This window comes from Foliimonas ilicis (assembly GCF_039939195.1).
Lineage (GTDB): Bacteria > Pseudomonadota > Alphaproteobacteria > Rhizobiales > Rhizobiaceae > Foliimonas > Foliimonas ilicis.
Genome location: NZ_JBDUUH010000012.1, coordinates 163,613 through 207,571 on the forward strand (window position 1 = coordinate 163,613; position 43,959 = coordinate 207,571).

Sequence of the window (43,959 nt, forward strand, 5' to 3'; positions counted from 1 at the left end):
TAACCTTCGAAAGGCGAAGTGTTCTCAACACTTCATAACCCGACATGTCGGGGAGATTAAGATCAAGCAAGATTATGTCATAGTCGTAAAGCTTGCCGAGATCGACGCCTTCTTCACCGAGATCGGTGGTGTAGACGTTAAAGCTTTCCGACTTGAGCATAAGTTCGATGCTCTGTGCGGTTGCACTGTCATCTTCTATCAGCAGAACGCGCATTTTATTCCCCTTTTCTGCCGCCGAACCGCTGTGGCGAACAATTCGGAACCGAAGCAGTGATTACCTGAATCGGAGCCTGCCATCGAATGGTTAACAAAACCTAATTCCCCTTGGCAAGTGATATCCGATTTTTAAGACTTTTGACACACCCTCTTGAATCAAAAGATGAATCGCAATGTCACACTCTTAACTCAACACTTTAATAGTCACGGCTAAACCAGACCCGGATTTCGCATGCCGCAAGCGGCTTTTGTCTCGAAATTTTTACGGTGCCTTAAGCCATTGGTCTTATCATTAACGATGCCCGTAAACGAATGGTTACCAGACCATAAAATATTAAAGATTTGTTTTCCATGCTGTCACGGCATTACGGGCAAAGCGGCGGACCCTCTTCGGGTTTGTGCCGCGAACGGTTAGAGTGTGTGTGCGTTTCGGGAGTATCGGTATCATGAAGTCACGTGAGAACCTCGTCCGACTTAAACAGTTCCAGGTCAACGAAAAGCGCCGGCAGCTTTTGCAGCTCGACGTCATGATCGCGGAATTCGAACGGATGGCCGGCGAACTCGACGCACAGATCAATGCCGAGGAAAAGAAGGCCGGTATCACCGATATCGAGCATTTCGCCTATCCCACCTTCGCAAAAGCCGCGCGATTGCGCCGTGATAATCTGAAAAACTCCCAGAACGACCTCGTCGAACAGCGAAGCGCTGCAGAAGCCTTACTCCACGAAGCTGAAGCGGAGCTTTCCAAAGCGGAGCTTCTTGAGTCCCGCGACGGAAAAACCCGCGAAGTCGTGCCGGACACGCGCAGCATGATGATCGGCTAAAGCCGACAGCAGCAGGCACACGCCTGCCAATCCAAGCAAATTAAAGACTATTTGCCGTCCCCGCGCTGAAACGCTTCGGGGACAATTCGTTTTGGGCGTTTTTTACATCCAAAAACGAAAAGCCGGCGCGAGGCCGGCTTTTTTGTTTGAAACTGGTCGTTTCTAATGGCGATATTGCTGGATGCGGGTGGTCCTGAGACCGGCCAGACCATATTCGTCGATCGATGCCTGCCAGGAAAGAAACTCCTCGGTCGTCAGCTTGTAACGCTGACATGCCTCTTCAAGGCTGAGCAAGCCACCGCGAACAGCGGCAACGACTTCAGCCTTGCGACGTATCACCCACCGACGCGTATTGGTCGGGGGAAGATCAGCAACAGTTAGCGGGCTGCCGTCCGGCCCAATGACATATTTGACGCGCGGTCTAATCAGATCGGTCATTCTACTCTCTACACAAAACACAAACTTAAAGACCCAATCACGGACACCTTAGCGCCACAGCTTTAAAAATTGCCTAAACGCAAGGTAATGGGTAAGTAACGAACATGAATCCCGCGTTAGGGAATTGCCCGGCATTTTAAATGCCCCGGAACGGGTGCGAAGATCGCGCCGACAAGCTGGTGCGGGCGCAAGGGTTGACCTATATTGTCAGCATTGGCATTTAGCGCGAACGCTACGAACAGCGGCCACAACAAGCGGAATGAACGAAGCAATGAACAGCTTGGACCTGCCGGGACGCCCCGAAGACACACGCGTAGTCGTCGCGATGTCTGGCGGCGTGGATTCCTCCGTCGTTGCGGGCCTGCTGAAACGTGAAGGCTACGACGTCGTCGGCATCACCCTTCAGCTTTACGATCATGGCGCTTCAACGCACCGTGCTGGCTCCTGCTGCGCCGGTCAGGACATTGCAGACGCGCGCCGCGTGTCGGAAGTATTGGGCATCAATCATTATGTGCTCGACTATGAAGAGCGCTTCCGCAAGGCCGTGATCGACCCGTTCGCGGAAAGCTATGTTTCCGGCGAAACGCCGATCCCCTGCGTTTCCTGCAACCAGACCGTCAAGTTTGCCGATCTGCTCGAAACCGCCAAGGATCTGGGTGCCGACGCGCTTGCGACCGGTCATTATATACGCAGCCGCACCAATGGCGCGCACCGGGCGCTTTACCGTCCGGTGGATGCCGACCGCGACCAGAGCTACTTCCTCTTTGCGACGACGCAGGAGCAGATCAACTATCTGCGCTTCCCGCTGGGCGGCATGTCGAAGCCTGCCGTGCGCGCCATGGCCGAGGAAATGGGCCTTTCGGTTGCCGCAAAGCAGGACAGCCAGGACATATGCTTCGTGCCGCAGGGCAAATATTCCGACATCATTTCAAAGCTGAAGCCAACAGCGGCCAATCCGGGCGACATCGTGCACATCGATGGTCGCGTGCTTGGCCGCCATGAAGGCATATTGCGCTATACGATCGGCCAGCGCCGCGGCATCGGCATCGCATCGGGCGAGCCGCTTTATGTCGTGCATCTGGATGCCGAAAAGGCGCGCGTCGTCGTCGGCCCGCGCGAGGCGCTTGAAACGCACAAGATTTTCCTGCGCTCGATGAACTGGCTGGGCGATATCGAACTCGCGTCGATCCCGGAAGAAGGCATCGAGGTTTTCGCCAAGGTGCGCTCCACCAGACCGCCCCGCCCGGCAACCATGCATCACCGCAACGGCCAGAGCTGGGTCGAGCTCGGCCACGGCGAATCCGGCATCGCGCCCGGGCAGGCCTGCGTGCTCTACAGCGACGATGGTGATGAATCGCGCGTATTCGGCGGCGGGTTCATCGAACGCTCGGAGCGCGGCGCGGAAGCCGAGGCCATGCTGTCGCGTTTGGCCGCAAAGCCATCGACCATCGCCGCAGAATAGTCGGCAGCGGAATAACGGGGCGACCTGCCCCGCTTTTTTTAAACTTTGAAAATCAGTCGTGCCTGATCGTACCGGCGGTCAGGATGCGCAGAACCGTGATCGCTTCCTCACCATCCGTACGCGGCTCTTCACGCGTCTCTATGCAATGCAGGAAGTGCTCCAGCTCGCGTGTGAGCGGCATGCCCTGTTCTACAGGCACATAGGAAGCCTCGTTCATCGTGAACGCCCACTGGCCGCTGTCCTGCCATACGGCATGACGATAGACCGCCAGCTTCCTTTCCCAAGGCTCCACATCGTCGAAAACGGCCATGGCCTTGGTTCCGACGACGGTCAGCCGGCGTTCCCGGTAAGGATTGAGCCGCGATGCGAAGAGATGGCTCTTCAAACCGCCGGGAAAACGCATGTGCAGATGCGCAAAGTCGCTCAAATGATCGAGTAGTGCGGCGCCCTCACCGCGAATTTCGGTCGGGGCCGATTTGGTGATCGCGAGGATCATCGAAAGATCATGCGGCGCCAGATCCCACAGCGCGTCGTTTTCGGTGTGGAACTTTCCGAGTCCGAGCCGGTGCGAGTGGATGTATTTCACTTCGCCGAGTTCGCCCTCGTCGATCAACTCCTTGAGCTTTTCGAATGCAGGATGAAAGCGCAGCACATGCCCGACCATGAAGATGCGCTTATTGTCTTTGGCAGCCTGCACGGCGCGCTCAGCATCGGCCACAGTCAGCGCGATCGGCTTTTCGACCAGAACGTCCTTGCCCGATTGCACGGCGCGAATGGCCGCTTCCGCGTGGTACTGCGGCGGCAGCGCCATGACGATGGCATCGATATCGTCGCGCGCGAACAAATCGTCCGGTGCGATGGCCAAGCATTCCTGCTCGCTGGCGAACCCTTCGGCGCGCGCGAAATTGGCATCGGATACGGCATGGAGGACGCCGAGAGCCTTTAGCGTGCGGATGTGGTTACTGCCCCAATATCCGCATCCGAGGACTGCAATACGCGGTTTCATTAAATCCTGGCTCAAGAAATTCTAGCGGAGACATAACGATGCTCACGCCCGAACTCAACCCGCAGGACGCGCAAAATAGCCGGCTGGGCATATTGCGTTGGAATATATTGGAAATCGGCACCGGACGCGCTTGACAGGGCAAACATACGAACCTTATATCCGCCCGTCTTCGGCAGGTAAGCCCCTTCTTCGGAACAGCGCTTCAACCTTGCCGACGTGGCGGAGTAGCTCAGTAGGTTAGAGCAGAGGAATCATAATCCTTGTGTCGGGGGTTCGAATCCCTCCTCCGCTACCACTTATTTCAAGCGCTTGGACCTGCGCCCTTCATTCCCGCCTAGATGAACAATGCCGGCATTGATTGGCGCACATTCACATCGCCGTGCCGGGCAAAACACTTAGCTTAGTGAGGACTGAAGTTAGTCCACCTTATGAACACTGAATATTAAACAATGGAATATATTTATGATGGGTCGGATAGATGCGATCAAGTGAGAAAGGGTTGTAATCTCGCCTTCTGATCCATTAGTTGGCGCAGCCTTTTGAGTATCAGGAACCGCGCACTAATGAAACTTCCAGTCTTTGCTATAAATTTGGACCGATCGAAAACGAGATGGGCTAATTTAAGCAAGGCCGGATCCGATCTCGGCATAGATATTCGTCGTATTGCCGCTGTCGATGGTTCAGCGATCGATCCAAAAGAGTGGATGGATGTTGATTTTGAGTCTTTTGAGCACCGCAATGGACGCTCGATTCTGCCAGGTGAGTATGGCTGCTACAGGAGCCATCTACTCGCTCTTCAGGAATTTCTTAAAGACGGCGCCCCCTTCGCAATAATCATCGAAGATGATGTTCGGCCTGACGCGCAAACGCTCGAGCGCGTAGAAGCCATTTTGCTGGGAAGTCCCAACTTTGATGTGATCAAGCTCGTAAATCACAGAACCAGTTTGTTCATTCAGGAGTCTGGGACAGCTTTTGGAGACAAGGTAGGCCGTGCCATTCACGGTCCTCAGGGCTCGGCCGCAGCATATCTCGTTTCGCGTCAGGGCGCGCAGCGTCTTCTTGATACACTTTCCGTCATGAGCCTCCCTTGGGATGTCGCTCTTGAGCGGTTCTGGGCGGCGGGCGTCGAGGTATTCTCGGTGAAAGACAATATTCTCGAATTCTCGGAAGATAGACGGAATTCACTTATTGCATCAAAAGCCGACTACAGGAAAGTCAAATACACGGGAGAAAAACGTATCTCCGCAGTATGGTTCAGATTGAAAGATTACGCGCGACGTGTCCACCATGTTCTGTTGAAACCAGAGAGACACAGCTTTCAAGTCGAGCCAAGCCAAACAACTCGTCTGACAACATATATTTCCGAGGCTTTAGCCGCGATTACTGTTTTGATTTTCGTTTCCGCGTTGTGGGTTGAATCGGATGCATATCGGTATGCTGGAATAGCTCTGGTTATTGTTTCCCTTGCATACTACTTGCGGGTTTCGTTCTGGAGGTATGACAAACCTCTGATTGGACCCATTGGCATTTTGTGCATCGCATGGGCTGGCTATGTCGCCATTCGCTTTGGGTATTATTATTCAACCCATCCTGACGCTGGAACCGGCGCAGCCGAAGGCGTGTATTTGTTGCCGCTTTTTTACGCCACACTCGGATACGCGCTGTTTTTATACATTAGGAATCCCTTCTGGGTTGCAGCAGCGTTTATAGCCATCTGCGGATTTGTTCTCATTTTCGGAAGTGATTATGCCGAGATTGCAAGGAATGCACGACCGGCTGACATCCATCACAACAACACAATCCACGCCAGTATAGCAGTAGGTTTCATTGCGCTTTGCTCAATCCCTTTCGCCGCATACACCTTACGTAGAGAAGGGCTCGCTGGTTGGGTGCGCACAGCACTTTTGGGCATGGCGGCAATTACCTTCATTCTGGCCTTGATGAACATTTACGCGTTGCGATCAAAAGGCGTCTGGCTTTCATTTGGAATAGCATTGCCTATTTTGGTCGTTCTGATCTCCCTCACCGACAAAAACCGAACGGCGAGGAATGTCGCCATTGCTGGATTGCTCGTCTTCATACTGGGAACTGGCGCGCTTTACGAAAATATTTGGAAAGCCGGCGGCGGTGTGGCTGTCGCCACCTCTTCGCTCGGTACCGAGCTCGCTTCCGGTAGGGACATCATGTCAACTATGAAGCATGCGATATCGGATGACGACGTTCCAGAATCCACAAATGAGCGCCTTAGGCTTTGGGTAAACGCCTTGGAAATTTGGAAAAAGCACCCCATTTGGGGAGCCGGCGTCTCTTGGTTCGACGAGTGGGAAAATCGCAAATATAAGGACCCGAATTACACCCTTATGCACAACGGCTATCTTGAGATCGGCATGCGCTACGGTCTTGTCGGCCTTTTGTTCTACTTCACGATTTTCTCATGGGCCACCTACCGGGTCATTCAGGCTTACCGTCACAGATTGATCGACGCATCGGCGATGCAATGTTTTGTCGCCACAATGATCTTTTTCGCGATCACAATTTTGAGCAACTCCAACAATCGGCTTGCGATCGGCGAGTCATATATGTGGTTTGCCATCGGCTTCGGCTTTTATTGCTACTATCGTCTTCAACAGCAGGGGCTTGTCAGACCGCGGACATATTTTTAGTCGCGCTGCGAGACGCCACCGCCCGCGAAAAGTTTCCCACCGGCTATTGCACCTCTAGTGGCTAGAGGAATTATCGATGCATCCAAGGATCATAACTGATCTGCCTTGGAGAGTATCATGTCAGAAAATAAGACCCGTTTCCGTGTCGAGGGAATGGATTGCGGCGCCTGCGCGACCAAAATTCAAACGGTGGTTCAACGGATGCCCGGGGTCAGCGAGGTCAATGTCTCGGCCACAGCCGGCAAGATGACGGTCGAGCATGCGGCAACGATTGATCTGAAGGAATTGGTCAAGCGCGTCGACAGCCTTGGCTACCGCACGTTCCCGGTAGCGCAGCGATCAGGGAAAGAAAACAGCCCTGCGCCACATGCGCACGCGAACTGCAACGGGGATCATCATCATTCGCATGATCATCCCCACGATCATGGCGAATTGGCTCAAACAGCCGCTGCTCCGACTGTCTCGTTGCATGGGCATGATGCGGGTGACGGGCCATGGTGGAAAAGCGCCAAGGCGCGACTGACATTTGCATGCGCTCTTGCGCTGGCTGCGGCGTTCATTCTGGCCAAAACCATTCCGGCGAGCGAACCCTGGGCTTACACAGCGGCAATGGCGGTCGGACTGATCCCGATCGCACGCCGGGCCTGGGCCGGTGCGGTGAACGGCATGCCCTTCACGATCGAAACATTGATGACCGTCGCCGCCATTGGTGCGGTCGTCATCGAGGCGAGCGAAGAGGCCGCTGCGGTCGTCCTGCTCTTTCTGATCGGCGAGCTTCTGGAAGGCGTCGCTGCCGGTCGCGCCCGCGCCAGCATCCGTGCGCTCAGCGATCTCGTTCCGAAAACCGCACTTCTCGAAGCGGATGGGCAAACGAGCGAAGTGCCCGCCGAGGCGCTGGCTGTTGGCCAGATTATTCTGGTGCGTCCGGGCGACAGAATCCCGGCTGACGGTAAAATTTTGTCCGGGCAGTCGGGCATCGACGAGGCGCCTGTAACCGGCGAGTCCGTTCCAAAGCGGAAGGGACCGGACGATGCCGTATTCGCCGGAACGATCAACCAGGATTCCGCGCTCCGCATCAGCGTAACGGCGGCGGCGCAGGACAATACGATCGCGCGTATCGTTCAGTTGGTCGAAGAAGCACAGGAGTCCAAAGCCCCGACCGAGCGCTTCATCGATCGGTTTTCCAAATATTATACGCCGGGCGTGATGGTGGTCGCAGCACTCGTTGCCATCCTGCCGCCGCTTGCTTTCGCAGGCGACTGGAACGAGTGGATCTACAAGGGCCTCGCAATCCTGCTGATCGGCTGCCCCTGCGCGCTGGTCATCTCCACTCCCGCCGCCATAGCCGCCAGCCTGTCGGCAGGTGCACGGCGCGGCCTTCTCATGAAGGGCGGCGCGGTGCTCGAAACGATCGGCAAGGTCACGACAGTTGCCTTCGACAAGACGGGAACGCTGACCGCGGGCAAGCCGAAAGTCACCGACATCATGGCTCTCGATGGCGATGAGACGGAAACGCTTCGTCTTGCAGCCGACCTCGAACTGGGCTCCAGCCATCCCTTGGCAGTGGCCATCCTCGACGAGGCGAAACTGCGTGGAATTCAGCCTGTCTCGGCCACGGATGCGCGTGCCATTGGCGGCGAAGGTGTCATCGGGTTGGTGGAAGGCGTGGAAACATTCCTTGGTTCCCCGCAAGCCGCGACCGCGCGAACACCCATCAGCGAGGAGCTGAGCCTGCGCATTGCAAAGATGAATGATGAAGGCAAAACGGTTTCCGTGCTGGTTTCGGGCGGCAGACTGAAGGGCCTTATCGCAATGCGCGACGAGCCGCGGGAAGATGCGCGCAGTGGCATCGAAGCGCTGAAGGAACTCGGCATTTCGTCAATCATGCTGACCGGCGATAACAAGCGCACAGCCGCCGCGATAGCAGCCAGCCTTGGGCTTGAGCCCCGTGCGGAACTTCTGCCGCAGGACAAGCAGCGCATAGTAGGCGAACTGCGCAAGGCTGGCGAAATCGTTGCAAAGATCGGCGACGGCATCAACGATGCCCCGGCTCTTGCAGCCGCTGATGTCGGCGTCGCAATGGGTGGTGGAACGGATGTCGCCCTGGAAACGGCCGACGCCGCCGTGCTTCATGGCCGGGTGATGGACGTCGCCGGAATGGTGGCGCTCTCACGCGCCACAATGTCGAATATCTGGCAAAACATCACCATCGCGCTTGGATTGAAGGCCGTCTTCCTGGTCACGACAATCCTCGGCATCACCGGGCTTTGGCCCGCGATCCTTGCCGATACCGGCGCGACGGTTCTCGTCACGGCAAATGCGATGCGCTTGCTGGGCTGGCGGGGCCTGAACTAAGCCATTGCCCAATCCGGCTGAAGGTCATACCTCTAGTCATTAGAGATTTTGGAGTTCTATCCATGCTGTCCATCGGTGATCTGTCGCGCAAGACAGGGGTGAAAATCCCCACGATCAGATATTACGAGCAGATGGGCCTGCTGGAAGCTGCGGAACGTTCCGAGGGCAACCAGCGCCGCTACAGCAAGCAGGAGCGTGAGCGTCTGTCCTTCATCAAGCATGCGCGCGATCTGGGGCTGACGATCGATTCCATCCGCTCCCTTATTGAACTGAGCGCGCATCCCGAAAAGCCTTGCGCCCAGGCGGATCGGATCGCAGCCAAACAATTGGAATCCGTTCGCGAGAAAATCCGCAAACTTCAGGGGCTGGAGCAGGAACTCGCGCGGATCGCTACGTGCTGCGATGGCGATCATGTGAAGGATTGCTACGTGATCCGCGCGCTGGCCAACCATGACCTTTGTGAAAGCGATCATTGATCGGGCACGGATTGCACAATCCGCGCCCGTCAATTCTAGCTCCCAAAGCGCTCGATAACTTCCGCAAGCCCGATATGACCGGATAGTGCTCCGTTTCCGGTGCTTGTCTCGCCATTTTCCAATGCGATTCCATGGATCACAGCCGGATCGGCCTCGAGCCGGCGACATAGCGCCGCCAGTTTCGGCCACCTGCTTTTGTCCTCAACCTCATGGAATTCGAGCCAGCGTGCCACTCCGATGAACAACCCGTCCGCCAGGCTCGGGCGGTTACCGACCATGAAAGCGGTATCCCCGATCATGGCTTCCAGCTTATCGTGGCGTTCAATAACCCCTTCCCGGCCCCATTCCCGCAAGGCCCTCTGCAGTGCCGGATTTGGGCTCTCCATTTCCATGGCCGCCCAAAGCGGGCTGAATGACCCGGTAAAACCGGTGTTCACAAACGACATCAATTGATGCATCCGCTCGGCTTCCCGCGATAGAGGCTCAAAACTGATGCGCCGCTCAAAATCCCTCGCCTCCAGCCAAGCGGCGATTGCCATTGTTTCGGTGAGGACATCGCCCCGATCGGTGATGAAGGCCGGAGTTTCATGCCGTGGATTGATCCGCGCATAGGATGGATCGCGCATCTCGCCAAGCATATCGACGCGGCAAAGCCTGTAGGGTTTGCCAAGCCATTCGAGAGCCGCAACGAGCCCCATGGAACTTCCCGCCGGGAAGCCGTAAAGTAAAATCGGTTCCAAGATTATGTTCTCCGTGATTTCTGTCGATCACGCTGCGCAGCGAAACCGGACCTTTACCCATCCGTTCCGGCCAGTAAATTACGCACCTTTTTGTAACCACGAGAAGCCGATGAAAGACCTCGTCACCCGCTGCCCCATCGAAGAAGTAATGCAAGCGCTGAGCGGGCGCTGGCCCACGCTTTTGATCTACTATCTGCAGGAAGGCACCAAGCGCTTCAGCGATTTGCGGCGGGACAATCCAGCGATTTCACACAAAATGCTGACGCTGGAGCTGCGCAAGCTGGAGGAAATCGGCGTCATCCAGCGCACGCAGTTCGACGGATATCCGCTGCGTGTCGAATATGATTTAACGCCTGCGGGCCACAGCCTCGTGCCGCTGATAGACGCGCTTGGCGACTGGTGGGAAAGGACAGACGACGTCCGTGCCGATGCGCCGAAAAGCATCGAAGCCGTAGACGGCTAAAATTTACCGCCGATGTACCATCTTAGGCAGCCAGATTCCGCCCGGCGGCTCGCATAACCACGCTCGGCATTCGGTTTTCGAAAAACACCCCCTCGCGAGAACAAATGCTCCCCTCGCGAATTCTTCATTTTTAACAACCTCATGTCCGTGTCTCGGCGGAATAATTCCGCTATGCAGACACCGGGCGCGATGCGTTGCCTGAGGAGCCGGAATGACAATCGACCAGATTTTGGCGCTCACGGTCATCGCTTTGATGATGGCTGCCTTTATGTGGGGCCGGTTCCGCTATGACCTTGTCGCGGCAGGTTCGCTGCTAATTGCGCTCGCGGTTGGTGTCGTGCCTTACGAGAAGGCCTTTCAAGGGTTCAGCGACGACATCGTCATCATTGTCGGCAGCGCCTTGCTGGTCAGCGCCGGTGTTGCACGGTCCGGCGTCATGGAATGGGCGCTCCAGCGTTATGCGCCCAATGTCAATTCCGTTCGCGCGCAGCTCGCGCTTCTTGTCATCGTCGTCACGATACTTTCGGCGTTCATCAAGAACATCGGCGCTTTGGCGATCATGATCCCGATCGCATTTCAGTTCGCGCGCCGCTCCGGCACCTCTCCTTCGTTGTTCCTGATGCCGATGGCTTTCGGCTCGCTGCTTGGCGGATTGATGACGCAGATCGGAACCTCGCCGAACATTGTCGTCTCCCGCATACGCGAAGAGATCACCGGCCAGGCATTCACCATGTTCGATTATACGCCCGTCGGCGCGGCTCTGGCGGTAGTTGGCGTGATTTTCCTTGTTCTGTTCTATCGCCTTCTGCCCGAAAGAGCCCGTGAAGGCGGCTCGATCCACGAAGCGATCGACATCAAGAACTACATGACCGAGGCCGAAGTGACCGAAAGCTCCGCGATCCTGGGAAAGCCTGTTGGCGAGCTTTTGAAATTGTCGCAGCAAGGCGCAATGGTCACGTCGATCATGCGCGCCGATGGTGTGCGGATTACACCCTTGCCGGATGCGCTTTTGAAGGCCGGTGACATTCTCCTGATCGAAGGCGATCCTGAAGCACTCGACCGTATGGTCGCTCAAGCCAAGCTGAATGTAACCGGCAGTCGGACATCCGTAGGAAAAGAAGACGAGGCCGAAGCATTCGAGGCGGTTATTGGCGAAAATTCCGTACTGATCGGCTGGTCGGCAGAACGCCTGGCACTTTACGATCGCTTCAATGTCAATCTGCTCGCGGTCAGCCGCAAAGGCGAGCGTCTGAACGAACGCCTCGGTACTCTGACGCTGCGAACCGGCGACGTTATCGTGCTTCAGGGAAACAGGCAGGCGCTGCCCCAGATCCTTCGCGAGCTTGGATGCCTGCCTCTTGCCGAGCGGCCCATTTTGCTTGGCAGCGCGCGCAAGGGCCTTATACCGATCCTCATTCTGGTCGCGGCTATGGGCATCACCGCAACGGGTGCTGTTCCCATCGCAATCGCGTTTTTCTCCGCAGCCGTCATGATGGTCTTGTTCAAAGTCATCCCGATCAGGGAAGTTTATTCCGCAATGGACGGCCCGATACTGGTCATGCTGGCCGCGTTGATCCCGGTCAGTGACTCGCTGCGCGGCACGGGCGCAACCGACCTCATCGCCGGGTGGCTCGCCGTGACTGGTGCAGCACTTCCCTCTTATGGCGCGCTCGCGCTGATCCTTGTGGTGGCTATGGCCGTGACGCCGTTCCTGAACAATGCGGCGACCGTGCTGGTGGTAGCTCCCATCGCAGCATCATTTGCGGCGGGTCTGGGCTATCGTCCCGAGGCGTTCCTTATGGCGGTGGCAATCGGGGCGGGCTGCGATTTCCTCACCCCGATCGGCCACCAATGCAACACTTTGGTCATGGGACCGGGCGGGTATCGTTTCTCCGATTATCCGCGGCTTGGCCTGCCGCTTTCGCTCATTGTGATAATCGTCGCGGTTCCAGCGTTGCTTCTGGTCTGGCCGCTTTGATTTACGAAAAGTCGATCGGATTCGGCTGGAACGATCCTCTTTCTGCGCACGTTGGCACTATGAGCCTCACAGAAAAGGAACGTAGCCAATGGCAGCAGAAGACAACAAATCCATCGTAGTGATAACCGGCGCGGCCGGTAACATAGGCCAATCCATAGCAACGGAACTTCGAAACGAACACACCATCGTCGGTCTGGATGTCGAAGGCAAAAAGGCCGATTTTCCGCTGATCGATGTCGATTTGTCTTCTGGCCAATCCGTAAATACAGCGCTCGAGAAAATACGCGAAACTTACGGCGATAAAATCGCGGCAGTCATCCACCTCGCCGCCTATTTCGATTTTACCGGCGAGGACAATCCGCTTTATACGGAAGTGAATGTCGATGGCACCCGCAACCTCCTGCGGGCGCTCCAGAATTTTGAAGTAGAGCGTTTCATCTACTCCGGCACCATGCTGGTCCACGAGGCCGGCAAGCCGGGCGAGATTATCGATGAAGGCAAGCCGATAAACCCGAAATGGGCATATCCTCAGTCAAAAGCCGACGCCGAAGCGGTCATCAAGGCGGAAAGCGGCAAAATTCCTTATTTGTTGCTTCATCTTGCCGGGCTTTACGACGATGAAAGCGCCGTTCCCACCCTCGCCCATCAGATCGCCCGGATTTACGGACGCGATCTCAAAAGCAGGCTCTATGCGGGCGATCTGAAAGCCGGCCAGTCACTGCTTCACAAGAATGACCTTGTGCGACTGTTTCGTCTCGCCGTCGAGAAGCGGCATATGCTTGTGCCCGACGCAGTGATTTTGGCCGGCGAAACGGAAGCCGTGTCTTACGAAGAGCTTCAGAACCTTATCGGCAGCCTCATCCATGGAAAGGAAGAATGGACGACTTTGAGCATGCCAAAGCCGTTGGCAAAGGCCGGTGCATGGGTGGAGGAGAAAGCCGAGCCGATCATTCCTGATGCAATCGACGGCGGTGAGAAACCGTTCATCCGCCCATTCATGGTCGATATGGCTGACGATCATTACGCGCTGGATATTTCCCGCGCAAACGATCAGCTCGGATGGCGGCCGCGGCACTCGATACGCGATACATTGCCCAAGATCGTCAATTCGCTGAAGGCCGATCCCGAAGCCTGGTACGAAAGGCACGGTATCACGCTCGAAAACGAATAGGTTTTGGGAGGGAAACCCGATTGCGGCGAATCCGGCGGCAATAAGCGTGCCTTTCAGATCACCCCTAAAAATTTAGTTAAGGAAAACACAACGTCGTGTGATGTTGACACAATTTGGATCGTTATCCCGCCACACTCGTTATGCATGCCGAACCTACACGTTCGATGTTCGAGCGTTCGGCGTTCTTCAGTAGGAGACAAATTATGAAAAAGATTCTTGCCACGGCTTTTCTGGTACCGCTAGCTTTAGCAGGAACCTCCTTTGCAAATGCGGCTGACTTTACGGCCAACGAGCCAGTCTATCAGCAATCCGGCGCACAGGGCGGCGTGAGGATCGGCTATCTCTCATGCGAAGTCGGTGGCGGCGTCGGCTATGTGATTGGCTCCGCAAAGACCGTCGATTGCGTGTTTACGCCGACTGTCGGCAATGATCGTTCGGACAACTACACCGGCACGATCAGAAAGATGGGTGTCGATCTCGGCTTCACGACGCGCGGCAAGCTCGTTTGGGCTGTTTTCGCACCAACCGCCGGATACCATGATGGCTCATTGAGCGGTGTTTACCAGGGCGCCACGGCTGAAGCGACAGTCGGTGCCGGCGTGGGCGCCAATGTTCTGGTCGGAGGTACGGCCGGATCGATCCAGCTTCAGACGGTCAGCGTGACAGGTCAGCTCGGCCTCAATGTTGCCGCGACCGGCACATCGGTAACCCTCAACTCGGTGAATTAATACATATGGGCCGGGCGCTTATCAGAAGCGCCCGGCCCACATTATATCTCGCTCGTGTCGGGCTGCCATCCCGGCCTCACAAAGCCGGACAATCCCATCACAGTGATCTCGTCAAGCGGATCAGTCGGCCCGCTTGATCGGTCTATCGTTCGAGTACCACGACGCAACTGTCCAGATCGTTTGTAGCCAGATGGGCGTAACGCATCGTCATCTGCAAAGTCTGATGACCGAGCCACATCTGAACGCGTCGAATATCGATACCGCCCTGCACAAGTCTGGACGCACATGTATGCCGCAATATGTGAGGCACGACCTGCGTGTCCTCGCCCAGCCCGACTTCCGCCTTCGCTTCATTCCAGATCGCGCGAAAACGCGGACCGGTAAGCGATGCGAATGGTCCTTTCAGACGTTTTTCGCGCACCGCTTCGACGGATTTCTTCGCACGGACGGTCAGAGGAATAGTTCGGCTGCGACCCGACTTTGTAAGCCAGAAGCTGACGCGATCGGTTTGAAGATCGTTCCAGATAAGACCAAGCGCCTCGCCCAGACGGCATCCCGTGTCCACCAGGAAGATGGCAAGGCGTCCGCTTTCCGGGCATCTTTTGGAGACAGCCGCAAACAGCCGGTCCTCTTCCTCATGTTCAAGAAAGCGAATCCGTCCCGCGCGTTCTTTTTGTCTCCTGAATTCAGGAAGACTGTGGATATCACCCATTTTAGACGCCTTGCGTAGCAATTTGCTCAGCGCTGCCATCTTCCGATTGATGGTGGCGTTGCTGTTTCCGCGTTGGCGCAAAGTCCCGATAAGGTGGTCGAGCGTCTCCTGGCTGAAAGCACTGAAGCGTTCACCTAGAAGTATTTCGTTCAATTCGCCTATGAAGAATTTGACATTATATTTGTGATTTCCATCATCCCAAAGGATGTCACAATATTTATCAATCAAATCAGAAAGTGAATGCGTTTTTACTTCTTTGAACGCGGGATTTCGATACGTAAGATGGTAGGTCGAACCCTCTTTTGTTGCCGGGTTCTCGGCATACGAAAACTTATCACTGACTGTAATCATTTTTTAAATGCATTTGCATTCCCCAAGCTTAGCCTGTGGCATGCTAGTGCACCTCCTCGCTTGAGTCCAACTGGGTAGTCGGTGGAAAAGGCACGATGGGGAAACGCAACTCTTGCGAAATCCCTATGCATTTAGCGAATTTACGAACCCAACCTTTCCTTCAAGGGCGCCCCACGCCACGGTTTCGCTAAACAAAACGGCCCGGACTTTGCAATCCGGGCCGCCTTTAGTTCAAATCGTCACGTTCTTAGAACGAGCGCTGGAAGCGGAGGATACCGGCCCAGCCGTCCTTGTCTTCACCAGCAGCAACGGTATCGCCGTAGTTGGTGTAGACAACTTCAGGAGTGATCTTGAAGCCAGGAACCAGTTCGTACGAAACGTTTGCTGCAACGGAGAGAAGTTCCTCTTCCGTGTAACCAACCTGCGCGTTGAAGGCTGCCTTTTCGTTGACCTGGTACGATGCACCAGCCCAAACGGCCCAGTTGCCATCGAACTGCTTGTAATAGCTCTGATCAAAATCATCATCCGAACCATACAGACCCATCGCGAAGACGGAGAACTGCGAGTTCACGTTGAAATCGACGCGAGCCTTGGCAGCCCACTCTTCAGTCACGCTGTCATAACCGGCAACCAACGTCGCGGCTCCCCAGCCCTGCGTGAACTTAACACCACCGACAACGTGCGGGACGTAGCTGTCGATTTCGTAAACGTCATCACCAGCTTCGAGAGAGACGATGGCGGAGAAGCCATTGCCTGCATCGAAGGTGTAGCTGATCAGATTGGTGTCGTACGCACCGAAAGCAACGACATCGTCAGCGATGACACCGCCGGCATATCCGGAGAACGTCGTGAATGCCGATTCATCTTTACCAACGCGGAAACCGCCGAGCTCGATCCAGGCGAAGTTCAGCGAGAAGCTGCTGCCGTTGTTGTTGCCAGCAAAGTTGTTGCCGTAATTGAAACGGGTCTCGGTGTAGGTGCGCAGGGTGCCGAGTTCGGTTTCCGAACCGGTCCAAGTGCGGAACGAGAAACGTGCGTTCTTGCGGTACGTGTCGTTCAGGCCGCCATCCGAACGATCAAGAACGTCGGTGCGACCGCCGTAAGGGCCGTCTCCGACGCCGATGTCATAACGGACATAGCCGCCGACGCGCAGGCAGGTTTCGGTGCCTGGGATGTAGAAGTAGCCCGTGCCGTACACGTCGCAGACGCGGACGTATTCCATTGGTTCCGGCTCGGCAATGACGATAGCGTCAGCAGCGCGTGCACCGGAGACTGCGACGAGGGCCGCAGCGGAGCCGAGAAGAAGGCTCTTAATGTTCATTTTCTGACCTCCAGTCAGAATCTGAACACGGGAATGCCTTGATTGACGATTTGTCGAACAAGAACAGCCTCTTAATAGGCTTGAGCAATTCCGGCGCCAGGGAATCGTTTTGTGCGAGTTGAGGAATTATGAGCGACTCAAATCGCGACTCACGTTGCAAAAGCTGCATTCCTGGACTGCTGCATAGGGATTCAAGTAGTCGATTCACCGCCGCCAAAGAGCGGGCGAGCACCCCATCCGACTGACAAAAAGGGCGTTTCCCGGCCCGCATCGTTACCAAAGGGTAAACAACCGAGGCGAAATCGTGTCATTTGTGCAACAAGACATTGTCATAGCAGCCGGGCTGCACCGGGAAAGCGCTGATGCCTATTGTACGCGTCGATCGGTTCGGTAAAAGTCCACCAAGAAGAAGGAGCGCACAGCGCGTCTTTTTCGATATTGGGGATGGGGCAGGGAAAGCTGTCCTTCAGCAAAAAATACCCAGACCCGTTTTTTAACTTTTGACTGGAGGTCAGAAAATGAACATTAAGAGCCTTCTTCTCGGCTCCGCTGCGGCCCTCGTCGCAGTCTCCGGTGCACGCGCTGCTGACGCTATCGTCATTGCCGAGCCGGAACCAATGGAATACGTCCGCGTCTGCGACGTGTACGGCACGGGCTACTTCTACATCCCAGGCACCGAAACCTGCCTGCGCGTCGGCGGCTATGTCCGTTACCAGATCGGCGCTGGCGACAATGTCGGCGGTTACGGCGGCCTTCAGGGCGTCGCTGATCGTTCGGAAGGCTTCGATCCGATCACTGGCCTTGCGAACGAAACCAATGACACGTACCGCAAGAATGCACGTTTCTCGTTCCAGACCTGGACCGCTTCGGAAACCGAACTCGGCACCCTGCGCACCTTCACTGAGACCCGCTTCAACTACGGCACTAACGCTAGCGTTGATGGCTTCGGCAATCTCTATGCTGTGAACGACTCGTCGTTCTCGCTGAACTTCGCTTGGATCGAACTCGGCGGCTTCCGCATCGGTAAAGACGAAACCGCATTCATGACCTTCAACGGTTATGCTGGCGGCGTCATCGCCGACGACATCATCGGTTACGGCAAGTTCGACACCGATCTGATCAGCTACACCTTCGATGCAGGCAATGGCTTCTCGGCTATCGTCTCGCTCGAAACCGGTGAAGATGGCCTCGACAGCTACATTCCGCACGTCGTTGGCGGTGTAAAGTACACCGGCGGCTGGGGTGGCGTGTCGTTGGTCGGCGCTTATGACAGCGTTGTTGAAGAGTGGGCTGCCAAGGCTCGCGTCGACTTCAACATCAACTCACAGTTCTCCGTCTTCGCAATGGTTGGCTACGGTTCGGATAACGACGACTTCGTCGCTTCGGACTACAACTACAAGAACTGGAATGAAAACTGGGCTGTTTGGGCTGGTGCAACGTACCAGGTCAACGAAAAGGCTGCGATCAACGCACAGGTTGCTTACAACGAAGGCGACATCTGGGCTGCTTCGGCAAACGTAGCTTACGAATTGGTTCCTGGCTTCAAGATCACGCCAGAAGTCATCTACACGAACAGCGGCGACCTTACGCCGGCTGGTGAAGATGAGAGCCAGTTCGGTGGCGTTATCCGCTTCCAGCGCTCGTTCTAATCAATCGTCAGGTTGATTTGAGAAAAACCCGGCGGGCAACCGCCGGGTTTTTTGTATTTGGACTATCGTACGTTCGTTTAGAAGCGCACCAGCCAAAACTCAGGCGATGCGCGCCTCCACTACCGGCTTCGGCTTGGCCAGGAAGACCAGTGCAAGCCCGACAGCCGCCAGAACGGCACCCGCGATCGGCACGGCCGCATAGCCGAAACCGCTGGAGATTACCCCGCCGCCGACCGCCGCACCCAACGCATTGCCGAGATTGAACGCACCGACATTGACCGACGAGGCAAGACCGGGCGCTTCGCTGGCCGCCTGCATGACGCGCATCTGTACCGGCGGAACGATAGCAAAAGCCGCCGCGCCCCATGCCAGCAGACCAATCGCCGCGCCGATATGGCTCGTCATTGCCAGCGGCAGAACCAGCATGATGACGACCAATGCCGCCAGAAACAGCTTTACACTGCCATCGAGCGACCAATCGGCGAGGCGTCCGCCAGCAGCATTGCCGATCGTGAAGCCGAGGCCGATCAGCACAAGGCCGAGCGTCACGAATGCAGCCGATGCGCCGGTGATCTGTTCGAGTGCGGGAGCCACATAGGTATAAAGCGTAAACATCGCGCCCGCCCCCATCACGGTCGTCGCCATCGCCAGCAATACCGCCGGTCGCGTGATGACCGTGAGTTCCTTGCGGATATCGGGCATGGTCCCGGCAACGCCCTTGGGCAATGCGAAGTAAAGTGCCGCCATCGCCAACAGGCCAAGCCCGGCGGTACCGGCGAAGGAAACGCGCCAACCGACCTGCTGGCCGATCCATGTAGCTGCCGGAACACCGCCGACATTGGCAATGGTAAGCCCCATGAACATCATGGCGACTGCACTCGCCTGCTTTTCCTTAGGCACGACGCTGGCCGCAACCATCGAACCAAGCCCGAAAAACGCCCCGTGATTGAGGCTTGTGATCACCCGCGCGATCAGCAGCGTCCAGTAATCCGGCGCTACTGCTGAAAGCAGATTGCCGACCGTGAAAATCGCCATCAGCGAAATCAGGGCGGTCCGCGTGCGCACCCGGCCAAGCGCCAGCGTCATGATCGGCGCGCCGAGCATGACGCCCAGCGCATAGGCGCTTATCAACAGACCGGCCGTGGGAATCGACACCCCCACCCCGGTAGCAATAGTCGGGAGCAGGCCCATCGGGGCGAATTCGGTCGTGCCTATGCCGAACGCGCCGATTGCCAGCGCCAGAAGCGGCCAGTTGAGTTTCATTATATTTTCTCCGGAGTGATTGCCGCACATGCGCATCAGGCACAGGCGATTGGCAAGTTAAATTATAGGCTTAGCGATCCCAATCGGGCGCCAGACCTTCTGGGCTGACGAGGCGACCGCCGGGCTTTGCGAGACCATCGATCCTGGCCATCTCATCCGCGCTGAGCTCAAAATCGAAAGTGGCGAAATTCTCCGCGACGCGCGCGGGTTTTGCCGTTTTTGTCAGCGCAACCAATCCATGTTGAATGAGCCAGCGCAAACCGATCTGCGCCGCGGATTTTCCATGCACCTGTCCGATCGACCGCATCACCGGCTCATCGATGACCTTGCCGTCCGCCATGCCATAATAGGCAGTCGTGGCAACGCCCGCCTCCGCAGCCGCTGCGATTACCCGGCACTGATCCAGATAAGGATGCACTTCGATCTGATTGGTGACGATCGGCGCATCACTCAAACGAACCGATTCCCGCATCTGGGCGATATTCTGGTTGCTCACACCGATATGCCGTGTCTTGCCGGCCGCTTTCACGGCATTCAGCATGGCGATCTGATCGGCGATCGGCACAATATTGCCTGGCCAATGCAGCAGCATCAAATCCACCGCATCGACCTTGAGTCGATCCAGGCTTTCATCGACCGAAGCGGCAAACCGCGCATCGCTGTAATTGTCGACCCAGACCTTCGTGGTCAGGAACAAATCGTCACGGCGCGCACCGGCTTTATCGAGCGCACGGCCTAATGCGGCCTCGTTTTGATAGATCTGGGCCGTATCGAAGTGGCGAAAGCCTGCCTCCAATGCAGCGGGGATCACTTGCTCCACCTCTGCATCCGACATTCGGAATACGCCGAAGTCGAGGGGTGGAAGCGTTGCGCCATTGGCGATCTTGGTCAGCATTATGCGAAATCTCCTGATAAACATGCATATGTGACCGCTTAAATGGCATCGGGCAGGCACCTTGATAATCAGGCGGCCATCCACATCACTCGTGAAACCAGTTCACATATACGCGCTTAAAAACTACAATTCCGGTCTGAAAAGCGGAGAATGACCTTGGATAATCGCATCGGCGAACTGCAGGTGTTCCTCCGCGTGATAGAAACCGGAAGCTTTTCGGAGGCAGCACGCCTTCTCTTGATGACGCCATCGACCGTCAGCAAGCTCATTGCCCGCATCGAAACACGGCTTGGCGTCAGGCTGATCGAGCGATCGACCCGCCGTCTTTCGCTGACGGACGAGGGCAAACTGTTTTACGAGCGCGGCAAGGCTCTGGTCTCGGAATTCGACGATTTCGAGCGTGAACTGACGCAAGGTGCGGAGAACGCATCTGGAACCGTTCGCATCAACACGTCAGTCGGCTTCGGCGTCTGGGCGATTGAGCCGCTTTTGCCGGACTTTTGGGCAGCGCACCCCAACATCATGATCGATATGTCGCTGTCCGATGAGATCGTCGATCTTTATCTGGAGCGCACCGACATCGCCTTTCGCATCGGCGCCTTGCCCGATTCAGGACTGACCGCGCGAAAAATAGGCTCGGCGCAGCGCAGAATCGTCGCCTCACCGGACTATCTGAAACGCCACGGAGCGCCGCAGACGCTGGATGACCTCGACAAGCACAATTGTCTCAGCTTCAACTTCCGCCGCGCAGCCCCTGTCTGGCCGTTCAAGGAAGGCAGTCGGATCGTCGATCGCGTGGTGAGCACCAATCTTCTGGCCAACAATGGCGAGACAGTGCGCCGGTTGGCGATAGCGGGAATGGGTCTGGCGCGACTGGGCGACTTTCATGTCCGCGAGGACATTGCAAAGGGGCGATTGGTCGAAATTCTCACCGATGCAGGCGCGGAAGACAGGGAAGAAATCCACGCTTTGTATCTCGGCGGGCACCATATGCCGCATCGGATAAGGCTGTTCCTCGATTTTATGATCCCCCGCTTGCAGTCCTACATGCAGGAAGGCTGACTCATCCGGGCAACTCCCGCCATCACGTAACACCGTTTGTAACGAGGAAGCAGATCGACTAGATTGCGCGTTCCGAAGAAACGCAACGAGCTGCAAAGCAATCCGAAATGAGAACCGATAGCCGCCTTTCGCGCATGCTCCATGTGCTTTTGCATATGGCAAGGCACGATCAGCCCTTCACATCCGAACAGATCGGCAAGATGCTCGGCACAAATCCGGTCGTCGTCCGGCGCACCATGGCGGGACTACGAAAGGCAGGCTATGTGCGCTCCGGCAAGGGGCATGGCGGCGGTTGGGTGCTCGATTGCGACCTGAAACAGGTCACGCTTCTCGACATTCATCGCGCGGTCGGCGGCCCGAAGATCTTTGCCATCGGCAATGAACACAGTTCGCCGGATTGCGCCGTCGAGCGCATCGTGAACAAGGCCCTCGATGATGCTTTGCGGCAGGCCGAAGCGCTGCTGATCGAGCGGCTGGGGTCAGTCCCCATGTCCGATCTGGCCGCGGAGTTCGACACGATTTGCCGCGCAAATCCGCAAAGCAAATTCACCGCCGAAGCCCACGGCCTGGTTGGACATCAGGCTGCAAAAATCAGCGACTGATGGGTCGCAGAACCCGCCATCGCGCCATCCCCCACCGCAAGCGGCAGTGAACCGGTCGCGCGCGCGGCATCACCGCAGGCGAAAACGCCGGGAACCGTCGTCGCCTTCATGCCGTCAGTCCTTATGAAAGCGCCAAGCGGCCCATCATCGAATGCACAACCGAGTTGTTCGGCGATCGGGCTCGACACGCGGGTATTTGTGATGGTGAACATGCCATCGAGCGGAACAGCCCGGCCATCCTTCAGGATGACATCGAGATTGTCGCCCGCCAGTCGCTCGATAAGTTCACGCTCGATCTTTACCCCGCGGCGCTTCAACTTTTCCAACTGTTCGTCATCAGGCTCGAACGCACCGTTCAAAAACAGCGTCGTCGGCCCCCAATCCGGCAAAAGTATCGCGTGATGCATGGATAAGGGCGAACTCGCCAGAACGCCGATCCGGCCCTGCTGAAGCTCATAACCATGACAATAAGGGCAGTGAAAAACGCTCTTGCCCCAGCGCTCCGATAGTCCCGGGATTTCAGGCAAATCATCGATGACGCCCATGGCAAGCACGATGCGGCTTGCCGTAACGGGCGGTTTGTCTGGCGTATAAATACGGAATCCGCCTTCGATTGCCTCGGCCCGCTCTGCATGTCCCTGCATCCAAGCGACCGTGTCATAGGCCAGAAGCTGCGCTTTGCCCTTCGCGGCAATATCGGCAGGCGTGCTTCCGTCCTGCGTCAAGAAACCGTGCGATGCGCTGGCGAAGCGATTGCGGCGAACCCCGCCGTCAATGACCAGAATAGAGCGGCGCGCCCGCGCCAATTGCAGGCCGGCGGAAAGGCCGGCGTAACTTCCACCGATAATGACGGCATCATAATCCATGCGAGAACCTTCCTTAGAATTTTCTCGCCACCTGATAAGTTACAAAACTAACCGAGTCAATTCACGCAACATACAAAGTTGCAATCCACATCTATGATTGCTGCTTTAGAGCCCTGACACGCAATGGTTCGCCAGTGGCGCATTCCAGTTCGGCGTTCCAGTCGCCAAGATCGGCTGCCGCACGGTAGGTTGTTTCGAGAAATGCCATCAACGCGGCTTCAGGATCAGCCGCCGTCCGCACCGCATTATAGGGCAGAACGAATTCACCTAGCGGCTCGTGAAAATAGGCCTCGGCAGGCTCGACTTTCGCGTCCGAAAAGCCTTTCGGCGTGGGATAGGCATATGAATAGAACGCTGGGAAATCGATGCCGCCACCGCCGGGCCAAAAGCCTGCCGACGACACTTCATGGCTGTATGCTTCTCGGGTGACTTCATCCGGCAATGCCGGAATTCCGCCCGGATGCAGTGGCGCTGGCCGCCCCGAAAACCGCGTCACTGCAAGGTCGAAACTGCCCCAGAAGAGGTGCACCGGACTGCTTTTGCCAAGAAAGCCGGTGCGAAACTGCTGCATGACCTGGGAAATCGAAAGGCTCGCCCGGAAGAAGCGCGTAACCGCATCGCGGTCATAAGGGCGCGGCGTATGATCCTGCGCAAACGGCACCGGATTGGGAATTTCATTCGGCACACCGTTGAAATCCGGCGTTCCGCCAAGCGCCGAGATAAGCGCAATCAGCTTCCGATGAAAATCGGCGACCGTCATCGGCTCCAGCGCGAAGCGCTCGGTGCGGCCATTGCTGGCCGTTCCCACGATCTGATGATCGATGAGATCGAACATGATTTCGATGCCGCCGGGCTTGTCCGCCACCAGACCCATCGTGAAGCCGCGCGTGCAAGGATAGAGCGTCGCATGCCATGAATGGTTCAGCCACGGTGTGCGCGCAAGCCGGTATTTTCCAACAACCTGCGTATAAAGATGGAGGGCAGCGCAGCTATCCTTCCAGGCGGGAAACGGAATTTCGGGCCAGTTTTCCATCATATATTCCTTATCTCGCAGCAACCCAACGAATAGCATAATGGAGCAGGCCCGGTGTACGGTTTATGACGACATGCACCGTCCCGATTCCTTCGCGAGAAAACTGTCGACATGAGTAATCCGCAAGCCCAGAGTTCCAATCCGCTGCATTTCCTTGCGGCTTTCGGCACGGGCGGCCTGCTGACCCTCATGGTGCATTTCAACGGCGAACTTGCATATTATGGCAATGCGCTGTTCTCATCCTGGACGGCGCATGGCACCGGCACGGTTGCAGCACTTGTCCTGCTTGCCATTCTCTATCGCCGTCGCACTTCGCCCCTGCGGCCCAAGCCTCGCGCTCCGGCATGGGCTTATCTCGGCGGACTTTCGGGTGCCGTCACCGTCATGCTGACCTCGGTTGCGGTGAACTCGCCGCTTGCGCTTTCGGGCACGCTGGCGCTCGGACTTGCAGGACAAGTCACGTTCAGTCTGGCGGCCGACCGCTGGGGATTGTTTGGCCTGCCCAAGCGCTTGCCGGATCTGCGCGACCTTGCAGCCCTTGGCCTTATCCTCGCAGGCAGCGCCCTCATCATCCTTGCGAGCAGGGCCGGCCTATGATTTTCATGATCCTTCTGGCCTCGATGGGCGGCGTTCTGGTCGGCCTCAGCCGGCAGCTCAACGGACGGCTCAGCGTTTCTACCTCGCCGCTCATCGCATCTTTCTGGAACCACCTCGTCGGCTTCGTCGCATTGACGGCACTTGGTCTTCTGATCGGCGGCCTGTTGCCATCGGGCGCCGCAGACGCGCCATGGCATGCCTATGTCGGCGGCCCTATCGGCGTGATTTTCGTTGCATCGGGCAGTTGGGTCATCGCCCGCATCGGCGCGGTCAACACTGCCCTGCTCGTCATTGGTGGCCAGATGGTATCGGGCGTGGTATTCGATCTTTTCCGATCGGTTCCATCTTCCCTTTGGCTAAGCAGCCTCGGCGTTCTCCTCATCCTTGCAGGCACCGCGATCACGCAGCGTCGCGGCAAATTCGGCGCGAAATCGCCCAAGAGCTGAGGCGCCCGCACCCGCCGGGATCGATATCGCATGTCGGGAGTTGTAACCGGACCTTATAAGGAGTGCCGCACATGGCCGACGACAAAACAAAAATCAAAGAAGACCGGAAACTTGTTGCGAACAACGAGACTTATGAAGTCGATGCTTTTGCGAAGAAGTTTGGCGTGCCAACCAGCGAAGCCAAGACCATAATCAAGCGCTACGGCCCTTCCCGTCGCAAGCTCGATGCACATATGGCATCCCGCAACTCGTAAAACTCACTCTTTGCGGATCAGAAATCGATAGCAAACGCCGGATTCCGTCATAATGACATGCGGGCCGGCAGCGGCGCGCCTGTACGCACGCTTGAGCAATCTCCAGAAAACGAAATACCGGGATTGTGCCTGTGGCCCATTCCCATGATGCGGGCGCCCTGATACCGGTCTCTGCCCAATCATGGGTGGGGGAATAATTGAAATGATCAGATCGCACTTCGTAGCGGCTTCAATGCTTGCCGCCTGTATTGCTTTTCCATCTCTGGCACAGGCCGAAGACCTTGTTTTCACACTGGAAAACGGCACCAACTCGGTTCTCACCGAGTTCTACACATCGCCGACCGGCGTCAATGAATGGGAAGAAGATATGCTGGGCCAGGACGTCCTGGAACCCGGCCAGCGCGTCCAGATAACCATCGCCGACGGTCGCGACGTCTGCAATTACGACATGAAGTTCGAGTTCAGCGAAGACTCCGATCTCGACAGCACGACCGATACGCAGGACCTTTGTGAAATGGGCTCTTACACCATTCACGAATAAGCACGACCGGCCCTTGTCCGCTTTGCGGGCAAGGGTTGCTCCGTCTGGCCAGCCTGACGCCTAGAGCGGATTCTGTTTTGACGGAATCACGAGGTGCCCCCGCTGTCCCGCCAGCGTTCCCATCTAAAAATGAAAGGCTCTAGCCCGCAACCCCTTGCTATTCTTGAAGTCGTAACCTGCGCGATGGCAGTCGGCTTCATGATCGCGGGAATGCTGCTTGTATGGCTCGATCAAACGCTTGCACGGCAAGGCCGATCATAGGGACGGGTAAAGAATAAGCCGGCTTTCGCTCAGCTTCATGCAGTTTAGCGCGGCGTGTCGCCTGATCAGCTACTTGCTGCGATAGCGTGTTGTGCACCTTCGACATTCTGGATCGCCTTGATCTGAATGTCATCGCAGAGCAGATGGTTCAGTGCGTTGACGACATCATCGACATGCTCGTCGATAGAAAAGCCGTCTTCGATGGGCACCAGCGCCGACAACGTGATCTGGATCTTTTTCTGCATCGTTTCCCTAAGCCCCAAGCAAAAGATGAGCATTTCATTTGCCGAATGGCAATAATACTCCTGGGGTTATCCCACGACTTATTTCGAATTCTCTGGGATATTCTGCAAAACGCCAGCCATCGCTGCAACGAGCGCATCGGCGTCATAAGGCTTGCGAACGATCGGCACGCCTGAAAAAATATCGGGGATCATCGTGCCATCGCCATAACCCGTGGCGAATATGAAGGGGATCGAACGCCGCATAAGTTCTTCCGCCACGGATATCGACGTGCCCTGCCCCAGATTGACGTCGAGCACGGCGACATCCGGCGTCAGGCTGCGCAGCTTCAACATCGTCTCGGCCACCGAATTCGTAGTCGTGATGTCCGAAATGCCATATTCACCCAGCATGCTCTCGACATCCATCGCGATCAGCATCTGGTCTTCGAGCAGAAGCACGCTGACATCCTTGGCAAGTCCCGGCCCAAGCGCATCTGCTGTACGGCGCCCGGATTTCGGGCTGGCATCCGAATGTTGCGACGGCGACACATGGCGCGAAGGCAGAAGGAAGCGCGCGACGACACCGCCCGAAGCATAATCGACCGTGCTTTCGCCACCCAGATCATAAGGAATGCTGCGGTCGATGAGAGCCGTACCGAAGCCTTCGCGGGAAGGCGGCGAAACCCGCGGACCGCCGCTTTCGCGCCAGAATATCTCGCATTCCCCTTCCGGCGTCAGGTGCCAGGTCACTTCGAGCGTACCGCCATCGCGCGACAGCGCGCCATACTTCGCCGCATTGGTCGCAAGCTCGTGCAATATCAGCGCCATGACGGAGAAAGCGCGGCTGTCCAGCCAGACGCCCTGCCCTTCCAGCATGATCGTCCGCGATTGCGCGCGATAAGGCGTGAGTTCGGCATTGAGAAGATCGTAGAGCTGCCCGCCGCCATCGCCGCGCACCACCTGATCATGCGCATATGACAGTGCCTGAATACGGCCTTTCAGCGAAACGACATAATCCGCAAGGCTTTTGCCTTCCTGCACCGGATGCCCGACCAGCGACTTGATCACCGCCAGTATGTTCTTCACGCGATGGTTCAGTTCCTCATTGAGCATGCGCTGGCGCACGTCGAACTTGCTACGTTCCTGGGCCATCAGTTCGTTGTGACGAAGCACCACCTCGACGGTCGCCGCCCTTGCCGCTTCGGCAATGTCGCGATCCGCTTCGGTCCATGCCAGCGACTGCCGATGAACCGACTCCTTCCAGATCGCGAAACTCTTGCGCGGCGTCAAACGGTCGCCCAGCGGTCCGGCCTCATAGGTTTTTTCGGGATTGCCGCCCCAATTTAGCGTCTGCACCAGCTCCTTGCGGAAAAAGAACAAATAGTCGCCCGGCTGCAACGATAGCGGTATTGCAAGCACCCCGGCAGCGACTTCGTGGTAATCTTGCGCGCTGGCAAGCTTCTGCGGCAGCGAATGCGTCGCCCATATCTTGCCATCGGCGACCGATCCCACGAACCGCGCAAGCGCCGGTATCGCCTCTTTCGGCGCCGTCGTGCCATGCGCGCTCCAGCGTCCGTTCATCAACAGGCCAACGCCGTCGCATGGCATGAGACGAATGAGGTCCGGCAGGCTTTCGCGCAAAAGCTCCTCGACATCGGCATGATGCGAGGCAAGCCGCAGGAACTGGTCAAGCGAGCGGCGAGCGGCATTCGCCGCTTCGAGCTTGTTTTTCTGCTTCAGCACTTCGAGATGCAGCGAGAAGAACTCCCCGAACATTTCCGCCGCAACCCGTTCGGTCATCGGAAGTGTGCGCGGCGAATAATGGTGACAGGCGATGAGCCCCCACAATTTTCCATCGACAATCACCGAAATCGACATCGACGCCGCAACGCCCATATTGCGCAGATATTCGCAATGGATCGGCGACACGCTGCGCAGATGCGCAAAAGAAAGGTCCAGCGCCTCGCCCGAAGCATCCATCACGGGAACGATCGGCACGCGTATGCAGCTTGCGTCCGAAATGATGCGGATCGTGTTTTGCAGATAGAGCGCGCGCGCCTGCTGCGGAATATCGCCCGCCGGAAAATACTGCCCCAGAAAACTTTCGAGATCGGAGCGCTTTGCCTCGCTGGCGACCTTGCCGGACCCGTCCTGCTCGAACCGGTATATCATCACCCGATCATAGCCGAGCATGACCCGGATGAGCTTCGCCGTATGCGAAATGAGCCGATCCACCGTGTCGATAGTGCTGATGCGCCCGATCAGGTCGCGCGCAAGCTGCAATGGCTTGTTGGCCGATGCAGCCGGCTCGAATTCGATTATCGTGCTCGACTTGTAGCGATGAACCGAAATGTCGAAGCTTTTTCCGCTCGGCAATGCCATATCGAAAATCAGCGACGGCCGTGAACCCTCGCCCGACGTCGACATAGCGTTGCGCAAAGTATGCGCGGCATCCGATCCTACGAGGGATTCAAGCCCCGCACCGTTGATCTCGCCGCTCAGTTCCAGCATTTCGCCGGCATTGACCGAGTGGCGAACGACAGACGCGCCGTGAATATCGCAGACGAGCATGCAGCCATGCGGCTGAATGCTGCCCGGAATATGGATCGGCTCGCGATCGCAGTTTGTGAGATCGACGCGCTCAGCAGACATTTGCGATACTCATGAAGGAACGCTCCGCCGTCAATTCTCTCAGCCGGAAACGCCGTGTCAGATTCTGCATGCCGGGAAACTAAAACCCGTGGGAATTAATTGCTATAACTTTGTTACAATGGCCTGCCGTTTTTCGTGCGAACCTTTACCGGGTCAGACAGCCGCGCGGCCCATGCGTTTCGCGACCGCTCTTTCGATTGCCGAAAGCGAATCGTAGATCAGCACCGCAAGAATACCGACGATCAGGCCGCCTTGAAGGATGAAGGCGAGATTGTTGGACAAAAGGCCAGCAATGATCACCTCGCCCAAAGTCTTTGCCGCCACCGTCGAACCGATCGTTGCGGTTGCAAGGCTGATGACGACAGACAGGCGAATGCCCGCCAGAATAACCGGTGCGGCCAGCGGCAGCTCGATCTTGAACAGTTTTTGCCGGTTCGTCATACCGAGACCGCGCGCGGCTTCCGTTACATTTCCCGGCAATGTCGTCAGCCCGGTCAGCGTATTTTCGAAAATCGGCAGCAATCCGTAGAGAAACAGCGCAATCAGCGTCGGCTTTTCACCGAAACCGACCGCCGGAACGGCAAGCGCCAGAACCGCGACCGGCGGAAATGTCTGGCCGATATTCACGATGCTGCGCGACAGCGGCAGGAATTCCGCCCCGACCGGGCGCGTCACCAGAATGGCGAGACCGACGGCAACGATGGTCGCAGCAACTGTCGCTATAAGCACCGTGCGCAAATGCATGAAGGTCAGTGAAAGCAGGCTGCCCTGATTGTAGATCGCAGGCGCATTGTTGCGCGTCAGCGGCCGGAACACCGGCTCGAAAAGCTGTGGCGACACGATGAATGCGATCAGCAGCGCAAGCGCCACCAACCGCAAAATCGTCGGTATCGTCAGCCTCATGCGGCAGGCCTCGCCGCGTGTTTTATCAGGCTTTTGACCGTCACACGGCCAACCACTGCGCCATCGGCACCGACCACCGGCAATGCCGGACGGCCCGACCAGAGAAGTTCTGCCAGCGCATCGCGCTGCGTCGCCGTGTCCGGTATCGCCTCGCCCGCCGCCTCACCCTTTTCGACCACATCGCCAACAGCGCCCAGCGAAAGCAGCCGGAATGGCCGGTCTCCGGTGCCGATCAGCGTTTCGACAAAATCATTGGCAGGTTTCGCAAGAATTTCGGCAGGTTTTGCATATTGGATAAGCTTGCCGCCATCCATCACGGCAATCTTGTCGCCCAGATGGATAGCTTCCTCCATGTCGTGCGTCACCAGCACGATGGTCGTACCGAAGCGCTTCTGGATCGAAAGCAAATCTTCCTGCGCTTTTGCACGAATGACCGGATCGAGCGCACCGAAGGGCTCGTCCATCAAAAGCACATTCGGCTCTGCGGCAAGCGCGCGCGCAACGCCGACGCGCTGCTGCTGGCCGCCGGAAAGCTCATAGGGAAAGCGCGGGCCGAAGGCTTCCGGGTCAAGCTGGAACAGCGAAAGCAACTCGTTTACGCGCTCATTGATACGCGCCTCGTCCCAGCCGAGCAGCACCGGAACGGTCGCGATATTCTGCGCCACGGTCCGGTGCGGAAACAGCCCATGCCCTTGAATCGCATAGCCGATCCGGCGGCGCAGCTCGTAGCCCGGCATCGAGCGATTGTCCTCGCCATCCAGCTTGATGACGCCCGATGTCGGCTCGACCAGCCGGTTGATCATGCGCAGCAGCGTCGTCTTGCCCGAGCCGGACGTGCCGACGATCACCGTCACCGTGCGCGGTTCGACGACCAGCGACACATCGTCGACAACAGTCGTATCGCCATAGCGCTTCGTGATATTTTCGATCTCGATCATGCTGCTCTGCCTTGCGGAGTTGCGGTCAATTCGATGATGGCGTCGAGAATGATTGCGGCGGCGAATGCCAGCGCAACAGTCGGCACGGCACCCAGCAGCACCAGATCCATCGCAGTCTGGCCGATGCCCTGAAACACGAAGACGCCAAAGCCGCCTCCGCCGATGAGTGCGGCAATCGTCGCAAGGCCGATATTCTGCACGAGCACGATGCGTATGCCGGTCAGGATAACCGGAAAGGCCAGCGGAAACTCCACGCCGAACAGGCGCTGGCGGCTGGTCATGCCGACGCCGCGCGCCGCATCGTTGGCCTCGCGCGGCACACCTGCCAGCCCGACCACGGTGTTCGCAACCACAGGCAACAACGAGTACAGAAACAGCGCCACGAAAGCAGGTGCCGTGCCGATGCCGCGAATACCAATTGCCGCCGCGCCCGGAACGTTCAGCGCGATCCAGCCCAGCGGTGCAATCAGAATGCCGAACAGCGCAATCGACGGAATGGTCTGCACGATGTTTAGAACGTTCAGCACCGCGTCACGCAGTCTCGGCACTCTATGGCAAACGATGCCCAACGGCAGGCCTACGATGACGGCTGCGGCAAGCGAACCGAGCGCCAGCGTCACATGCTTGCTCGCCTCGTTCCAGAACGTATCCGCGCGGCTCGAATATTCCTTGAGAATGGAAAGCCCGTCCCAGCTTCCCGAAACAAGCAGCAGGAAGATGGCAAGTGCCGCGACGACGAGAACCGCAATGCGCATCAACGGTGAAAGCTTCAGCCGGGCCAGCGCATCCGTCATCAGCAGGGAGAACGAGAATAGCAGCAGCCAGAAGCCGGATGCAGGCGAAACCCGCGCGTAATTATTGTCGGACGGCGTGAGAAAATCGGCAGAAATCCCGATTGAAAAGGCGAGTGCTGCAAGCGCCACAATGCTTGCCGCAAGCCTCAGCCAAGTCGGCGTTTTGAACAGCGCAATCAGCGTTGCGACTGCGATGATGACAAGCAATGCCCATCCGCCACTTGGCGGCAAAGCTTCCAGAAGCGATCTTGGTTCACCGGCAATGATGCGGTTGGCGCGGAACGTCGCAAGCGGCGCGATAAGGCTCGCATAAGCGGCGAGCGCTGCGATTATGACGCCGAGCTTGTCCAACCTGAATTGCATCGCCCCTCTTTCTCCCGGTTGGGCGGGATCTGGCCAGAAAACTCTGGCGACCCCGCCCGTCCCTCTCCGGGACCTCAAATTACTTGAGGAAGCCGTTCTGCTTGAGGAAGTCTTCGGCAACAGCCTTTGCAGGCTCACCACCGACCTGAACGCGGCCGTTCAGTTCCTGAAGCGTCACAAGGTCGAGCTTTTCGAATACCGGCTTTAGAAGTTCCTCGATCTTCGGATTTTCCTTGAGCACGGCCTCGCGGATGATCGGGGCTGGCTGGTAGACCGGCTGCACACCCTTGTCGTCTTCCAGAACGACCAGACCGGAAGGCGCGATGCCGCCATCCGTGCCGTAAACCATTGCTGCATTCGCGCCATTCGTCTGGTTGGCCGCAGCCGCAATCGTCGCCGCCGTATCGCCGCCCGAAAGCGTGATGAGCTGCTCGGGCTTCAGCGTGAATCCATAGGTCGTTTGGAAGGCCGGAAGGGCCGCAGCCGAATTCACGAATTCGGACGATGCCGCCAGAACGACCGTGCCGCCATCGCTGACATATTTGCCGAAATCGGAAAGCGTCTTCAGATTGTTCGCCTCGGTCACATCCTTGCGAAGCGCGATGGCCCAGGTGTTGTTGGCGGGCGAAGGCGTCAGCCAGACGATCTTGTTGGCATCATAGTCGAGCTTCTTGGCTTCCTCATAGGCTTTCGCCGCATCCTTCCATGCCGGATCGTCGGCCTTCTCGAAGAAGAACGCCGCATTGCCCGTATATTCCGGGTAGATGTCGATCTCGCCAGCGGTGATCGCCTGCCGCACGACCGGCGTGCCGCCGAGCTGAATGCGATCGGTGGTCGCTATATCATTGGCGTTCAGCACCGACAGGATGATGTTGCCGAGCACGCCGCCTTCGGTGTCGATCTTGGAAGATACGACGACCTGCGCGCTGGCAGCGCTCATCGAAAGCGCAATTGCAAACGCGGTGCCGAGAATGATTTTTGTGGAAGACATTTTCCGTTTCCCTTGAATTTCGGATGCGAATGCGCCTTTGGACCACAAATCCTGTGCATCGTCGGGGCATACTATTCTCCAAACTGGTGCATCCGCAAAAATTTGGAAGATATTGCAGCCTATAAAATTTCAGTTTGTGCGGTTTAGCAACGTAGGTTTGTCAGGAGCCTGCAATCCGGCGCATGGCGATAAGCCCAAGCCAGACGCCGCCGACGCAGAAGATCAGAAAGATCCAGCCTGAAAGCGCACCGGCATGGATGCCGGACAGAAGAACACCAACCGTGCAGCCAAGCCCGGTCATCGCGCCCCAGCCCATCAACACGCCACCAGTCAGGCCCTTCACGATCTGACCACCTGTCGGCAGCGTCGGTTTGAACTGCCCGGCACCGAGCGCCGAGGCGAAACTGCCAAGAACCAGACCAATCACGAACAGTCCGTTTGCCGAAAGCAGCGTCTCTTTCACCACCGTCGCGCAGCCGCGCAGCGTGTCGAGGCCGAGCAATGTTCCCGGCAGCGCATCGTAAGCGCGGCCTGCCGTGCGGACGAGACTGCCCAGTTCAGCCGTAACGCCAAGCGGCGCGACCCTGAAGAAATAAACGGCGGAAATCACGCCGACCGCAATTCCGCCGATCAAAGCAGGCCAACGCTCGACGAAAACCGAGCGGCCAAGCACTGCAAGCCCATCGCCCGATGCGTTTTCGACCGTCACGCGCCTGCCATATGCGACGACCGCAATAAGCAATCCCGCACAAAGCAGAAGCGTCACGGCCAGCGTACCGGCATAGCCGATCGAGTGCGGCAGCCAGACGACCGGGCTTTCGGAAACGCTTGCCAGATAGATCGGATTCCATGTGACAAACCCAAGGAAGAACCCTGCGCCCGCGCCGATCAGCGCAAATGGCGACGCAGCCGATCCCTCGCCCAGCCGATAGAAATGCGCCGAAAGGCACGACCCGGAAATCGCCATGCCGATGCCGAAGACAAAGGCCGCTACCGCCAGAAACGGACTGACCGGACCGATATGCGCGTTTGGCGGAAGCCGTCCCGGCTGCGGCACCGGCGCCCAGGCCATCATCACCGCATGGTAGAGCACCGCACCCACCGCCAGCGCCACAATGATCGAAACCAGCCCACGCGCATCGCGCTTTTCGATGAAATCGCGGAAATTGCACAGAAAGCAGAAGCGCGAACGCTGCAAAACAATGCCGAACACCGCCCCGACGATCAGCGAAAACACGAGATTGCGCGCGGTCGGGTCGCCCGAAAGAAACCACGCCCAAAGCGCCAATCCGGCAAGTATCGCAACAGGCAGAACCACACGCACAGGCTTTGCGATCATTTCAGATATCCGTTTATACGAGGAAAAGCGGACACCTCGTCAGGTGCCCGCTCCTTCGAAAAGTCCGATTGTGAAGCTTATTTACCGGTCCATACGGTGCCTGCGACATTGACCACCGGAACGCCGACGGCATTGCCATATTCGGTCCACGAACCGTCATAGTTCTTCACGTCGTAGCCAAGGATGCGCTTGAGCGCGAACCATGTGTGGCTGGAACGCTCGCCGATGCGGCAATAGGTGATGATCGGCCTGGAGCCATCGACGCCCACCTCGGCATAGATCGCCTTGATCTCGTCGGCCGATTTGAACGTGCCGTCCTCGTTGACGATCTTGCCCCAAGGCACATTTTCCGCACCCGGAATATGACCGGCGCGCAGCGAAAGCTCTTTCACGCCTTCCGGCGCAAACACCTTGCCGGTGTATTCGTCATTGGAGCGTATATCGATCAGCTTTGCTTCCGCACGGCCTTCCGCGACGTCGAGAACGTCGCTCAGACGTGCGCGCAGTTCATTGTTGCGCTCCGGCAATTCGATGGCCGAATCGTCATGATCGACCGCAGCCGTGTCGAGCGGCAGGCCATTGGCCTCCCAGAGCTTTCGCCCTCCATCGAGCAGCTTCACCTGATCGCCGAGACCGTAGACGTCGAATACCCATGCGCCCCAAGCTGCGAACCAATTGTTGTTGTCGCCGTAAAGAACGATCGTCGTGTCCTTGTCGATGCCTGCGGCGCGCAGCGTCTCCTGGAATGCTTCGCGCGTGGCGATGTCGCGCTTCACCGGATCGACCAGATCGGTGTGCCAGTTGAGATGTGCCGCACCTGGAATATGGCCGCGCTCATAAACGCCCGTATCGACACTGACTTCAAACACCCGCACTTTCGGGTTTTGCAGATTGTCCTGCACCCAGTCGGCGCTGACCAGCGCATCGGAAGCCTGCGCACTTGCCGCGACGATAAATCCTCCGAGGAGAGCCCCCAGCCCTTTCAGATATTTCATGTCCTTCTCCTGTGTTTAAACGGTCGTTCGTAATTGCCTGATTGTCCGCGCACGGCCGTCATGACAGAACCTTGCTGGAAATTGCATGTTATGGATCGACACAACTTAGGAGAGCGAAAAAATTCCAAATTTCGCACCTCTGGAGAACGATCATTCCAGAAGCGCTTGAAGCTTGCGCGCAAACCGCGTTTGACCTCTACTCGGCCACCAACAATCGAGAGCGATGAAATGAACGTTATAAATCGGGCAGCACTCGGCTTTGCGGGCCTTTGCGGCGCTTTGGGCGTGGCGCTGTCTGCAATCGCCGCTCATGCAGGCGGCGGCAATCTCGGCGTCGCCGCATCCTTCCTGCTCGCCCACGCCCCGGCCTTCCTCGTGCTCGGCTTCGTTGCGGGCAAGCTTCTACGCGTTGGATCGTGGGCGCTGCTTGCCGGGTTGATTCTGTTTGCGGGTGATCTGGTGTCGCGAGACTATCTCGGACAGCGCCTGTTCCCGCTCGCCGCGCCTTCGGGCGGCATCTTGATGATTGCCGGCTGGGTTCTCATCGGCGCACAGGCGTTTTTCGGCAGGCTTCACTATCCAACCAGATAAGAACCGGTTTATTTCTGCGCTTTCGCCTTCGCATTCTTCTTCAATTTGGTCTGATTGTAGTCGATGGCAGCGCGGACGAGGTTTTTCAGGGCGCGCTCATCGACCTTGTCGCCCTCGAAAAAATCGATTACGCGCCTTGTATTACCGTTTAGCTCTGCGTTGAAAAGCTTGTCCGGGTCCGAAAGCCCCGCCCCATGGGCAAATGTGAGCTTCACCTTGCCCTTGTGAGCATTGCCAACCGCGATCATTCCGTCGCGCGACCACACCGGGCTTCCCATCCACTTCCATTCCTCGATTATCTCGGGGTCAGTCGCTAGGATGATCTTGCGGACAGCGGCAAAGGTTTCGCCACGCCAGTCAGTAATTTCCGCAATTAGCTGATCGATGCGTTCCGAGGGATTCATTGGCGTTGTGCCCCGAATTCAAGTTCCGGTTCATGTGCCTGCAATGATAGCGCCACGGTGGAATTGTGAAAAGAGATACGAGCCGGAGTAAGCCGCGACCGTTTCGAACCCGCAGGGTTCGCAAGCCCGACCGGGCGTCGCGCGGTCAGCGCGCCCCATCGGAGGCATGAGCGAAGCGAATTGCCGTGAGATAAAAATGGTGGAGCCAAGCGGGATCGAACCGCTGACCTCCTGCATGCCATGCAGGCGCTCTCCCAGCTGAGCTATGGCCCCACGATGCGGGTGTTGGACACCGGCAACTCTGGTAGTGGTGGAGTTGAGAACGAACCCTGCTCCACCGGTCTGGATGGCGGCTTCTAGCGCCGCCTCACCTCAAGATCAAGCCTCTGTGGAAGCTTTTTATCGAGCGGTGAAAATGCCGCCCCGAACGCATGCGCATCCGGGACCGGCATGAGCCTGTATCATGTATCGTCGTCGTCGTCGCCAACACCGATAATGTCTGCAACGTCATCGTCGTCTTCTTCCTCGTCCTCGAGGAAGGTATCTTCATCGTCGTCGCCGAGATCGACGTCTTCTTCATCGTCGATATCCGGCACATCGTCGCCGGTCTTTGCTTCTTCGTCCGCCTCTTCGAGCGAAACGACTTCGGCGCCTTCTTCTTCGTTATCGACTTCTTTGTCTTCGACTTCCTCTTCTTCAGCCGCCATTTTTTCGGCAGCGGACTGGAAGTACGACAGGGGATACGACTTTCCGGTATAAGGAGAGACGATCGGATCCTTGTTCAGATCGAAGAATTTGCGGCCCGTTTCCGGGCAGATACGCTTTGTACCAAGTTCGGGTTTTGCCACGTGAGAGCCTCGTCCTTAAAAGTTTGGTCCCCATAACCGCAGTTTGCGGCCCTGTCAAAGCTAAATGGGACATATCTGTCAATGGAACGAAATGCTCTTTTACAAAGCCTTTCGCAAGGGGGACACCTCATGGTAGGAGACCGCCGCATCATCTGGAAGGCCGAACTTGCGATCTTCCCTTGTGAGGACCATTCATGACCGCGCATTCTACGCCAAAGCCTGCTCTCGCCCGCTCTTCAAACTCGCTCACCGGCCGTTTCCGCGTTCCGGGCGATAAGTCCATTTCCCACCGCTCCTTCATGTTCGGCGGTCTGGCATCCGGCGAGACGCGCATTACCGGCCTTCTCGAAGGCGAAGATGTGCTGCGCACCGGCGATGCCATGAAAGCCATGGGCGCGCGAATCGAAAAGCACGGCGCTGAGTGGATAATTCACGGCACCGGCAATGGTTGCCTGCTGCAGCCGCAAGCGCCGCTCGATTTCGGCAATGCCGGCACCGGCTCGCGCCTGACCATGGGCCTTGTCGGCACATATGACATGGAAACGACCTTCATCGGCGACGCATCCCTTTCGGGACGGCCAATGGCGCGCGTGCTCGATCCGTTACGCGAAATGGGCGTTCAGGTGCTGAAAGCCTCACCCGGCGACCGTATGCCGATCACCCTGCGCGGCCCAAAACATGCCGCTCCCATTTCCTATCGCGTGCCGATGGCATCCGCTCAGGTCAAATCCGCCGTGCTTCTCGCCGGCTTGAATACGCCCGGCGTCACCACCGTCATCGAACCAGTCATGACGCGCGACCACACGGAAAAGATGCTCAAGGGCTTCGGCGCGAATATCGAGGTCGAGACGGACAAGGACGGCGTGCGTCACATCCGCATCGAAGGTCAGGGCAAGCTCGACGGCCAGACCATCGCGGTGCCGGGCGATCCCTCTTCATCCGCTTTCCCGATCGTGGCAGCGCTGATCGTTCCAGGCTCCGACATCACCATCGAAAATGTCTTGATGAACCCGACCCGCACCGGCCTCATCACGACCCTTCTGGAAATGGGCGGTTCGATCGAACTGCTGAACCCGCGTAGCGAAGGCGGCGAAGATGTCGCGGATCTGCGCGTCCGCGCCTCCGAACTAAAGGGCGTCACCGTTCCCGCCGAACGCGCACCTTCGATGATCGATGAATATCCGGTTCTGGCGGTCGCTGCATCTTTCGCCACGGGCGAAACCATCATGCAGGGCCTCGACGAATTACGCGTGAAAGAATCGGATCGCCTTTCCGCCGTCGCCAATGGCCTCAAGGTCAATGGCGTCGATTGCACCGAAGGCGAGGCGTCACTGTCGGTGCGCGGCCGCCCGGATGGCAAGGGTCTCGGCGGCGGCATGGTCGAAACGCATCTCGACCACCGCATCGCCATGAGCTTCCTCGTCATGGGCCTTGCGTCGGAAAAGCCGGTCAGCATCGACGATCAGGCGATGATCGTCACCAGCTTCCCCGAATTCATGGGATTGATGACCGGCCTCGGCGCAAACATCGAGCCGCTGGAAATGGCTGCGGGCTAAAAGATGCTGGAGCAGTTTGCCTCGTTCGTAACGACATATCTGCTCTATCTCATGTTGTCCGTGCCGTTCATCGTCTGGTCCGGGCGGACGACCTATGCCAGCATCGAGGCGCATGGCGGCAAGCCCGGCCGCGGCGTGACGTACGTCTTCGCCATTTTCCCGCTTGTGCTGACCGCCTATTACATTCTCAGCGGCATAGGCGGCACCCGCGAAGAGGATTTCGACATCGGCCCCACCACCGCCTTTCGCCAGGAACGTGTCAGCGACTGGGGGCCATATCTGTTTCTAAGCCTGCCGCCCGCCTGGGGATTGCTGGCAGGGTATGTGATCGCCAATATTGTCAGCCGCCGGAATGCAGGAAAAGCATGACGACACCATTCACCATCGCAATCGACGGACCCGCCGCATCCGGCAAGGGCACGCTCGCACGCCGTCTTGCCGACTATTATCACCTGCCGCATCTCGATACCGGCCTCACCTATCGTGCGGTTGCGCATATGATGCTGGCGAGGAATTGGTCGCTGGACGATGAAAGCCATGCGGTCGCCGCCGCAAATCTGGTCGATCTCGGCAATCTCGATCGCGAAGCGCTGTCGGCCCATGCGGTTGCTGATGCAGCGTCCCGCGTTGCGGTCATCCCCGAAGTCAGGCGCATTCTGGTTGAAAAGCAGCGCACCTTTGCTGGACAGAATGGCGGTGCTGTGCTCGACGGCCGCGACATAGGCACGGTCGTCTGCCCTCAAGCCGAGGTAAAGCTCTACGTGACGGCCAGCGCCGAAGTGCGCGCGACGCGCCGCCTGCGCGACATTGAAGGACGCGGCGGACAGGCCGATTTCAGCCAGATTCTCACGGATATTCAGCGCCGGGACGAGCGCGATATGGGCCGCACCGACTCGCCGCTCAAACCCGCAGAAGACGCGCACTTGCTCGATACGTCGGAAATGAGTATAGAAGCCGCGTTTCTAGCAGCCAAAGCAATCGTTGAAATCGCGATGGCCAAAAGACGCAATATCTGACCCGGAATGATCCGATTGCCGTTTTCCGGCACTTAAATTCGGAACGAACCGGACCAGAAAACCGCCTGCCAGCATTCTCATGCGCCGAAATTGTCCGCGAAATGCGGCATCAGGGATTAGTCCCGGAATGACGGTCAGGCAAACGCAACTCGAACCAACGGCGCCGGGCTCTGCCAGAATGCAGGGCTTTCCAGGAGAAACAATGTCAGCTTCCAATCCAACCCGCGACGATTTCGCAAGCCTTCTCGAAGAGTCGTTTTCCGACGGCCATTCGGGTGAAGGTCAGGTCGTTCGCGGCATTATCACTGCCATCGAAAAAGACATGGCCATCATCGACGTCGGCCTCAAGGTCGAAGGTCGCGTGCCGCTGAAGGAATTCGGCGCGAAGGCCAAGGACGGCCAGCTTAATGTCGGCGACACCGTCGAAGTCTATGTCGAGCGCATCGAAAACGCACTGGGCGAAGCTATGCTCAGCCGCGAGAAGGCCCGCCGCGAAGAGAGCTGGGTCAAGCTCGAAGAGAAATTCAACAAGGGCGAGCGCGTCGAAGGCGTTATCTTCAACCAGGTCAAGGGCGGCTTCACGGTCGATCTCGACGGTGCCGTGGCCTTCCTGCCGCGTTCGCAGGTTGATATCCGCCCGATCCGCGACGTTTCCCCGCTGATGCACAACCCGCAGCCTTTCGAGATCCTCAAGATGGATCGTCGCCGCGGCAACATAGTGGTTTCGCGCCGCACCGTGCTCGAAGAGAGCCGTGCTGAGCAGCGTTCGGAAATCGTCCAGAACCTTGAAGAAGGTCAGGTTGTCGAAGGCGTCGTCAAGAACATCACCGATTACGGTGCGTTCGTTGATCTCGGCGGCATCGACGGTCTTCTGCACGTCACCGACATGGCATGGCGCCGCGTCAACCATCCGACCGAAATCCTCAACATCGGTCAGACGGTCAAGGTGCAGATCATCCGCATCAACCAGGAAACCCACCGTATCTCGCTCGGCATGAAGCAGCTCGAGAGCGATCCGTGGAACGACATCGGCACCAAGTTCCCGATCGGCAAGAAGATCACCGGAACCGTCACGAACATCACCGACTACGGTGCGTTCGTCGAGCTGGAGCCAGGCATCGAAGGCCTCATCCACGTTTCGGAAATGTCGTGGACCAAGAAGAACGTGCACCCCGGCAAGATCCTGTCGACAACGCAGGAAGTCGATGTCGTCGTGCTCGAGGTGGATCCTTCGAAGCGTCGTATTTCGCTGGGCCTCAAGCAGACCCTCGAAAATCCTTGGGAAGCATTCGCACGCAGCTATCCGGTCGGCGCAGTCGTCGAAGGCGAAGTCAAGAACAAGACCGAATTCGGCCTGTTCATTGGTCTCGAAGGCGACGTGGACGGCATGGTCCACCTCTCCGACCTCGACTGGAACCGTCCGGGCGAGCAGGTCATCGAAGAGTACAATCGCGGCGACATGGTCAAGGCGCAGGTTCTCGACGTGGACATCGACAAGGAGCGTATCTCGCTCGGCGTCAAGCAGCTTGCTCGTGACGCTGTCGGCGAAGCCGCAACGTCCGGCGAACTGCGCAAGAACGCTGTCGTCACCTGCGAAGTCACCGGCGTCAAGGATGGCGGCCTGGACGTTCGTCTCGTCGATCACGACATCGAGACGTTCATCAAGCGCGCTGACTTGAGCCGCGACCGCGACGAACAGCGCCCAGAGCGCTTTACCGTCGGCCAGAAGGTCGATGCACGCGTCATCGCCTTCGACAAGAAGACCCGCAAGCTGCAGGTATCCATCAAGGCGCTGGAAATCGCTGAAGAGAAGCAGGCAGTTGCGCAGTTCGGTTCGACCGACAGCGGCGCATCGCTGGGCGACATCCTCGGCGCCGCCCTCAAGAACCGCGGTGGCAAGGACGAATAGTCCTAGCCGCTAAGGCGATACGAAAACGAAAAACCCCGCCGGAGCGATCCGGTGGGGTTTTTCTTTGCCGGTGCGGGAACAATTCCCCGCAATCCATCTTTGCTCTAACGTGATCCACGCGCCGATTCGTTCGCCACGACATGAAAGCAGTATTCCGTGACCGATCGGTCCTCGCCCCTCGCCCCGTTCAAAAACAGCACCTTCCGGGCCGTCTGGACTGCGAGTCTTGCTTCCAACTTCGGCGGATTGATTCAGGGCGTTGGTGCGGCGTGGATGATGACGTCGATCTCCGATTCGGTGGACATGGTGGCGCTCGTTCAGGCCTCGACCGCACTGCCGATCATGATGTTTTCGCTCGTATCAGGCGCCATCGCCGACAATTTCAATCGCCGCAAGGTGATGCTAGTCGCGCAGTTTTTCATGCTTATCGTGTCGGTTTCGCTGACGGTCGCCGCCTATATGGGCGTCATCACGCCGTGGCTGCTCCTCACCTTCACCTTCCTCATCGGCTGCGGCACGGCGCTCAACAATCCGTCCTGGCAGGCGTCCGTGGGCGATATGGTCCCGCGCGCTGATCTGCCAGCCGCGGTCGCCCTGAACAGCATGGGCTTCAACCTGACGCGCAGCGTCGGCCCGGCCATCGGCGGCGCGATCGTCGCCGCCGCGGGTGCCGCCGCCGCATTCGCGGTCAATGCCGCCAGCTATCTCGCACTGATATTCGTACTCCTCCGCTGGAAGCCCGCAATCCCGCCAAGCCCCCTTCCCCGCGAAACGATGGGTCTGGCGATCGGTGCCGGCCTTCGCTACGTCGCCATGTCGCCCAACATCGAAAAAGTTCTGCTGCGCGGCTTCGTTTTCGGCCTCACCGCAATTTCCGTTCTCGCCCTCCTGCCGCTGGTCGCTCGTGACATCGTGCAGGGCGGCCCGCTTCTTTACGGCGTGCTGTTCGGCGCGTTCGGCATTGGCGCGATTTTCGGCGCCTTGATCAGCGCGCGTCTGCGCGAACGCCTGTCCAGCGAATGGATCGTGCGCATCGGCTTTCTGGGCTTCGCCATCTGCGCCTGCACGGCGGCGATGAGCACGAACCCGATCTTCACCTGCATCGCGCTTTTGATCGGCGGCGCAAGCTGGGTCGTCTCGCTTTCGCTCTTTAACGTCACGGTGCAGATGTCGACACCACGCTGGGTCGTCGGCCGCGCACTGTCGCTCTACCAGACCGCGACTTTCGGCGGCATGGCGCTGGGAAGCTGGGTCTGGGGTTTGATGGCCGAAGAATACGGCCCGGACAAAGCCCTGCTTTCGTCGGCAGTATTGATGATTCTGGGTGCCGCCCTCGGCCTGAAATGGTTCACCCTGCCGGAGCAGACCGTGCTCAATCTCGATCCCCTCAACCGCTTCAAGGAGCCCGACCTCGCGCTCGATCTGAAGCCGCGCAGCGGCCCCATCGTCATCACCATCGAGTACATCATCAAGGAAGAAGACACGCTCGAATTCCTGAATGTCATGTCCGAACGCCGCCGTGTTCGCCGCCGCGACGGTGCCCGCCAATGGGTGCTTTCACGCGATCTGGAAAACCCGGAATTGTGGATGGAAACCTATCACACGCCGACCTGGGTCGAATATGTCCGCCACAACCAGCGCATCACGCAGGCCGATGCCGCAGTCGGCGAAAAGCTGCGGCAGTTGCACAGCGGTTCCGAACCGCCCCGCGTGCATCGCATGATCGAGCGCCCGACCGATTGGGCCGCCTCCATCGTGCAGCCCAAGCACATGGTCGATCTGCACCAGTAGATAGCATCGCGAGGCACCCCCCTCTGCCCTGCCGGGCATCTCCCCCTCAAGGGGGGGAGATTACACCGTCATGAACGCGGGGCATAAATTGCTGACGTTGTAGAAAGAAAGCGGAGAGTGATGTCAGCCAATCTCCCCCCTTGAGGGGGCAGTGTTTACATTGGACTCGTAATGAGATGCCTGTTGAAGAACAGTGCGAGGGTTATGTCGAGCATTTGATGGGTTTTTGAAAAGCGCTTTGATCGCCGGTTGAAGCGGGCGAGGTTGTCGCG

Annotated in this window: 42 protein-coding genes and 2 tRNA genes (1 of these 44 running past the window's edge); 23 read left to right on the forward strand and 21 right to left on the reverse strand. The window is 57.7% G+C overall.

What is annotated here, in order from left to right:
* Positions 1-214 carry the 5' portion of a response regulator transcription factor CtrA gene (gene ctrA, locus ABFT80_RS22665; protein WP_347974227.1) on the reverse strand. 482 nt of this gene lie to the left of the window's left edge, so only the first 214 of its 696 coding nucleotides appear in the window; the start codon lies at positions 212-214; its stop codon lies off the left edge, out of view.
* Positions 215-662: 448 nt separating this feature from the next.
* On the opposite strand from ctrA, the gene ABFT80_RS22670 reads away from it, so the two are divergent.
* Positions 663-1,040 (forward strand): flagellar export protein FliJ, encoded by a 378-nt coding sequence (locus ABFT80_RS22670; RefSeq protein WP_347974228.1) that lies wholly within the window; start codon positions 663-665, stop codon positions 1,038-1,040.
* A gap of 162 nt (positions 1,041-1,202) precedes the next feature.
* On the opposite strand, the gene sciP is transcribed toward ABFT80_RS22670, so the two are convergent.
* The gene (gene sciP, locus ABFT80_RS22675) at positions 1,203-1,478 is read right to left on the reverse strand and encodes a CtrA inhibitor SciP (RefSeq protein WP_347974229.1); all 276 of its coding nucleotides are present in this window, start codon (positions 1,476-1,478) and stop codon (positions 1,203-1,205) included.
* Between the two features lie 271 nt (positions 1,479-1,749).
* On the opposite strand from sciP, the gene mnmA reads away from it, so the two are divergent.
* Positions 1,750-2,940: a tRNA 2-thiouridine(34) synthase MnmA gene (gene mnmA / locus ABFT80_RS22680; protein ID WP_347974230.1), complete on the forward strand. Its 1,191-nt coding sequence runs from the start codon at positions 1,750-1,752 to the stop codon at positions 2,938-2,940.
* Between the two features lie 52 nt (positions 2,941-2,992).
* Here mnmA and ABFT80_RS22685 read toward each other — a convergent pair whose 3' ends face one another.
* Positions 2,993-3,946 (reverse strand): Gfo/Idh/MocA family protein, encoded by a 954-nt coding sequence (locus tag ABFT80_RS22685; RefSeq protein ID WP_347974231.1) that lies wholly within the window; start codon positions 3,944-3,946, stop codon positions 2,993-2,995.
* A 218-nt stretch (positions 3,947-4,164) separates the two neighbouring features.
* On the opposite strand from ABFT80_RS22685, the gene ABFT80_RS22690 reads away from it, so the two are divergent.
* The 4 genes from ABFT80_RS22690 (at position 4,165) to ABFT80_RS22705 (ending at position 9,440) form a co-directional block, all read left to right on the forward strand.
* Positions 4,165-4,241 (forward strand) — tRNA-Met (locus ABFT80_RS22690).
* Positions 4,242-4,509: 268 nt separating this feature from the next.
* Entirely contained in the window at positions 4,510-6,609 is a 2,100-nt protein-coding gene (locus ABFT80_RS22695; RefSeq protein WP_347974232.1) for an O-antigen ligase family protein, read from the forward strand.
* Between the two features lie 117 nt (positions 6,610-6,726).
* Positions 6,727-8,964, forward strand: a complete 2,238-nt coding sequence (locus ABFT80_RS22700; RefSeq protein ID WP_347974233.1) for a heavy metal translocating P-type ATPase — start codon at positions 6,727-6,729, stop codon at positions 8,962-8,964.
* Between the two features lie 62 nt (positions 8,965-9,026).
* Entirely contained in the window at positions 9,027-9,440 is a 414-nt protein-coding gene (locus ABFT80_RS22705) for a MerR family transcriptional regulator (protein WP_347974234.1), read from the forward strand.
* Positions 9,441-9,475: 35 nt separating this feature from the next.
* On the opposite strand, the gene ABFT80_RS22710 is transcribed toward ABFT80_RS22705, so the two are convergent.
* Entirely contained in the window at positions 9,476-10,180 is a 705-nt protein-coding gene (locus ABFT80_RS22710) for a glutathione S-transferase family protein (protein WP_347974235.1), read from the reverse strand.
* Between the two features lie 109 nt (positions 10,181-10,289).
* On the opposite strand from ABFT80_RS22710, the gene ABFT80_RS22715 reads away from it, so the two are divergent.
* The 4 genes from ABFT80_RS22715 (at position 10,290) to ABFT80_RS22730 (ending at position 14,520) form a co-directional block, all read left to right on the forward strand.
* The gene (locus tag ABFT80_RS22715) at positions 10,290-10,643 is read left to right on the forward strand and encodes a winged helix-turn-helix transcriptional regulator (protein WP_347974236.1); all 354 of its coding nucleotides are present in this window, start codon (positions 10,290-10,292) and stop codon (positions 10,641-10,643) included.
* 211 nt (positions 10,644-10,854) lie between these two features.
* A complete protein-coding gene (locus ABFT80_RS22720; protein WP_347974237.1) occupies positions 10,855-12,621 on the forward strand; it encodes an SLC13 family permease in 1,767 nt (588 codons plus the stop codon).
* Between the two features lie 88 nt (positions 12,622-12,709).
* The gene (locus tag ABFT80_RS22725; RefSeq protein ID WP_347974238.1) at positions 12,710-13,792 is read left to right on the forward strand and encodes an NAD-dependent epimerase/dehydratase family protein; all 1,083 of its coding nucleotides are present in this window, start codon (positions 12,710-12,712) and stop codon (positions 13,790-13,792) included.
* A 203-nt stretch (positions 13,793-13,995) separates the two neighbouring features.
* The gene (locus ABFT80_RS22730) at positions 13,996-14,520 is read left to right on the forward strand and encodes a DUF992 domain-containing protein (protein ID WP_347974239.1); all 525 of its coding nucleotides are present in this window, start codon (positions 13,996-13,998) and stop codon (positions 14,518-14,520) included.
* A 142-nt stretch (positions 14,521-14,662) separates the two neighbouring features.
* Here the strand turns inward: ABFT80_RS22730 and ABFT80_RS22735 are convergent, their stop codons facing one another.
* Entirely contained in the window at positions 14,663-15,583 is a 921-nt protein-coding gene (locus tag ABFT80_RS22735) for a tyrosine-type recombinase/integrase (RefSeq protein WP_347974240.1), read from the reverse strand.
* 247 nt (positions 15,584-15,830) lie between these two features.
* On the reverse strand, positions 15,831-16,904 hold the full coding sequence (locus ABFT80_RS22740; RefSeq protein WP_347974241.1) for a porin: 1,074 nt from the start codon (positions 16,902-16,904) through the stop codon (positions 15,831-15,833).
* Between the two features lie 518 nt (positions 16,905-17,422).
* On the opposite strand from ABFT80_RS22740, the gene ABFT80_RS22745 reads away from it, so the two are divergent.
* Positions 17,423-18,553, forward strand: coding sequence for a porin (locus tag ABFT80_RS22745; RefSeq protein ID WP_347974242.1), 1,131 nt, complete (start codon positions 17,423-17,425; stop codon positions 18,551-18,553).
* 99 nt (positions 18,554-18,652) lie between these two features.
* Here the strand turns inward: ABFT80_RS22745 and ABFT80_RS22750 are convergent, their stop codons facing one another.
* Positions 18,653-19,816 (reverse strand): MFS transporter, encoded by a 1,164-nt coding sequence (locus ABFT80_RS22750; protein WP_347974243.1) that lies wholly within the window; start codon positions 19,814-19,816, stop codon positions 18,653-18,655.
* Between the two features lie 70 nt (positions 19,817-19,886).
* Positions 19,887-20,711, reverse strand: coding sequence for an aldo/keto reductase (locus ABFT80_RS22755; protein WP_347974244.1), 825 nt, complete (start codon positions 20,709-20,711; stop codon positions 19,887-19,889).
* Between the two features lie 156 nt (positions 20,712-20,867).
* On the opposite strand from ABFT80_RS22755, the gene ABFT80_RS22760 reads away from it, so the two are divergent.
* Positions 20,868-21,773, forward strand: a complete 906-nt coding sequence (locus tag ABFT80_RS22760) for a LysR family transcriptional regulator (RefSeq protein WP_347974245.1) — start codon at positions 20,868-20,870, stop codon at positions 21,771-21,773.
* Positions 21,774-21,880: 107 nt separating this feature from the next.
* A complete protein-coding gene (locus ABFT80_RS22765; protein ID WP_347974246.1) occupies positions 21,881-22,375 on the forward strand; it encodes an Rrf2 family transcriptional regulator in 495 nt (164 codons plus the stop codon).
* Here ABFT80_RS22765 and ABFT80_RS22770 read toward each other — a convergent pair.
* Together ABFT80_RS22770 and ABFT80_RS22775 are read right to left on the reverse strand one after the other, a co-directional pair.
* On the reverse strand, positions 22,351-23,241 hold the full coding sequence (locus ABFT80_RS22770; RefSeq protein WP_347974247.1) for an NAD(P)/FAD-dependent oxidoreductase: 891 nt from the start codon (positions 23,239-23,241) through the stop codon (positions 22,351-22,353). The genes ABFT80_RS22765 and ABFT80_RS22770 overlap by 25 nt on opposite strands.
* 91 nt (positions 23,242-23,332) lie before the next feature.
* Complete coding sequence (locus tag ABFT80_RS22775) at positions 23,333-24,277, reverse strand: DUF5996 family protein (RefSeq protein ID WP_347974248.1); 945 nt, start codon at positions 24,275-24,277, stop codon at positions 23,333-23,335.
* 108 nt (positions 24,278-24,385) lie between these two features.
* Between ABFT80_RS22775 and ABFT80_RS22780 the strand changes: the two genes are divergently transcribed.
* The 4 genes from ABFT80_RS22780 to ABFT80_RS22795 all read left to right on the forward strand — a co-directional run bounded on the left by ABFT80_RS22780 (position 24,386) and on the right by ABFT80_RS22795 (position 26,112).
* A complete protein-coding gene (locus ABFT80_RS22780; protein ID WP_347974249.1) occupies positions 24,386-24,871 on the forward strand; it encodes a DMT family transporter in 486 nt (161 codons plus the stop codon).
* Positions 24,868-25,317 carry a DMT family transporter gene (locus ABFT80_RS22785; protein WP_347974250.1) on the forward strand — a complete coding sequence of 150 codons (450 nt, stop codon included), beginning with the start codon at positions 24,868-24,870 and terminating at the stop codon, positions 25,315-25,317. The genes ABFT80_RS22780 and ABFT80_RS22785 overlap by 4 nt, the downstream gene beginning before the upstream one ends.
* 71 nt (positions 25,318-25,388) lie before the next feature.
* A complete protein-coding gene (locus ABFT80_RS22790; RefSeq protein ID WP_347974251.1) occupies positions 25,389-25,571 on the forward strand; it encodes a DUF3606 domain-containing protein in 183 nt (60 codons plus the stop codon).
* Positions 25,572-25,773: 202 nt separating this feature from the next.
* A complete protein-coding gene (locus tag ABFT80_RS22795) occupies positions 25,774-26,112 on the forward strand; it encodes a hypothetical protein (protein ID WP_455189985.1) in 339 nt (112 codons plus the stop codon).
* 326 nt (positions 26,113-26,438) lie between these two features.
* On the opposite strand, the gene ABFT80_RS22800 is transcribed toward ABFT80_RS22795, so the two are convergent.
* From ABFT80_RS22800 to ABFT80_RS22835, 8 genes are all read right to left on the reverse strand, one after another.
* On the reverse strand, positions 26,439-26,618 hold the full coding sequence (locus ABFT80_RS22800; protein WP_347974252.1) for a hypothetical protein: 180 nt from the start codon (positions 26,616-26,618) through the stop codon (positions 26,439-26,441).
* 78 nt (positions 26,619-26,696) lie between these two features.
* Positions 26,697-29,249, reverse strand: coding sequence for an HWE histidine kinase domain-containing protein (locus ABFT80_RS22805; protein WP_347974253.1), 2,553 nt, complete (start codon positions 29,247-29,249; stop codon positions 26,697-26,699).
* A gap of 153 nt (positions 29,250-29,402) precedes the next feature.
* Positions 29,403-30,152, reverse strand: coding sequence for an ABC transporter permease (locus ABFT80_RS22810; RefSeq protein WP_347974254.1), 750 nt, complete (start codon positions 30,150-30,152; stop codon positions 29,403-29,405).
* Positions 30,149-31,090, reverse strand: coding sequence for an ABC transporter ATP-binding protein (locus tag ABFT80_RS22815; protein ID WP_347974255.1), 942 nt, complete (start codon positions 31,088-31,090; stop codon positions 30,149-30,151). The genes ABFT80_RS22810 and ABFT80_RS22815 overlap by 4 nt, the downstream gene beginning before the upstream one ends.
* Positions 31,087-32,247 (reverse strand): ABC transporter permease, encoded by a 1,161-nt coding sequence (locus ABFT80_RS22820; RefSeq protein ID WP_347974256.1) that lies wholly within the window; start codon positions 32,245-32,247, stop codon positions 31,087-31,089. Before ABFT80_RS22820 ends, ABFT80_RS22815 begins: the two co-directional genes overlap by 4 nt.
* A gap of 79 nt (positions 32,248-32,326) precedes the next feature.
* Positions 32,327-33,238 carry a glycine betaine ABC transporter substrate-binding protein OsmF gene (gene osmF, locus ABFT80_RS22825; RefSeq protein WP_347974257.1) on the reverse strand — a complete coding sequence of 304 codons (912 nt, stop codon included), beginning with the start codon at positions 33,236-33,238 and terminating at the stop codon, positions 32,327-32,329.
* Positions 33,239-33,398: 160 nt separating this feature from the next.
* Entirely contained in the window at positions 33,399-34,577 is a 1,179-nt protein-coding gene (locus ABFT80_RS22830) for a YeeE/YedE family protein (RefSeq protein WP_347974258.1), read from the reverse strand.
* Between the two features lie 77 nt (positions 34,578-34,654).
* On the reverse strand, positions 34,655-35,572 hold the full coding sequence (locus tag ABFT80_RS22835; RefSeq protein ID WP_347974259.1) for a sulfurtransferase: 918 nt from the start codon (positions 35,570-35,572) through the stop codon (positions 34,655-34,657).
* A 228-nt stretch (positions 35,573-35,800) separates the two neighbouring features.
* On the opposite strand from ABFT80_RS22835, the gene ABFT80_RS22840 reads away from it, so the two are divergent.
* Positions 35,801-36,163 (forward strand): DUF423 domain-containing protein, encoded by a 363-nt coding sequence (locus ABFT80_RS22840; RefSeq protein ID WP_347974260.1) that lies wholly within the window; start codon positions 35,801-35,803, stop codon positions 36,161-36,163.
* Between the two features lie 8 nt (positions 36,164-36,171).
* On the opposite strand, the gene ABFT80_RS22845 is transcribed toward ABFT80_RS22840, so the two are convergent.
* The 3 genes from ABFT80_RS22845 to ABFT80_RS22855 form a co-directional block, all read right to left on the reverse strand.
* Complete coding sequence (locus tag ABFT80_RS22845) at positions 36,172-36,567, reverse strand: DUF1801 domain-containing protein (RefSeq protein WP_347974261.1); 396 nt, start codon at positions 36,565-36,567, stop codon at positions 36,172-36,174.
* Positions 36,568-36,764: 197 nt separating this feature from the next.
* Positions 36,765-36,840: transfer RNA gene (locus ABFT80_RS22850), tRNA-Ala, on the reverse strand.
* Positions 36,841-37,028: 188 nt separating this feature from the next.
* Complete coding sequence (locus tag ABFT80_RS22855) at positions 37,029-37,415, reverse strand: TIGR02300 family protein (protein WP_347974262.1); 387 nt, start codon at positions 37,413-37,415, stop codon at positions 37,029-37,031.
* Between the two features lie 194 nt (positions 37,416-37,609).
* Between ABFT80_RS22855 and aroA the strand changes: the two genes are divergently transcribed.
* The 5 genes from aroA (at position 37,610) to ABFT80_RS22880 (ending at position 43,687) form a co-directional block, all read left to right on the forward strand.
* Positions 37,610-38,971, forward strand: coding sequence for a 3-phosphoshikimate 1-carboxyvinyltransferase (gene aroA, locus ABFT80_RS22860; protein WP_347974263.1), 1,362 nt, complete (start codon positions 37,610-37,612; stop codon positions 38,969-38,971).
* 3 nt (positions 38,972-38,974) lie between these two features.
* Positions 38,975-39,340: a hypothetical protein gene (locus ABFT80_RS22865; RefSeq protein WP_347974264.1), complete on the forward strand. Its 366-nt coding sequence runs from the start codon at positions 38,975-38,977 to the stop codon at positions 39,338-39,340.
* Positions 39,337-39,987 carry a (d)CMP kinase gene (gene cmk / locus ABFT80_RS22870; RefSeq protein WP_347974265.1) on the forward strand — a complete coding sequence of 217 codons (651 nt, stop codon included), beginning with the start codon at positions 39,337-39,339 and terminating at the stop codon, positions 39,985-39,987. The genes ABFT80_RS22865 and cmk overlap by 4 nt, the downstream gene beginning before the upstream one ends.
* 202 nt (positions 39,988-40,189) lie before the next feature.
* Positions 40,190-41,896 carry a 30S ribosomal protein S1 gene (gene rpsA, locus ABFT80_RS22875; protein WP_347974266.1) on the forward strand — a complete coding sequence of 569 codons (1,707 nt, stop codon included), beginning with the start codon at positions 40,190-40,192 and terminating at the stop codon, positions 41,894-41,896.
* A gap of 156 nt (positions 41,897-42,052) precedes the next feature.
* Positions 42,053-43,687: an MFS transporter gene (locus ABFT80_RS22880; protein ID WP_347974267.1), complete on the forward strand. Its 1,635-nt coding sequence runs from the start codon at positions 42,053-42,055 to the stop codon at positions 43,685-43,687.
* Positions 43,688-43,959 lie beyond the last annotated feature (272 nt).

Excerpts from the sequence above, each read along its gene's own strand:
- ABFT80_RS22670 (WP_347974228.1), top strand. The coding sequence starts at position 663 with ATGAAGTCACGTGAGAACCTCGTCCGACTTAAACAGTTCCAGGTCAAC.
- sciP (WP_347974229.1), bottom strand. The coding sequence starts at position 1,478 with ATGACCGATCTGATTAGACCGCGCGTCAAATATGTCATTGGGCCGGAC.
- mnmA (WP_347974230.1), top strand. The coding sequence starts at position 1,750 with ATGAACAGCTTGGACCTGCCGGGACGCCCCGAAGACACACGCGTAGTC.
- ABFT80_RS22685 (WP_347974231.1), bottom strand. The coding sequence starts at position 3,946 with ATGAAACCGCGTATTGCAGTCCTCGGATGCGGATATTGGGGCAGTAAC.
- ABFT80_RS22695 (WP_347974232.1), top strand. The coding sequence starts at position 4,510 with ATGAAACTTCCAGTCTTTGCTATAAATTTGGACCGATCGAAAACGAGA.
- ABFT80_RS22700 (WP_347974233.1), top strand. The coding sequence starts at position 6,727 with ATGTCAGAAAATAAGACCCGTTTCCGTGTCGAGGGAATGGATTGCGGC.
- ABFT80_RS22705 (WP_347974234.1), top strand. The coding sequence starts at position 9,027 with ATGCTGTCCATCGGTGATCTGTCGCGCAAGACAGGGGTGAAAATCCCC.
- ABFT80_RS22715 (WP_347974236.1), top strand. The coding sequence starts at position 10,290 with ATGAAAGACCTCGTCACCCGCTGCCCCATCGAAGAAGTAATGCAAGCG.
- ABFT80_RS22720 (WP_347974237.1), top strand. The coding sequence starts at position 10,855 with ATGACAATCGACCAGATTTTGGCGCTCACGGTCATCGCTTTGATGATG.
- ABFT80_RS22725 (WP_347974238.1), top strand. The coding sequence starts at position 12,710 with ATGGCAGCAGAAGACAACAAATCCATCGTAGTGATAACCGGCGCGGCC.
- ABFT80_RS22730 (WP_347974239.1), top strand. The coding sequence starts at position 13,996 with ATGAAAAAGATTCTTGCCACGGCTTTTCTGGTACCGCTAGCTTTAGCA.
- ABFT80_RS22735 (WP_347974240.1), bottom strand. The coding sequence starts at position 15,583 with ATGATTACAGTCAGTGATAAGTTTTCGTATGCCGAGAACCCGGCAACA.
- ABFT80_RS22740 (WP_347974241.1), bottom strand. The coding sequence starts at position 16,904 with ATGAACATTAAGAGCCTTCTTCTCGGCTCCGCTGCGGCCCTCGTCGCA.
- ABFT80_RS22745 (WP_347974242.1), top strand. The coding sequence starts at position 17,423 with ATGAACATTAAGAGCCTTCTTCTCGGCTCCGCTGCGGCCCTCGTCGCA.
- ABFT80_RS22750 (WP_347974243.1), bottom strand. The coding sequence starts at position 19,816 with ATGAAACTCAACTGGCCGCTTCTGGCGCTGGCAATCGGCGCGTTCGGC.
- ABFT80_RS22755 (WP_347974244.1), bottom strand. The coding sequence starts at position 20,711 with ATGCTGACCAAGATCGCCAATGGCGCAACGCTTCCACCCCTCGACTTC.
- ABFT80_RS22765 (WP_347974246.1), top strand. The coding sequence starts at position 21,881 with ATGAGAACCGATAGCCGCCTTTCGCGCATGCTCCATGTGCTTTTGCAT.
- ABFT80_RS22770 (WP_347974247.1), bottom strand. The coding sequence starts at position 23,241 with ATGGATTATGATGCCGTCATTATCGGTGGAAGTTACGCCGGCCTTTCC.
- ABFT80_RS22775 (WP_347974248.1), bottom strand. The coding sequence starts at position 24,277 with ATGATGGAAAACTGGCCCGAAATTCCGTTTCCCGCCTGGAAGGATAGC.
- ABFT80_RS22780 (WP_347974249.1), top strand. The coding sequence starts at position 24,386 with ATGAGTAATCCGCAAGCCCAGAGTTCCAATCCGCTGCATTTCCTTGCG.
- ABFT80_RS22785 (WP_347974250.1), top strand. The coding sequence starts at position 24,868 with ATGATTTTCATGATCCTTCTGGCCTCGATGGGCGGCGTTCTGGTCGGC.
- ABFT80_RS22790 (WP_347974251.1), top strand. The coding sequence starts at position 25,389 with ATGGCCGACGACAAAACAAAAATCAAAGAAGACCGGAAACTTGTTGCG.
- ABFT80_RS22795 (WP_455189985.1), top strand. The coding sequence starts at position 25,774 with ATGATCAGATCGCACTTCGTAGCGGCTTCAATGCTTGCCGCCTGTATT.
- ABFT80_RS22800 (WP_347974252.1), bottom strand. The coding sequence starts at position 26,618 with ATGCAGAAAAAGATCCAGATCACGTTGTCGGCGCTGGTGCCCATCGAA.
- ABFT80_RS22805 (WP_347974253.1), bottom strand. The coding sequence starts at position 29,249 with ATGTCTGCTGAGCGCGTCGATCTCACAAACTGCGATCGCGAGCCGATC.
- ABFT80_RS22810 (WP_347974254.1), bottom strand. The coding sequence starts at position 30,152 with ATGAGGCTGACGATACCGACGATTTTGCGGTTGGTGGCGCTTGCGCTG.
- ABFT80_RS22815 (WP_347974255.1), bottom strand. The coding sequence starts at position 31,090 with ATGATCGAGATCGAAAATATCACGAAGCGCTATGGCGATACGACTGTT.
- ABFT80_RS22820 (WP_347974256.1), bottom strand. The coding sequence starts at position 32,247 with ATGCAATTCAGGTTGGACAAGCTCGGCGTCATAATCGCAGCGCTCGCC.
- osmF (WP_347974257.1), bottom strand. The coding sequence starts at position 33,238 with ATGTCTTCCACAAAAATCATTCTCGGCACCGCGTTTGCAATTGCGCTT.
- ABFT80_RS22830 (WP_347974258.1), bottom strand. The coding sequence starts at position 34,577 with ATGATCGCAAAGCCTGTGCGTGTGGTTCTGCCTGTTGCGATACTTGCC.
- ABFT80_RS22835 (WP_347974259.1), bottom strand. The coding sequence starts at position 35,572 with ATGAAATATCTGAAAGGGCTGGGGGCTCTCCTCGGAGGATTTATCGTC.
- ABFT80_RS22840 (WP_347974260.1), top strand. The coding sequence starts at position 35,801 with ATGAACGTTATAAATCGGGCAGCACTCGGCTTTGCGGGCCTTTGCGGC.
- ABFT80_RS22845 (WP_347974261.1), bottom strand. The coding sequence starts at position 36,567 with ATGAATCCCTCGGAACGCATCGATCAGCTAATTGCGGAAATTACTGAC.
- aroA (WP_347974263.1), top strand. The coding sequence starts at position 37,610 with ATGACCGCGCATTCTACGCCAAAGCCTGCTCTCGCCCGCTCTTCAAAC.
- ABFT80_RS22865 (WP_347974264.1), top strand. The coding sequence starts at position 38,975 with ATGCTGGAGCAGTTTGCCTCGTTCGTAACGACATATCTGCTCTATCTC.
- cmk (WP_347974265.1), top strand. The coding sequence starts at position 39,337 with ATGACGACACCATTCACCATCGCAATCGACGGACCCGCCGCATCCGGC.
- rpsA (WP_347974266.1), top strand. The coding sequence starts at position 40,190 with ATGTCAGCTTCCAATCCAACCCGCGACGATTTCGCAAGCCTTCTCGAA.